This window comes from Variovorax ginsengisoli (assembly GCF_030486595.1).
GTDB classification, from domain to species: Bacteria; Pseudomonadota; Gammaproteobacteria; order Burkholderiales; family Burkholderiaceae_C; genus Variovorax; species Variovorax ginsengisoli_B.
This window is the reverse complement of sequence record NZ_JAUJZH010000043.1, coordinates 1-47,710: the sequence shown is the minus strand read 5'-3', so window position 1 is coordinate 47,710 and position 47,710 is coordinate 1. Positions and strand designations below refer to the sequence as shown.

The 47,710-nt window shown below is 69.1% G+C and carries 46 protein-coding genes; 25 read left to right on the top strand and 21 right to left on the bottom strand.

Features of this window, described 5'->3' with window-relative positions; translation table 11 throughout:
• Nucleotides 1-106 precede the first annotated feature (106 nt).
• The gene (locus QZH52_RS35575; RefSeq protein WP_301816021.1) at nucleotides 107-931 is read right to left on the bottom strand and encodes an IclR family transcriptional regulator; all 825 of its coding nucleotides are present in this window, start codon (nucleotides 929-931) and stop codon (nucleotides 107-109) included.
• A 227-nt stretch (nucleotides 932-1,158) separates the two neighbouring features.
• On the opposite strand from QZH52_RS35575, the gene QZH52_RS35570 reads away from it, so the two are divergent.
• Nucleotides 1,159-3,930, top strand: coding sequence for an MGH1-like glycoside hydrolase domain-containing protein (locus tag QZH52_RS35570; protein WP_301816020.1), 2,772 nt, complete (start codon nucleotides 1,159-1,161; stop codon nucleotides 3,928-3,930).
• Nucleotides 3,931-3,937: 7 nt separating this feature from the next.
• Here QZH52_RS35570 and ydiK read toward each other — a convergent pair whose 3' ends face one another.
• Nucleotides 3,938-5,023: an AI-2E family transporter YdiK gene (ydiK, locus tag QZH52_RS35565; RefSeq protein WP_301816019.1), complete on the bottom strand. Its 1,086-nt coding sequence runs from the start codon at nucleotides 5,021-5,023 to the stop codon at nucleotides 3,938-3,940.
• Nucleotides 5,024-5,084: 61 nt separating this feature from the next.
• Nucleotides 5,085-5,312 carry a hypothetical protein gene (locus QZH52_RS35560; RefSeq protein WP_301816018.1) on the bottom strand — a complete coding sequence of 76 codons (228 nt, stop codon included), beginning with the start codon at nucleotides 5,310-5,312 and terminating at the stop codon, nucleotides 5,085-5,087.
• 171 nt (nucleotides 5,313-5,483) lie between these two features.
• On the opposite strand from QZH52_RS35560, the gene QZH52_RS35555 reads away from it, so the two are divergent.
• Nucleotides 5,484-6,782 carry a flavin-dependent oxidoreductase gene (locus tag QZH52_RS35555; protein WP_301816017.1) on the top strand — a complete coding sequence of 433 codons (1,299 nt, stop codon included), beginning with the start codon at nucleotides 5,484-5,486 and terminating at the stop codon, nucleotides 6,780-6,782.
• On the opposite strand, the gene QZH52_RS35550 is transcribed toward QZH52_RS35555, so the two are convergent.
• Nucleotides 6,736-7,989: an MFS transporter gene (locus tag QZH52_RS35550; RefSeq protein WP_301816016.1), complete on the bottom strand. Its 1,254-nt coding sequence runs from the start codon at nucleotides 7,987-7,989 to the stop codon at nucleotides 6,736-6,738. The genes QZH52_RS35555 and QZH52_RS35550 overlap by 47 nt on opposite strands.
• A 97-nt stretch (nucleotides 7,990-8,086) precedes the next feature.
• On the opposite strand from QZH52_RS35550, the gene QZH52_RS35545 reads away from it, so the two are divergent.
• The 6 genes from QZH52_RS35545 (at nucleotide 8,087) to QZH52_RS35520 (ending at nucleotide 14,479) form a co-directional block, all read left to right on the top strand.
• The gene (locus QZH52_RS35545; RefSeq protein ID WP_301816015.1) at nucleotides 8,087-9,076 is read left to right on the top strand and encodes a LysR family transcriptional regulator; all 990 of its coding nucleotides are present in this window, start codon (nucleotides 8,087-8,089) and stop codon (nucleotides 9,074-9,076) included.
• Nucleotides 9,073-10,845 carry a SulP family inorganic anion transporter gene (locus QZH52_RS35540; protein ID WP_301816014.1) on the top strand — a complete coding sequence of 591 codons (1,773 nt, stop codon included), beginning with the start codon at nucleotides 9,073-9,075 and terminating at the stop codon, nucleotides 10,843-10,845. Before QZH52_RS35545 ends, QZH52_RS35540 begins: the two co-directional genes overlap by 4 nt.
• A gap of 59 nt (nucleotides 10,846-10,904) precedes the next feature.
• Nucleotides 10,905-11,510, top strand: a complete 606-nt coding sequence (locus QZH52_RS35535; RefSeq protein WP_301816013.1) for a DUF4337 domain-containing protein — start codon at nucleotides 10,905-10,907, stop codon at nucleotides 11,508-11,510.
• 156 nt (nucleotides 11,511-11,666) lie between these two features.
• A complete protein-coding gene (ocd, locus tag QZH52_RS35530) occupies nucleotides 11,667-12,845 on the top strand; it encodes an ornithine cyclodeaminase (RefSeq protein WP_301816012.1) in 1,179 nt (392 codons plus the stop codon).
• Nucleotides 12,842-13,633 carry an SDR family NAD(P)-dependent oxidoreductase gene (locus tag QZH52_RS35525; RefSeq protein ID WP_286530920.1) on the top strand — a complete coding sequence of 264 codons (792 nt, stop codon included), beginning with the start codon at nucleotides 12,842-12,844 and terminating at the stop codon, nucleotides 13,631-13,633. The genes ocd and QZH52_RS35525 overlap by 4 nt, the downstream gene beginning before the upstream one ends.
• A gap of 12 nt (nucleotides 13,634-13,645) precedes the next feature.
• Nucleotides 13,646-14,479 (top strand): alpha/beta hydrolase, encoded by an 834-nt coding sequence (locus QZH52_RS35520; RefSeq protein ID WP_301816011.1) that lies wholly within the window; start codon nucleotides 13,646-13,648, stop codon nucleotides 14,477-14,479.
• Here the strand turns inward: QZH52_RS35520 and QZH52_RS35515 are convergent, their stop codons facing one another.
• The 4 genes from QZH52_RS35515 to QZH52_RS35500 form a co-directional block, all read right to left on the bottom strand.
• On the bottom strand, nucleotides 14,480-15,778 hold the full coding sequence (locus tag QZH52_RS35515) for a toll/interleukin-1 receptor domain-containing protein (protein WP_301816010.1): 1,299 nt from the start codon (nucleotides 15,776-15,778) through the stop codon (nucleotides 14,480-14,482).
• Between the two features lie 114 nt (nucleotides 15,779-15,892).
• Nucleotides 15,893-16,525, bottom strand: coding sequence for a TetR/AcrR family transcriptional regulator (locus QZH52_RS35510; RefSeq protein ID WP_301816009.1), 633 nt, complete (start codon nucleotides 16,523-16,525; stop codon nucleotides 15,893-15,895).
• A 34-nt stretch (nucleotides 16,526-16,559) separates the two neighbouring features.
• Nucleotides 16,560-17,003, bottom strand: coding sequence for a phasin family protein (locus QZH52_RS35505; protein WP_301816008.1), 444 nt, complete (start codon nucleotides 17,001-17,003; stop codon nucleotides 16,560-16,562).
• A gap of 17 nt (nucleotides 17,004-17,020) precedes the next feature.
• A complete protein-coding gene (locus tag QZH52_RS35500) occupies nucleotides 17,021-17,512 on the bottom strand; it encodes a hypothetical protein (RefSeq protein ID WP_301816007.1) in 492 nt (163 codons plus the stop codon).
• Nucleotides 17,513-17,785: 273 nt separating this feature from the next.
• Between QZH52_RS35500 and QZH52_RS35495 the strand changes: the two genes are divergently transcribed.
• Nucleotides 17,786-18,397: a M15 family metallopeptidase gene (locus QZH52_RS35495; RefSeq protein ID WP_301816006.1), complete on the top strand. Its 612-nt coding sequence runs from the start codon at nucleotides 17,786-17,788 to the stop codon at nucleotides 18,395-18,397.
• Between the two features lie 25 nt (nucleotides 18,398-18,422).
• Here QZH52_RS35495 and QZH52_RS35490 read toward each other — a convergent pair whose 3' ends face one another.
• The 3 genes from QZH52_RS35490 to QZH52_RS35480 form a co-directional block, all read right to left on the bottom strand.
• Nucleotides 18,423-19,145, bottom strand: coding sequence for a hypothetical protein (locus QZH52_RS35490; protein WP_301816005.1), 723 nt, complete (start codon nucleotides 19,143-19,145; stop codon nucleotides 18,423-18,425).
• A gap of 14 nt (nucleotides 19,146-19,159) precedes the next feature.
• Complete coding sequence (locus tag QZH52_RS35485) at nucleotides 19,160-19,963, bottom strand: peptidoglycan-binding protein (RefSeq protein ID WP_301816004.1); 804 nt, start codon at nucleotides 19,961-19,963, stop codon at nucleotides 19,160-19,162.
• A 95-nt stretch (nucleotides 19,964-20,058) separates the two neighbouring features.
• The gene (locus QZH52_RS35480; protein ID WP_301816003.1) at nucleotides 20,059-20,997 is read right to left on the bottom strand and encodes a LysR family transcriptional regulator; all 939 of its coding nucleotides are present in this window, start codon (nucleotides 20,995-20,997) and stop codon (nucleotides 20,059-20,061) included.
• A gap of 116 nt (nucleotides 20,998-21,113) precedes the next feature.
• Here QZH52_RS35480 and QZH52_RS35475 point away from each other — a divergent pair, with 116 nt between their 5' ends.
• The 4 genes from QZH52_RS35475 (at nucleotide 21,114) to QZH52_RS35460 (ending at nucleotide 25,917) form a co-directional block, all read left to right on the top strand.
• Nucleotides 21,114-22,202: a tartrate dehydrogenase gene (locus QZH52_RS35475; RefSeq protein ID WP_301816002.1), complete on the top strand. Its 1,089-nt coding sequence runs from the start codon at nucleotides 21,114-21,116 to the stop codon at nucleotides 22,200-22,202.
• A 220-nt stretch (nucleotides 22,203-22,422) separates the two neighbouring features.
• Nucleotides 22,423-23,397 carry a Bug family tripartite tricarboxylate transporter substrate binding protein gene (locus QZH52_RS35470; RefSeq protein ID WP_301816001.1) on the top strand — a complete coding sequence of 325 codons (975 nt, stop codon included), beginning with the start codon at nucleotides 22,423-22,425 and terminating at the stop codon, nucleotides 23,395-23,397.
• Between the two features lie 108 nt (nucleotides 23,398-23,505).
• The gene (locus QZH52_RS35465; protein ID WP_301816000.1) at nucleotides 23,506-24,213 is read left to right on the top strand and encodes a VIT1/CCC1 transporter family protein; all 708 of its coding nucleotides are present in this window, start codon (nucleotides 23,506-23,508) and stop codon (nucleotides 24,211-24,213) included.
• A gap of 207 nt (nucleotides 24,214-24,420) precedes the next feature.
• On the top strand, nucleotides 24,421-25,917 hold the full coding sequence (locus QZH52_RS35460; RefSeq protein WP_301815999.1) for a DASS family sodium-coupled anion symporter: 1,497 nt from the start codon (nucleotides 24,421-24,423) through the stop codon (nucleotides 25,915-25,917).
• 10 nt (nucleotides 25,918-25,927) lie between these two features.
• Here QZH52_RS35460 and QZH52_RS35455 read toward each other — a convergent pair whose 3' ends face one another.
• Entirely contained in the window at nucleotides 25,928-26,617 is a 690-nt protein-coding gene (locus QZH52_RS35455) for a glutathione S-transferase family protein (protein WP_301815998.1), read from the bottom strand.
• 152 nt (nucleotides 26,618-26,769) lie between these two features.
• Between QZH52_RS35455 and QZH52_RS35450 the strand changes: the two genes are divergently transcribed.
• Genes QZH52_RS35450 through QZH52_RS35440 form a run of 3 tightly spaced genes read left to right on the top strand, consistent with a single transcriptional unit; the run spans nucleotide 26,770 to nucleotide 29,720 of the window.
• On the top strand, nucleotides 26,770-27,327 hold the full coding sequence (locus QZH52_RS35450; RefSeq protein WP_301815997.1) for a VOC family protein: 558 nt from the start codon (nucleotides 26,770-26,772) through the stop codon (nucleotides 27,325-27,327).
• Nucleotides 27,320-28,819: a bifunctional 3-(3-hydroxy-phenyl)propionate/3-hydroxycinnamic acid hydroxylase MhpA gene (gene mhpA / locus QZH52_RS35445; RefSeq protein ID WP_301815996.1), complete on the top strand. Its 1,500-nt coding sequence runs from the start codon at nucleotides 27,320-27,322 to the stop codon at nucleotides 28,817-28,819. The genes QZH52_RS35450 and mhpA overlap by 8 nt, the downstream gene beginning before the upstream one ends.
• A gap of 52 nt (nucleotides 28,820-28,871) precedes the next feature.
• Nucleotides 28,872-29,720, top strand: coding sequence for a fumarylacetoacetate hydrolase family protein (locus QZH52_RS35440; RefSeq protein WP_301815995.1), 849 nt, complete (start codon nucleotides 28,872-28,874; stop codon nucleotides 29,718-29,720).
• A 31-nt stretch (nucleotides 29,721-29,751) separates the two neighbouring features.
• Here the strand turns inward: QZH52_RS35440 and msrA are convergent, their stop codons facing one another.
• On the bottom strand, nucleotides 29,752-30,507 hold the full coding sequence (msrA, locus tag QZH52_RS35435; RefSeq protein ID WP_301815994.1) for a peptide-methionine (S)-S-oxide reductase MsrA: 756 nt from the start codon (nucleotides 30,505-30,507) through the stop codon (nucleotides 29,752-29,754).
• Nucleotides 30,508-30,687: 180 nt separating this feature from the next.
• Between msrA and msrB the strand changes: the two genes are divergently transcribed.
• The 5 genes from msrB (at nucleotide 30,688) to QZH52_RS35410 (ending at nucleotide 33,437) form a co-directional block, all read left to right on the top strand.
• Entirely contained in the window at nucleotides 30,688-31,197 is a 510-nt protein-coding gene (gene msrB / locus QZH52_RS35430; protein ID WP_301815993.1) for a peptide-methionine (R)-S-oxide reductase MsrB, read from the top strand.
• A 62-nt stretch (nucleotides 31,198-31,259) separates the two neighbouring features.
• Nucleotides 31,260-31,985: an RNA polymerase sigma factor gene (locus tag QZH52_RS35425; protein WP_301815992.1), complete on the top strand. Its 726-nt coding sequence runs from the start codon at nucleotides 31,260-31,262 to the stop codon at nucleotides 31,983-31,985.
• Nucleotides 31,986-31,987: 2 nt separating this feature from the next.
• Nucleotides 31,988-32,557, top strand: coding sequence for a ferritin-like domain-containing protein (locus QZH52_RS35420; RefSeq protein WP_301815991.1), 570 nt, complete (start codon nucleotides 31,988-31,990; stop codon nucleotides 32,555-32,557).
• A gap of 41 nt (nucleotides 32,558-32,598) precedes the next feature.
• Complete coding sequence (locus tag QZH52_RS35415; RefSeq protein ID WP_301816022.1) at nucleotides 32,599-32,958, top strand: c-type cytochrome; 360 nt, start codon at nucleotides 32,599-32,601, stop codon at nucleotides 32,956-32,958.
• A gap of 104 nt (nucleotides 32,959-33,062) precedes the next feature.
• Nucleotides 33,063-33,437 carry a hydroxyisourate hydrolase gene (locus QZH52_RS35410; protein ID WP_301815990.1) on the top strand — a complete coding sequence of 125 codons (375 nt, stop codon included), beginning with the start codon at nucleotides 33,063-33,065 and terminating at the stop codon, nucleotides 33,435-33,437.
• A gap of 15 nt (nucleotides 33,438-33,452) precedes the next feature.
• Here the strand turns inward: QZH52_RS35410 and QZH52_RS35405 are convergent, their stop codons facing one another.
• Entirely contained in the window at nucleotides 33,453-34,619 is a 1,167-nt protein-coding gene (locus QZH52_RS35405; protein WP_301815989.1) for a hypothetical protein, read from the bottom strand.
• Between the two features lie 323 nt (nucleotides 34,620-34,942).
• On the opposite strand from QZH52_RS35405, the gene QZH52_RS35400 reads away from it, so the two are divergent.
• Nucleotides 34,943-36,052, top strand: coding sequence for an OmpA family protein (locus QZH52_RS35400; protein WP_301815988.1), 1,110 nt, complete (start codon nucleotides 34,943-34,945; stop codon nucleotides 36,050-36,052).
• Here the strand turns inward: QZH52_RS35400 and QZH52_RS35395 are convergent.
• From QZH52_RS35395 to QZH52_RS35385, 3 genes are all read right to left on the bottom strand, one after another.
• Complete coding sequence (locus QZH52_RS35395; RefSeq protein ID WP_301815987.1) at nucleotides 36,049-37,473, bottom strand: MFS transporter; 1,425 nt, start codon at nucleotides 37,471-37,473, stop codon at nucleotides 36,049-36,051. The genes QZH52_RS35400 and QZH52_RS35395 overlap by 4 nt on opposite strands.
• Before the next feature lie 29 nt (nucleotides 37,474-37,502).
• A complete protein-coding gene (locus QZH52_RS35390) occupies nucleotides 37,503-38,207 on the bottom strand; it encodes an SDR family oxidoreductase (protein ID WP_286520592.1) in 705 nt (234 codons plus the stop codon).
• A 103-nt stretch (nucleotides 38,208-38,310) separates the two neighbouring features.
• Complete coding sequence (locus QZH52_RS35385; RefSeq protein ID WP_301815986.1) at nucleotides 38,311-38,904, bottom strand: TetR/AcrR family transcriptional regulator; 594 nt, start codon at nucleotides 38,902-38,904, stop codon at nucleotides 38,311-38,313.
• A gap of 152 nt (nucleotides 38,905-39,056) precedes the next feature.
• Here QZH52_RS35385 and QZH52_RS35380 point away from each other — a divergent pair, with 152 nt between their 5' ends.
• On the top strand, nucleotides 39,057-40,085 hold the full coding sequence (locus QZH52_RS35380; RefSeq protein WP_301815985.1) for a zinc-dependent alcohol dehydrogenase: 1,029 nt from the start codon (nucleotides 39,057-39,059) through the stop codon (nucleotides 40,083-40,085).
• A gap of 34 nt (nucleotides 40,086-40,119) precedes the next feature.
• Here the strand turns inward: QZH52_RS35380 and QZH52_RS35375 are convergent, their stop codons facing one another.
• From QZH52_RS35375 to QZH52_RS35365, 3 genes are read right to left on the bottom strand one after another with little or no spacing between them, the layout of a single operon-like run.
• Complete coding sequence (locus QZH52_RS35375; RefSeq protein ID WP_301815984.1) at nucleotides 40,120-42,783, bottom strand: diguanylate cyclase domain-containing protein; 2,664 nt, start codon at nucleotides 42,781-42,783, stop codon at nucleotides 40,120-40,122.
• The gene (locus QZH52_RS35370) at nucleotides 42,780-43,499 is read right to left on the bottom strand and encodes an EAL domain-containing protein (RefSeq protein WP_301815983.1); all 720 of its coding nucleotides are present in this window, start codon (nucleotides 43,497-43,499) and stop codon (nucleotides 42,780-42,782) included. The genes QZH52_RS35375 and QZH52_RS35370 overlap by 4 nt, the downstream gene beginning before the upstream one ends.
• Before the next feature lie 52 nt (nucleotides 43,500-43,551).
• Nucleotides 43,552-44,886 (bottom strand): aminotransferase-like domain-containing protein, encoded by a 1,335-nt coding sequence (locus QZH52_RS35365; RefSeq protein ID WP_301815982.1) that lies wholly within the window; start codon nucleotides 44,884-44,886, stop codon nucleotides 43,552-43,554.
• Nucleotides 44,887-44,949: 63 nt separating this feature from the next.
• On the opposite strand from QZH52_RS35365, the gene QZH52_RS35360 reads away from it, so the two are divergent.
• Complete coding sequence (locus QZH52_RS35360; RefSeq protein WP_301815981.1) at nucleotides 44,950-45,552, top strand: DJ-1/PfpI family protein; 603 nt, start codon at nucleotides 44,950-44,952, stop codon at nucleotides 45,550-45,552.
• Between the two features lie 242 nt (nucleotides 45,553-45,794).
• Here QZH52_RS35360 and QZH52_RS35355 read toward each other — a convergent pair whose 3' ends face one another.
• Entirely contained in the window at nucleotides 45,795-47,069 is a 1,275-nt protein-coding gene (locus tag QZH52_RS35355) for a serine hydrolase domain-containing protein (RefSeq protein ID WP_301815980.1), read from the bottom strand.
• A gap of 176 nt (nucleotides 47,070-47,245) precedes the next feature.
• On the opposite strand from QZH52_RS35355, the gene QZH52_RS35350 reads away from it, so the two are divergent.
• On the top strand, nucleotides 47,246-47,710 hold a 465-nt coding region (locus tag QZH52_RS35350; RefSeq protein ID WP_301815979.1), incomplete at its 3' end, for a porin.

Below are 47,710 nucleotides of genomic sequence, written 5' to 3'. Positions count from 1 at the left end.
ACGCTGTCCGCCCTTCGGGGTGCAGCGTTGTGGCTCGGCGCACCCACGGTGCGCAACCCACGGTAGTCCCGGAGACGGGCCGCCTCAACGGCTCAAGCCATTCTGTCTAGGAACGGCCGCCGTAGGCCGCCGTGATCTCGTCCGCCGCGGCGCGCACCACGGCGCCGAGTTCCGCGAAATCGGCGCTCTTGATGCGCTGGGTCGGTCCGACCAGCGAGATCGCGCCGAAGGGCCGGCCATGCTCGTCGCGAATGGCTGCGGCAATGCACCGCAGGCCCACCGCGTTCTGCTCGTCATCGATCGCATGGCCCGCGCGGCGCACCTCGCCGAGCGTCTCGTGCAGGCGCGATGCGCGGGCGATCGTGTTGTTGGTGAGCTTCGGCAGGCCATAGGTGCGCAGGTACTGCAGCACGTCTTCCTCCGCCATGGCGGCCAGGATCGACTGCCCCATGGCGGTGCCATGCAGCGGTGCACGAAAGCCGGGCTTGCCGATGGCGCGCATCGTTTCGCGGCTTTCCACCTGCGTCACGAAGACGATGTCGCCGAGATCGGCGATCCCGAGATTGATGCTCTCGCCCGTGGTGTCGCGCAGCCGCCGCATCACGGGCAACGCGAGGTGCGCAATCCGGCGCCGACGTCCGAACGCGGCGCCGACCGAGAAGCAGCGCACGCCCACATACCAGAGGTTGGTCTCGCGATCGAACTGCACGAACTGGCGTTGCTCCAGCGTCGTGAGCAGCCGGTGCGCCGTGGACGACGACAGCCCGCTGCGCGCCGCGATGTCGACCAGCCGGTAGCCTTCGTCGTCCTCGGCAAGCAGTTCGAGCAGCTGCATGGCGCGCGTGAGCGATTGCACCGTGCTGTCGCTGTCACGGTCGATGCGGGTAACTTTGGTGGTCTTGCCGGGCGTGCGCGTGGAACTGGCGGTCATGGCGTGCCTTATGCAAATTGCGCGCCATCGGCTTGGTCGTGCGGCACGCGTTGCGGTCGTCGATCGTCCTTGAAGAGCGAGATGTCGATTAGAGTGTTTACACCAATGTCAACATTTTCTTGGAGATGCTTCCGCATCCGCCCGGCCTGGCAGGGTCCGTATCGAAAACCTACACTCGAGAACGCGATCGGTGCCTCCCGATCTTGTCTTCTCAAGGAGAGCCTCCCATGAGCAGCGAAGCAGCAGAACGGCGCCGCCTCGACGACACGCATGCGGGTCTCGCGGCCTGGAAGAAGTGGGGGCCGTATCTCAGCGAGCGGCAATGGGGGACGGTTCGCGAGGACTACAGCGACAACGGCGATGCCTGGAACTACTTCACCCACGACCAGGCCCGATCGCGCGCCTACCGCTGGGGCGAAGACGGGCTGGCCGGCATCAGCGACGATCACCAGATCCTGTGTTTCGCGCTGGCGCTCTGGAACGGCCGCGACCCGATCCTGAAGGAACGCGCCTTCGGCCTGGCCAACAGCGAGGGCAACCACGGCGAAGACGTCAAGGAGTGCTACTTCTATCTCGACTCGACGCCGACCCACTCGTACATGAAGTACCTGTACAAGTACCCGCAGGCGGCCTACCCGTACAACGACCTCGTCGCCACCAACCGCGGCCGCGGCAGGGACCAGCCCGAATACGAACTGCTCGACACCGGCGTGTTCGACGACGACCGCTATTTCGACGTCTTCGTCGAATACGCCAAGGCGGCGCCCGACGACCTGCTGGTGCGGATCACGGCCTTCAATCGCGGCGCCGACGCGGCGCCCCTGCACCTGCTGCCGACGCTGTGGTTCCGCAACACCTGGTCGCAGCCGGGCGGCGGCTCGAAGCCGGTCATCGAGCGCGTGGCCGCCACCGGGGCTGCAGCCGTGCGGGCACGCCATACCGACCCGCTGTTCCTCGAATCGCTGGCCGACTACCACCTCTTCTGCGATGCCGACGTGCCGCTGCTCTTCACCGAGAACGAGACCAACAACGCGCGCCTGTTCGGCGGCACCAACGCCTCCTCGTTCGTCAAGGACGGCATCCACGCCTTCGTGGTGCAAGGCGATGCGGGCGCGGTGAATCCCGCAGGCCAGGGCACCAAGGTGGCGGCGCACCATCGGCTGCTCGTCGCCCCGGGGCAGTCGCAGGTCGTGCGGCTGCGGCTGACGACCCGCCAGCCCGGTGCGTCGCCGGCGCCGTTCGACGACTTCGACGCCGTCTTCGCCAGCCGGCTCGAGGAGGCCGACGCGTTCTACGCTTCGGTGACGCCGCCCGCGGTGCGCGACGACCCGGACCGTGCGCGCGTCCTGCGCCAGGCGCTGGCCGGCATGCTGTGGACCAAGCAGTACTTCTACTACGACCTCGATCTCTGGCTCGACGAACACGGCGCAGGCGGCCAGCTGCCGCCTTCGGAGCGGCGCCGGGTGCGCAACATCGAGTGGGGCCACATGTTCAACGACGACATCATCTCGATGCCCGACAAGTGGGAGTACCCGTGGTACGCGGCCTGGGACCTGGCCTTCCACATGATCCCGCTGGGCATGGTCGACCCGGATTTCGCGAAGCAGCAGCTCGACCTGATGCTGCGCAACGACTACCTGCATCCGAACGGCCAGCTGCCCGCCTACGAGTGGAACTTCGGCGACGTCAATCCCCCGGTGCACGCCTGGGCCACGATGCAGCTTTTCCTGATCGACAAGGAGCGCCGCGGCGACAACGGCGACATCGAGTTCCTCAAGTACGCGTTCTCCAAGCTGCTCATCAACTTCACGTGGTGGGTCAACCGCAAGGACCGCACCGGCGCCAACGTTTTCGAGGGCGGCTTCCTGGGGCTCGACAACATCGGCGTGTTCGACCGTTCCGCGCCGCTGCCCACGGGCGGCTACCTGGACCAGGCCGACGGCACGGCCTGGATGGTGTTCTTCAGCCAGCAGATGCTGCGGATCGCGGTCGAGCTGGCGGTGGCCGAGCCGCTGTACGAGGAATTCGTCGAGAAGTTCTTCAACCACACGATGTTCATCGCCGGGGCGATGGACCGGGTCGGCGAGCGCCAGGACGACATGTGGGACGAGGAGGACGGCTTCTTCTACGACGTGCTGCGCCTGCCGGACGGCAGCGCCACGCGCCTGAAGGTCCGCTCGATCGTCGGGCTGCTGCCGTTGGCCGCGGCGGCCGTGTTCGAGCAGGACACCATCGACAGGCTGCCGCGGTTTCGCGATCGTGCGCGCCAGTTCATGGCGCGGCACCCGGAACTCGTGGCCCATGCGCATCTGCCGAACGAGCCCGGCGTCGCCGAGCGACGCATGCTTGCGATCGTCGGCAAGGACAAGCTGCGCCGCATCCTCGCGCGCATGCTGGACGAGGACGAGTTCTTCGGGCCGCACGGCATCCGCGCGCTGTCGCGCGTCCACCTCGAACACCCCTACGTCTTCGAGCACGCCGGCCAGTCGTACCGGGTGGCCTATGTGCCGGGCGATTCCGATTCCGGCATGTTCGGCGGCAACTCCAACTGGCGCGGGCCGGTCTGGATGCCGATCAACTTCCTGCTCTACACCTCACTGCTGAGGCTGTACGCGTACTTCGGCGAAGATTTCAAGGTCGAATGCCCGACGGGATCGGGGCAGATGATGACCCTCCTCGAAGTGGCGAAAGAACTGGGCGAGCGCCTGTGCCGTCTTTTCCTGCGCGGCCAGGAAGGCCAACGGCCGGCGCACGGCCCGGCGCGAAAGTTCCGCGACGACCCCCATTGGCGCGACCTGGTGCTGTTCTACGAGTACTTCCACGGCGATTCAGGCGCGGGGATCGGCGCGAGCCACCAGACCGGCTGGACCGGCTGCATCGCGCGCATCATCCAGATCAACGCGCTGCTGACCAAGGAACTGCTGCTCATGCCGGGCGCCGAGGCGCAGGTCGCGCGGGCGCTGCACGGGGTCGCCAGCGTCGAGAGAACCGCGCGCTGACGGGCAGCTACGCGTGCGAATCCGGCCCGGGCTCGCCGGCCCGGGCGTCCGCGCTGTCGAGCCAGGCATTGATCAGCGTATAGGAAACCGCCAGCAGCACCGGACCGACGAAGATCCCGACCAGCCCGAAGCCGAGCAGGCCGCCGATCACGCCGGCGAAGATCAGCAACAGCGGCAGGTCGGCGCCGCGCTTGATGAGCCACGGGCGCAGGAAGTTGTCCATGGTGCCGACGATCACGGTCCACACCAGCAGGAAGACGCCCCAACCGGTCGAGCCGTTCCAGAAGACCCAGATCGTCGCCGGCGCCAGCACCAGCGTCGGCCCGAGCTGCACGATGCACAGCATGAACATCACGGCAGTGAGCAGGGCCGCGAAGGGCACGCCGGCGATCGCCAGGCCGATGCCGCCCACCACGGCCTGCACGATCGCCGTCACGCCAACGCCGAGCGCGACGCCCCGGATCGCCTTGCCGGCCAGCACCACGGCGTCCTCGCCGCGCGCGCCGCCCAGCCGGCGGCCGAAGCGCCGGACCTCGTTGGCCGCCGATTCGCCCTGGGCATACATCAGGCCTGCGATCACCACGGTCAGCAGGAACTGCAAGCTGAGCGCCCCCACCACCCCGGCCTGCGAGAACAGCCAGCCGGTGACGCGCGAGGCATAGGGCGTGACCTTGGCCTCGATGCCCGCCACGCCCGAGGCCACCAGCTCGTCCCAGGCCAGCACCACCCTGGGTCCGACGAAAGGCACGCTGCCGACCCAGTCGGGCAGCTGCGGCGGGCCCTTGCTGATCTGCAGCTTGAACCAGGCGATGACTTCGTCGGCGTTGGCCGCGATGGTGGAGATGGCCATCGTCAGCGGCAGCACGAACAGCAGCAGCAGGATCAGCACCATCACCAGCACCGCCAGGCTGCGCCGTCCCCACAGCCGGGCCTCGAACCACAGCAGCGCGGGCCAGCTCGCCACCACCACCATCACGGCCCAGATGGTGGCACCGAGGAAGGGCCGCAAAATCCAGAGGGAAGAGGCGATCAGCAGGACGATGGTCAACACGCTGAACGTGATCTTGGCAAGGTCCGGGCGCGTGTCTGTCATGGGGCGTCACCTCTGTACGGAAGGCGCCATCGTAGCCGAGCCCCGGCTCGGCGCTCGTTGCTCAGGGCGAGCGGTGCAGGCGCGGCGCCGACAAGGCGTCGACGCTTTGGCGGATGGTCTCGTCGACATCGCGCCAGCGCCCGGTCAGCCGGGCCAGGACCAGCGCCGCCTGGAGCGCCTGGATGTCCTTGACGCTCGGCGCGACCCTGATCTGCGCGATCGCCGCGTCGGTGTTGCCGCCCTTGAGGAGCGTCAGCACCTTGGCCGCCCAGTCGCTTGCTTTTGCCATGAGTTCCCCTGTGTCGGATCGGAGGGCGACTCTACACCGGCTTCAGCGCCGGCACGCGCGGCGCAGGTCAGTGGACGGCCAACAACCGCGCGAGGGAATTCGCCCACGACATCGTCAACCGACCCGAGCGCGGACAAGGCAATGCACCCGGCCTCCCTGACAATCCGCGCCATGACTGATTCACCGGACATGGACACCCGCCCCGTGCTGATCGCCGGCGGCGGCATCGGCGGCATCGCGCTCGCCCTCACGCTGCACCAGATCGGCGTGCCTTGCATCGTCTTCGAGGCCGTGCCCGAGCTGCAGCCGCTGGGCGTCGGCATCAACCTGCAGCCCAATGCCGTGCGCGAGCTGTACGACCTCGGCTTCGACGGCAACCTGCTCGACACCATCGGCATCCAGGCCCGCGAGTGGGCCCTGGTCGGCCGCAACGGCAATGACATCTATGCCGAGCCGCGCGGCCTGCTGGCGGGCTACCGCTGGCCGCAGTACTCGGTGCACCGCGGCCAGCTGCAGATGCTGCTGTACCGGGCGGCGCTCGAACGGCTCGGCGCCGATGCGATCCGCCTGGGCCACAAGGTCAGCGGATACCGCAACGACGCCGCCGGCGTCACCGCCTTCGTCGACACCCGCGATGGCCGCCGGCTCGAAGTCGAAGGCCGCCTGCTGGTGGCCGCCGACGGCCTGCACTCGGCGGTGCGGGCGCAGATGCATCCGGCGCAGCCGCCCATCCAGTGGGGCGGCGCGATCCTCTGGCGCGGCACCACGCAGGGCGTGCCGATCCGCAGCGGCGCGTCCTTCGTCGGCGTCGGCTCGCTGCGGCACCGGGTCGTGCTTTACCCGATCTCTCCGCCCGACCCGGCCACCGGGCTGGCCACCATCAACTGGATCGCCGAGATCACGGTCGACAACGCCAAGGGCTGGACCCAGGGCGACTGGAATCGCCGCGTTGCGGTCGATGATTTCATCCATCACTTCGAGGGCTGGAACTACGACTGGCTCGACGTGCCCGCCATGCTGCGCGGCGCCTCGGAGGTCTTCGAGTACCCCATGATCGACCGCGACCCGGTGCCCAGCTGGGTCGACGGCAGCGTGGCGCTGCTCGGCGATGCCGCCCACGTGATGTACCCGGTGGGCTCCAACGGCGCCAGCCAGGCGATCGTCGATGCGCGAGTGCTCGGTGCGGCGATGCTGGCCCACGGCATGACCCCCGCCGCGCTGCAGGCCTACGACGACAAACTCTGCGCCGACATCTCGGCCCTGGTGCTGCGCAACCGCGGCGCCGGTCCCTTCGGCATCCTGGGCCTGGTCGACGAGCGCTGCGGCGGGGTCTTCGACGACATCGACCAGGTCATTCCGGCGGCCGAGCGGGAGGCCTTCATGGCCCGCTACAAGGCCGCCGCCGGCTTTGCGATCGAGACCCTCAACGCGGCGCCGCCGACGATCGCCCCGGGCGCCCGGGTCCGCTGAGCCGCACGCCGAGCGCCGCCAGGGCGGAGACGGTCGCCAGCACGGTCACGCCCAGCCAGCCCCAGGTCGGCAGCACCAGCGCCGCCAGCGCCGAGCCGATCGCCATGCCGATGAACATGCCGGTGAACAGCACCGCGTTGAGCCGGCTGCGCGCAGCCGGATCGATGCCGTAGACGATGGTCTGGTGTGCGATCAGCGCGGCCTGCACGCCCAGGTCGAAGCCGACCGCGCTGGCGGCCAGCAGCCAGAGCCGCGCCGGTGCCGACAGCAGCGGCATCAGCGCCATGGCCGCGAACGACAGCACGACCAGGCCGGCGCCGAGGCGCGTCACCAGTTCGGGCCCGCGGCGGTCGGCCAGCCGGCCGGCGAGCGGCGCCGCCAGCGCGCCGGCGGCACCGGCCAGGCCGAAGGCGCCGGCCGCGGCGCTGCCGAGGTGGAAGGGCGCGCCATGCAGCATCACGGCCAGGGTCGACCAGAAGGCACTGAAGCCGATCGCCAGCAGGCCCTGTGCCAGGGTCGCGCGGCGCAGGGCGCCATGGAGGCGCCACAGCGCGGCCAGCGAGCCCAGCAGCGCGCCATAGGCCAGCTGGGTCGTCGGCCGGAAGCGCGGCAGCCCGCGCCAGGCGGCGACGCCGACCAGCGCGATGCTGGCGGCGGCCACCACGAACATCGCGCGCCAGCCGAAATGCTCGGCCACGAAGCCGCTCACCACCCGCGACAGCAGGATGCCCAGCAGCAGCCCGGTCATCACCATGCCGACCACCTTGCCGCGGTGCGATTCGGGGGCCAGCGTGGCCGCGGCCGGGACGATGTCCTGCGCCATCGAGGCCGACAGGCCGATCGCGAGGCTCGCGACCAGCAGCCAGCCGATGCCGGGCGCGGCGCCGGCCAGCAGCAGGGCCGCGCACAGCACGGCTGCCTTGGCGAGGATGATGCTGCGGCGATCGAAGCGGTCGCCGAGCGGCGCCAACAGGAGGATGCCCAGCGCATAGCCCAGCTGCGTCAAGGTCGGCATGAAGCCCACGGCGCGGGTCGAGGCGCCGATGTCGGCACCCAGCACGCCGAGCATCGGCTGGCTGTAGTAGATCGACGCCACCGCCAGCCCGGCGCCGGTGGCCAGCAGCAGCACCAGCGACGCGGGCAGCCGTTCGGCCGGGGCCGCCGGGCGGGGCGCTGCGTTCACATGCACAGTTTGAATGGAAGACATGGTGAAAACCCTTAATTTCTTGAATGCATCGAAGTTTGAAGGCACCGGGCCTGCTTTGGTAGCCTTGGCGAACGCACAATAGTTATACGATTCACGTATGCAAGCCTTCGCCGTGCCGCCCTCCCCGCTGCCAGCGCCCGCGGCCGCCTCGTCCGACCGCATCGAGCTGATGAAGACCTTCGTGCAGATCGTCGAGGCGGGCAGCCTGTCGGCCGCCGCGGCCCAGATGCGGACCACGCAGCCGACGGTCAGCCGCCGGCTGCAGGCGCTGGAGCGCCTGCTGGGCGTGCGCCTGCTGCGCCGCTCGACCCATGCCATGAAGCTGACCGAAGACGGCGAGCGCTGCGTCGAGCGCGCCCGGGAGCTGATCGAGAGCTGGCAGGCCTTCGAGTCGGACCTGCGCGGCGACGACGACGAGCCGGAGGGCATGCTGCGCGTGGTCGCACCGCACGCCTTCGGCCAGCAGCTGCTGGTCGGCCCGCTGGCCGACTACCTGCGCAAGCATCCCCGCGTCAGCGTCGAATGGCTGCTGCACGACCGGCGGCCGGACTTCATCGCCGAAGGCGTCGACTGCGCGATCCAGGTCGGTGAAGTGAGCGACCTGGGCGTCGTCGCCATCAAGCTCACCGAGGTGCCGCGCATCGTCGTGGCCGCACCCTCGGTGCTCCAAGGCGCGCCCGCACCCACCCATGCGCGCGAACTCGCGGCGCTGCCGTGGCTCGCGCTGCGCACCTTCTACCGCACCGAGATCCTGCTGTCGCATGTGGGAACCGGCGAGGCCTGCCGTGTCGCCATGCGCCCGCGCCTGAGCACCGACAGCCTCTACGCCTTGCGCAGCGCCGCCGCGATGGGCCTGGGCGTGTGCGTGGGGTCGACCTGGCTGCTGGCCGAGGATCTGGCCGAGGGCCGGCTGGTCCAGCTGGTGCCGCAATGGCAGGCGGCCACGCTGCCGGTGCACCTGGTGTACCCGCAGTCGCGGCTCCAGCCGCCGAAGCTCAAGCGCTTCATCGAGGCGATGCGTTTCCAGTGGAACCATGGCGCCGTGCCCGACAATCGGATCGCCGCCCGACCGGGAGAACCGTCGTGACGCCCGTTCCCAAACCCACCGACGCCGCAGCGCCGCTGCGCTGGCTTCCAGGCTGGCGCACGCTGCGGGCCTACGAGTTCGCCTGGCTGCGCCACGACCTCACGGCCGGCCTGGTGCTCACCACCATGCTGGTGCCGGTCGGCATCGCCTATGCCGAGGCCTCGGGCATCGGCGGCATCCACGGGCTCTACGCGACCATCGTCCCGCTGCTCGCCTACGCCCTGTTCGGACCCAGCCGGATCCTCGTGCTGGGCCCGGACTCGGCCCTCGCGGCCCTGATCCTCGCAGTCGTGGCGCCGCTTGCCGCGGGCGACCCGATGCGCGCGGTCGCGCTGGCCAGCGCGATGGCGGTCGTCTCCGGGGTGGTCTGCATCGGTGCCGGCTTCGCCAAGCTCGGCTTCGTCACCGAGCTGCTCTCGAAGCCGATCCGCTACGGCTACATGAACGGGATCGCGCTCACGGTGATCGTCAGCCAGCTGCCGAAGCTGTTCGGCTTCTCGGTCGAAGCCGAAGGACCGCATCGCCAGCTCTGGGCCTTTGCGCAGGGCCTGCTGTCCGGGCAGTGGAACGGCACCGCCCTGGCCATCGGCGCGGGCACGCTGGGGGGCATCCTGCTGCTGCAGCGCCTGCCGCGCTTTCCCTCCGTGCTGGTGGCGGTGGTGGCCGCCACGGCGGCGGCGGCGGTGTTCGACCTGGCGGCACGGGCCGGCATCTCGGTGCTCGGCGACCTGCCGCAGGGCCTGCCCAGGCCAGCGCTGCCGATCATCGGCATGGCCGACGTGGCACCGGTGCTGCTCGGCGGCCTCGCCGTGGCACTGGTGTCCTTCGCCGACACCAGCGTGCTCTCGCGCGTGTATGCGGCCCGGATGCACATGCCGCCGGCCCCGAACCAGGAAATGATCGGCCTCGGCATCGCCAACCTCGCGACCGGCTTCTTCCAGGGCATGCCGATCAGCAGCAGTGCGTCGCGAACGCCGGTGGCTGAGGCCGCCGGGGCGCGCACGCAGCTCACCGGCGTGGTCGGCGCCTTGGCCATCGCGGCGCTGCTCATGTGGGCCCCCAACCTGCTCCACCACCTGCCGAGCGCCGCGCTCGCCGCCGTGGTCATCGCGGCGGCCATTGGCCTCTTCGAGGTCACCGACCTGCGGCGCATCTACCGCATCCAGCAGTGGGAGTTCTGGCTGTCGATGGTCTGCTTCGCCGGTGTCGCGCTGTTCGGCGCGATTCCCGGCATCGGCATCGCGGTCGCCATCGCGGTGATCGAATTCCTCTGGGATGGCTGGCGTCCCCATTCGGCGGTGCTCGGGCGGGTCGACCGCCTCAAGGGCTATCACGACATCACCCGCTATCCGCAGGCGGCCCGCATCCCGGGCCTGGTGCTGTTCCGCTGGGACGCACCGCTGTTCTTCGCCAACGCCGAGCTGTTTCGGGACCAGGTCCTCGCCGCGGTGGCGAGTTCGCCAACACCGGTGCGCTGGGTCGTGGTCGCCGCCGAACCGGTCACGAGCGTCGACGTGACGGCCGCCGACATCGTGGCGGAACTCGACGACAGCCTGCTGGCCGAGAACATCGAACTCTGCTTCGCGGAAATGAAGGACCCGGTCAAGGACAAGCTCAAGCGCTTCGGCCTTTTGGCGCGCCTGGGGGCCGAGACTTTCTATCCGACGATCGGCGAGGCCGTGCGGACCTACCTGCGCAGCCATCCGGTGGCGTGGGAAGACTGGGAAGACGAGGCCGCCGCGCCGGAGCAGCAGCACGGCCCCAACTGAGCCCGCCATTTCGGCATACTCGCGGCGCGCCAATTTTCATTTCCCCATCTGGAGACCCTATGTCAGGCAACGGCTTTCACGTGCACGGCCCGCACGACCACGAGTTGGAACACGCGAGCTCGCACGGCGGGCACGCCCCGGACCCGGCGCACGGCGGCGGCAAGAGCATGACCAGCCAGATCGCGGTGTGCACCGCGGTCATCGCCACGGTGGGCGCGATCTTCGCCTACATGGGCGGCCACACCCAGGCCAACGCGGGGCTCTACAAGAACAACGCCGGCATCAAGAAGACCGAGGCGTCGAACCAGTGGAATTTCTACCAGGCCAAGAGCACCAAGCAGGCGCTGGCCGAGTTCGCGCGCGACCTGGCCCCGGACGACCGCAAGCCGGCGCTGCAGGCCAAGGTCGGCCGCTACGAGCAAGAGAAGGCGGAAATCCTGCTGGTCGCCCAGCAGCTCGAGAAGGACGCCCTCGACTGGGACCGGCAGTCCGAGCAGCAGATGCACCAGCACCACCGCTGGGCCCAGGCCACCACCGCGCTCCAGGTGTCGATCGCGCTCGCCGCGATGGCACTGCTGACGCGCAAGAAGTGGCTGGAGTGGGGCATGCTGGCGGTCGCCGGCATCGGTGTCGTCGTCGGGGCCCTGGCTGCGCTCCACATCTGAGGGCGACGCAGCGGCCCGGAGCGGCGGCAGCAAGCAGCACAACGCCAATCCACACTGCCATTTCGGCAGCAACCCGGGGCTAACGCGACATCCTCGAGGCTACCGGTTGACATGCGGGCTGGGGACACTGGGTGTGCATTCACCCGGGACCTTGCCATGACCCGCCCATCCCATCCCACCACCCTCTACCTCAGCGCCCCGGAGATGATCCGGCTGGTCCGGCGCCTGGGCCTGCCGGCGTGCATCGCCGGCGTGGCCGAGCGCATCCGCCGCGAGTTCCTGCGCTGGAACGAATTCGACAAGAGCGCGCGGCTCGCCTGCCATTCCGAACGCGGCGTCATCGAGCTGATGCCGATCGCCGACGCCACGCAGTTCGCCTTCAAGTACGTGAACGGGCACCCGGGCAACCACCATCATGGGCTGCCCACGGTGATGGCCTTCGGGGTGCTTGCCGACGTCCGCACCGGCATGCCCCGGCTGCTGTCCGAGCTGACGCTGAGCACGGCGATCCGTACCGCGGCGATGTCCGCGCTCGCCGCGCGCAGCCTGGCGCGGCCCGGCAGCCGCAGGATGGCCTTGATCGGCAACGGCGCGCAAGCCGAATTCCAGGCGCTGGCGTTCCGCGACCTGGTCGGGATCGAGGTGCTGAGCCTCTGCGACACCGACCCCGCCGCCACCGCCAAGCTGGTGGCCAACCTGGCCGGCCAGGGCCTGCGGCTCGAGGTCTGCGCCAGCACCGCCGAAGCGGTGCGCGGCGCCGACATCGTGACCACGGCGACCGCCGACAAGACCCGCGCGGCCATCCTCACGCCCGCCATGATCGAGCCCGGCATGCACATCAACGCCGTCGGCGGCGACTGCCCCGGCAAGACCGAGCTGCACCGCGGCGTGCTCGAGATGGGCTCGGTGTTCGTGGAGTTCGAGCCGCAGTCGCGGATCGAAGGCGAGATCCAGCAGCTGCCGGCCGACTTCGCCGTGACCGAGTTCTGGCAGGTGCTGGCCGGGCACCGGCCCGGCCGGCGCGGCCCCTCGGAGGTCACGGTGTTCGACTCGGTCGGCTTCGCGCTCGAGGATTTCGCCGCCCTGGCGTTCATGGGCGAGCGGGCCGCGGAACTCGGCTTCGGCGAGGCGATCGAGCTGGTGGCGAATGCCGCCGACCCCAAGGATCTGTTCGGCCTGCTGACGTCGAAGCCGCTCGCTGCCGGCGCCGATGCGGTGGCGGGCCTGCAGGCCGCTCGACGCCGGCCTCCGATTCGCCTACGCTCTGCGCCCAGGGCCGGCGCCGCCGCACCCGCCGGCGGGGCTCGTCGAATTCCTGAAAGGCACAAGGCATGAATCTCCAACTCAGGGGCCGGCTGGCCCTGGTCTCCGGCAGCACGGCCGGCATCGGACACGCCATCGCGCAGGCACTGGCGGCCGAGGGCGCCCGGGTGATCGTCAACGGGCGTTCGCAGGCCTCGGTGGATGCGGCGGTCGCCCAGATCGAGGCGGCGGACGGCGGCGAGGCCATCGGCTTCGCCGGCGACCTGAGCACGGCCGCGGTCGCGGAGGCCCTGGTGGCTCGGCACCCGGGCATCGAGATCCTGGTCAACAACCTCGGCATCTTCGAGCCCAAGCCCTTCGAGGAGATCCCGGACGAGGACTGGACGCGCTTCTTCGACGTCAACGTGCTGAGCGGCGTCCGCCTGGCGCGCCTGGTGCTGCCCGCGATGCGGCGCGCGGACTGGGGCCGCATCATCTTCATCTCCAGCGAGAGCGCGGTCCAGATTCCGGCCGAGATGATTCACTACGGCATGACGAAGACGGCGCAGCTGGCCGTCTCGCGCGGATTGGCCGAGGCGGTCGCGGGCACCGGTATCACCGTCAACAGCGTCCTGCCGGGGCCGACCCGGTCGCGCGGCGTGGGCGAGTTCGTCGAGGCGCTGGCCAAGGCCGACGGCAAGTCCTTCGAGGCCTACGAGCGGGAGTTCTTCGAGAAGGTGCGGCCCACCTCCCTCATCCGGCGCTTCGAAACGCCGCAGGAGATCGCCTCGCTGGTGGCCTACATCGCCAGCCCGCTGTCTTCCGGGACCACGGGCGCGGCGCTGCGCGTCGACGGCGGCTGCACCAAGAGCGCCTTCTAGCCAGGTCGACACTTGTCATCCAGAGCCGCCCGCATCGCACTGTCGGTCTCGGCCGCCGCCCTGGGGAGCATCGCCGCCTACTGGGGCCTGCTGGCGACACGTCAGGGACACATCCTGTTCGACGCCCGCAAGCATCCGGTGGTCCACCTGTCCGACGATTTCTCCGCCTACTCCCACGCGGTGCCGGGCGGGATGGTTCGCGGCTATGTCTACCACCCCGAGGGCGAGCCTGCCATGCAGGACCTGTTCATCTATTTCGCCGGCCGCGGCGAAGACGTCCGCGCCACGGCGCAGGCGCTGCACTGGCTGCCGGCGGGCTTCGGGTTCGCGGCGCTCAACTACCGGGGCGTGGCGGATTCGCAGGGCGACCCCTCCGAGGTGGCGTCCGTTCAAGACGCGCGCCAGTTCGCCGATCACTTGCGCCAGGCCTTCCCGCAGACCCGCCTGCACGTGGTCGGGCGCAGCCTGGGGACGGGCGTGGCGATCCAGCTCGTGGCGCGGCAGGATTTCTCGAGCCTGCAGCTGGTCACGCCCTACGACTCGATGCTGGAAGTGGCCAAGCGGCGCTATCCACTGGTGCCGCTGTCCCTGCTGCTGCGCCACCAGTTCAACTCCCTGGCGCACTCCAGGGAGGTCGCTGCGAAGACCCAGGTCCTGCTGGCCGAAAGCGACGAGGTCGTGCTGCATGAGCGCTCGCAGAAGCTGATCGCGGCCTGGCCGACGCCCGTCAGCGTGCAGACCGTCGCCGGCTCCAACCACCACGACATCATGAGCTTCGAGACGACCTGGCTCCATCTGGTCGATTTCGCGTTGACCGCCGTGCTGCCTGCGCCGGAAGCAGCCTAGTTAGGCAGCGAGCCGGACCGGCCGGGCCGGCCGCGCCCACAGCACGTTCACCATTTCATGGAAGCGCTTCGTGCCGAGATGCATGAAGCGCAGGTTCATCGTCGCCAGCGCCTCGATCGCATCGTCCATGTCGGCGGCGGTCGGAGGCGGCTCCTGGAACAGCGTGGCCCGGACGGTTTCCCAGGTTGCCTGGATCGCCCTCATCTCGTCCTGGTCGGCGCCGGGTTCGAACAGCGCGACGACCTCCCCCGGCTCGAAGTTCTGGGCGCCGCGCGACCGGGCGTCGGTCTCGATGACCTCGATGGCGCAGCGCAGCGCGTCGAGCCTTCCCTTGTCCGGCTTGAAGCCCCTCGACATCTTCCAGTAGTTTTCGATCGCTTCGTAGCGGAAGCGAAGACCGAGGCGCAGCAAGGTCACGAGCAGGCCGAGGTCGCCCGGCACGTCGAACAGGGGCGCGACGACGGTGGGCACGAGATGGACGTGAAAGCGACGCGCGCCCCGCCTGAACACTTCGAGCTTGGCCAGCTGCGGCTGGAACGACCCCTTGGTGCCGCCCGCGTGGAAGACAGCCTGGATCGGCACGAACTCGCGGTCGTTGCTCGCCAGATGGATGCTCTTCTGCAGCTCGGTCAGCCATCGCTTGTCGAGCGAGGGCGCCACGGCCTCCACGACGCTCTTCCAGGTCAGGCTGCCCCGGGAAATGAGGCCGAAGAGCCGCTTGGTGTCGGCGCCCATCTCGACCACGGCGTTGTCCGGAAGGGAAGGCCCGCCAAGGCGCCCGGGGGCCGGCAGGACGATGTCCATGTAGTACTCGAACTGGACGCAGTCGTCCTGCGGCAGGCTCAGGAGTTCGGCCAGCCGGGCCAGCCAGGCAGCCCCCGGGACCGGCGTCCGCTGCAGCTTCAAGCGGCGGCCGATCATCTGGTAGAGCGCCAGCAGGCCATCGCCGGAGCCGAGGTCCGCGCCCTCGTAGTCCTTCAATGGCGTCGCGAGGTCGGTGGGATTCATGCCCGAATGGCAGACCGGGATGATCGGCAGGCCTTTCATCCATGCCGCACCGATCTCGAACTGGACCCAGGGCCGCTGGACCGATGCCTTGCTGCACAGCACGATCACGGCGTCCGCCTTTGCGATCGCGCGCTCGACGGCCTCGAGCCATTGCACGCCGAGTTCGATGGTGCCCACGTCCGAGGACGCGAAAAACTCGACCATGCCGAGAAAGTCCTCCTCCATCATGTCCTTCAGGAGGATCGCGACGTCTTTTTCTTCGGAGATGTGGCTGACGAACAGCTGGACCATGGACCACCTCGCACCATCACATGCCGATTGCAGTGATGGCAGGTATAGCCTGTCTGGCGCTGTTTATCGTCCCCCGGATGGCGTACGCCGGAAGAGCGGGTCCTCACATCGGCGCTAGCCGAGGTACTTGCCCCGCAGGTAGTCGAGGTAGGCCCGCGAGTCGCTGGACACGTAGGGCGAGATCAGCGTGAGCGTGTAGAAGGCCGCCAGTCCGGGGTCGGCCTGCGCCTCTGCCTCCCGCCCCGGCACCAGGCGCTCGAACGACAGCCAGCAAGTGGTCGTGAAGACGATCTGCAGGGCGAGGATGCGCGCCTGCTCGGCGCTGGTCTGGATCACGCCCGAGGCCACCAGCCCCTCGCACAGGGACTGCGCGGCAAGCAGGTTCTGCGCCGTGAGGTCCTGGGCCCGCTGTCCCAGGGCGGGGTATTCGGCGGCCAGGAAGGCCATGTCCCGGTAGACGAAACGGTATTCGTCGATGGCTTCGAAGCGCAGGTGCAGCGCCAGCCACAGGTCGTCGATCGCGGCGACGGCGGCGGTCGACCCGTTCAGCAGCCCGAGCCGCTGCTCGAAGCGCATGAACAGCCGTTCGACGATCAGCTGCTTGGCCTTGAAGTGGTAGTGCAGGTTGCCGGGGCTGATGCCCATCTCGGCCGCGATCTTGTGCGTCGACACGGCCGCCAGGCCTTCCGCATTGAACAGCGCGAGGCTGGTCAGCAGGATCCGGTCGCGGGTGTTGGGACTGGCCACGGGCGATGAAGGACGGCGCTCGGGATCGGGGGGGTCAGCGCTTGCGCCGGGCGGCCGGCCTCGCCGCATCGAGCTGCTCGCGCAGCTGCCTCACCTCGTCGCGCAAGGCCTGGAGTTCTTCGGCGCTCGGCAGGCCCAGGCGCTGCAGTGCGCTCGCCACGCGCTGGTCGAACACGTCCTCGAACTTGCGGATGCCGAAGCTGTCCAGGCCCGGGAACCCGGCCCCGGGCCGGGCGCCGCCGGCATCGGTCTTCTGGATGCCGAGCAGGCCCTCGATCACGTGGGTGTGGCGCTTGACGACGTCGGTGCCTACGTTGCCCAGCGCCTTCAGGCCCGCGCGCAGCAGGCCTTCGGCGCCGGCGGGCTTGCCGGCGGTTTCGGTGGGGGGCGCCGCCGCGCTCGCCTTCCTGCGAGGCGCGGCTGGCTTCCTGGCCGGCGCCGGCTTCTTCGGCAGCGCCGAGTCCTTGCGGGTCGCCATGCTTCGGTCCCCGGGGATCAGGCGGCCTTGCGGCTGGCGCGGCGGGCGGTCTTGGCGACGGCCACGGCCCCGCTCTTCGCTGCCGGGGCTTGCTCGGCTGCGGCTTCTTCGGCGTTGGCCACGCGCGTCTCGAGCGTTTTGGCGCCCTCGGCGATCTTGTCGGCGATCTGCGCATGCACGTTGGCGATCGGCAGGTTGATGGCGCTGAAGGTGCTCATCAGGGAGGTCGCGATCGGCGACTCGATCCGGGCCGCGCGGCCGGCCACGGCCTCGATGCCCTTGGTGCCGGCTTCGGCCATGCGGTCGAGCACCTCCACCACGCGGCCGGTGTCGATGTCGAGGCGGTTGGCGAGGAACTCGGTGACCTTCTGCATCTGGCCGTAGCGCGACGCGGCGCCATCGAGCAGGCGGCGTGCGCCGGTGCGCCAGGCGCCGACGAGGGTCTTGCCGGCTTCGTGGTATTGGCCCACGACGTGGACGGCGACGGAAGAGAGGTTTTGCGCGGACATGAGGTTTTCCTTGGTTGTGACTGACGATTCGCGGGATGCGACAGCCTGATGTTCTTCGCAAGGGCCTAGGCCAGGAAAACTAGATTCATCACAAAGTTAGTCCAATTGCCCCAATTTCCTGCAACCGCATTCTGCGACAGCCCGGGCCGCTCCCGTGCGAGATCGGTCATCTCGACAAGCGCGTGCCGGCGGGCCTGCCGTATCTGGCGAACGCGATATTGCGCATCCCGCCGTTCTGCCTAAGCTCGGCCGTCTCTCCACAGGAGGTCGTGCATGAACATCAACGCGGTGGTCCGAAGCGTCCAGGCGGCGCTGGGTGTCTCGGTCGATGGCAATCCGGGTCCCGAGACCTGGCGAGCGATCCACGAGAAGATCGTCGGCAAGCCGGTCCCGAAATCGGCCGCCTTCGCAGGCAAGGCGGACGAGCGCAGCGAGAAGACCATCGCCACGCTGCACCCGCAGGTCGCGCCCTACGCGAGGATGCTGGTCGAGCGCGCGGCGGCCGCCAACATCGAGATCAAGATCTTGAGCGGCACGCGCACCTATGCCGAGCAGGACGCCCTGTTCGCGATCGGCCGCACCAAGGAAATGAACAGACGGCCCGTGACCAATGCGAAGGGCGGCGAGTCCAACCACAACTTCGGCATCGCCTTCGACGTCGGCGTGTTCCGCGGCAAGGACTACCTTGGCGACAGCCCGCTCTACGCCACGGTGGGCGCGATCGGCATGGACATCGGCCTCGAATGGGGTGGCCAGTGGGAAAGCTTCGTCGACATGCCGCACTACCAGCTGCGCCCCGACTGGTCGCAAGGCATGTCGGAGCGCGAAATGCTGCGCGAGTTGCGGGCGCGGAAGGCGTCGGGCAAGGATGCCTACGCGGCTTGAGCCAGGGGCCGGCCGACGCTGAAGCTCAGGCCGGGCAGGTACTGCCGAGCAAGGTCTTCGAGTCCGCCAGCGAACGCGCGCCGGCCTCGCGCAGCGCGTCCACCCGTTGCTGGAAGGCGCTGCGGTGCGCGGGGCTTCCCTTTTTCACGGTGAACGAGAGCTCGACGACCCGCTTGCCGGTCGGAAGCAGCCACTCCTCGACCTTCCAGTCGTCCTGTGATTTGAACCGGCGAACGTGGTTGACGCAGGGCTTGGGCACCATGCCGGTGGCCGGCGGGAAGGCCGCATCGGCGGCGGCCTCGACGGAACAGCTGAAGGAGATGGCTTCGCGCGGCGTCGGCGCGGCATCCGTCCCTTCGTCGACCGCCCAGTTCACATCCACTTCCAGCTTGCTCTCGCGCTTCGGGCCGGCCAGGGGGCAGGACCAAGTCGACAGCAGCTTCCTGGCCGCCTTCGACAATGGGGCTCGCACCTTGTACATCGACTCCGGCCCGTCATCGTCGGTCCGCTCGCGCGCCACCGCGCCGTAGCTGTCGTCGGGCAGCCCCGCGGGTCGCCGGACGTCGAGGTAGCGGACCACCAGCGCCTTGGGCTTGTCGTCCGCGATGCCGAGTTGCCTGGCCGCCTGCTGCGCCGTCGCCGGGCCGCCCTGTGCCGGGTCCCAGCGGAACGCGTACTCGGTCCGGTCCGCATGGGCGCAGACGCAGGTCGCCAGGGCGAGGGCGGCAACCAGGCAGCAAGTTCGCATGGCGTGCTCGTCTCTCAGCGGGGCATGGCCATGTCGCCCCTCTTGAAGGAGGTCTCGAACTGCTCCCAACCGTGCAGGCCGCCGTTGACCAGGCGCCGCGCCGCCTGGAAGTTCCCATGCAGGATTGCATCCTTGATCTGCAGCTCCCGGTCGGCCAGGAACAGGCTCAGCAGGTCGGCCGCGACGCTGGCCGTGTTCGCCAGTTCGGGTTTCTTGACCAGGTCCGCGGGGGTGGGCAGCCGTGGCCCGTAGCGCCGGTAGTTCGAGCGGCCCGTGAGCTGCACGAAGCCGCGCCCCTTGAACAGCGCGCCGTCGGGCGGGCCCTGGTTGCCGAGGTCGCTGCGGTGGTCGTAGAGATCGAAGGGATGCCCGGTGGGCGAGGTGTTGAATGCGCTGATGCCTTCGCTGATCGGCGCGCAGCCCGCCGTCTCGGCACGGATGGTGGCGATGGCCATGAGCGCCATGGTCCGGTCCGGGATCTCGAAGGCGCGAAGCGAAGCCAGGATGACCGGCAGATGGGTCTTGATGTTCGCGAGCGGCGCACCGGGCAGCATCAGGGAGGCGACCTGCACGCTCATGTCGCCGGTGGCGTCGGGCAGGTCCGCGGACTCGGCCAGGCCCAGGGCATGGAGGGTTCGAGGCCCTGCAATGCCGTCGGCCAGCAGTCCCTTGGCTTGCTGGAACGCGGACACCGCGTTGAAGGTACCGGTTCCGAAGTCGCCATCGATGACGCCGGGGTTGAAGCCCGCGGCCAGCAAGGCCTGCTGAAGCGCGGTGACATCGGGGCCTTGGTCGCCATAAACGAGCTTGAGCCTCATGGTTGCATCTCCTCGCGACAGCTGTAGCCAAAAAAGTGTCGGTGGCAACCGGGGCTGGTGTCAAGGCTCGCCGGGTTGAAAGGCCGGCGCCGTGCTCAAGCAGCCGCCGGCGACGCCGACGCCCTGGGCTGCTGAAGCACGAGCGCCGCGAAATCCACGAAGGCCCGCACCCGCGCCGCCAGCTGGTGGCGCTGCGGATACACGGCGTAGATGTCCGCGTCCGGCGTGTAGCAATGGGGCAGCACCTGCACCAGCCGGCCGGTGCGCAGGTAGCGCTCGATGTCCCATTCGGCCCGCATCAGGATGCCGTGGCCATCGAGCGCCCAGCTGACCGCGATCTCGCCGTCGTTGGTTGTCAGGTTGCCCCGGGTCCTGACCGACTCGGTGGTCGCACTGCGGCCCCGGCCGCTCGCCAGCCGCCAGACGCCGTAGGCCTCTTCGCCCTGCCGGATCCCGATGCAGTTGTGCTTGGTGAGGTCGTTCGGCACCTTGGGAATGCCATGCTTCGCGAGGTAGGCCGGCGCGGCGCACAGCAGCCTCCGGTTGGGCGCCAGCTGGCGGGCGATCACCCGCGAATCCGGCGGCGCGCCGAAGCGGATGCAGATGTCGAACGAGTCCTCGGTCAGGGCCGGTGGATTCACCGACAGCTGCAGCTGCACCTGGACCTCGGGGTGCTTGCGCACGAACTTCGAGATGATCGGCGCCACATGGCTGCGGCCGAAGCCCAGCGTCGCGTTGACCCGCAGCAGGCCCTTGGGCGTGGCCTTGGCCACCCCGAGGATCTCCGCCATGCCGTCGATCTCGCCGAGGATGCGCCGGGCGTGCTCCAGGTACAGCTCGCCCTCGGGGGTCAGGCTCATCCGGCGCGTGGTCCGGTTGACCAGCGCCACGCCCAGGCGGGACTCCATCAGCGCCAGGTGCTTGCTCACCGCGGGCGTGGTGATGCCGAGCTCGCGTGCCGCCGCGCTGAGGCTCCCCGCGCCGGCGAGGGCCGAGAAGAAGCCGAGGTCTGCAGGTTGGATGCCGGGTGTCATGGGCCGCTGATTGTTGAATCCAGGTAAATGATGGATTCACTTTAGCCCCGATCCAATGGCCCGTCGAGTTCCTACAGTACGCCTACCCCCTACCCAAACCCCCAGGAGACAAGCCCATGAAGACGTACAAGATCGCGACCATCCCCGGCGACGGCATCGGCAAGGAAGTCGTTCCGGCCGGCCAGCAGGTGCTGGCCGCACTGGCCTCGGCCAGCGACAAGTTCCAGTTCGAGTTCGAGAACTTCGACTGGGGCGGCGACTACTTCCGCGAGCACGGCGTGATGATGCCGGACGACGGCCTGAACGCACTGCGCGACAAGGACGCCATCCTGTTCGGCTCGGCCGGCGACCCGCACATCCCCGACCACATCACGCTGTGGGGCCTGCGCCTGAAGATCTGCCAGGGCTTCGACCAGTACGCCAACGTGCGCCCGACCCGCATCCTGCCCGGCATCGACGGCCCGCTCAAGCGCTGCGGGCCCGACGACCTCAACTGGGTCATCGTGCGCGAGAACTCCGAAGGCGAGTACGCCGGCGTCGGCGGCCGCGTGCACCAGGGCCATCCGATCGAGGCCGCCACCGACGTCTCGATGATGACCCGCGCCGGTGTCGAGCGCATCATGCGCTTCGCGTTCAAGCTGGCCCGGTCGCGCCCCCGCAAGCAGCTCACCGTGATCACCAAGAGCAACGCCCAGCGCCACGCGATGGTGATGTGGGACGAGATCGCCTTGCAGGTCTCGAAGGAGTTCCCCGATGTGAAGTGGGACAAGGAACTGGTCGACGCATCGACCGCCCGCATGGTCAACAACCCCGCTTCGCTCGACACCATCGTCGCCACCAACCTGCATGCCGACATCCTGAGCGACCTCGCGGCCGCGCTGGCCGGCAGCCTGGGCATCGCGCCGACCGGCAACATCGACCCGGAGCGCCGCTACCCGTCGATGTTCGAGCCGATCCACGGCTCGGCCTTCGACATCATGGGCAAGGGCCTGGCGAACCCGGTCGGCACCTTCTGGTCGGTCGTGATGCTGCTCGAGCACCTGGGCGAATTCGACGCCGCCAAGCTGGTCATGGCGGCGATCGAGAAGGTCACCGCCGACAAGAGCCTGCACACCCGCGACCTCGGCGGCAAGGCCACCACCGCCGACGTGACCAAGGCGGTCTGCGGCCAGGTACTGGCCGCGTCGCAGCGCAAGGCGGCCTGAGGCCTCGCCGCGCTCCAACCCCGGTTCCGAAGCAGCCGCCAGAGCTGCCGGGGCCCGCTCGTGCCTACCCAACGCCAGGAGACAAACCATGCGCCGCCTCTTGGTGGCCCAGCTGCCGGCCGCTCATTGTTGAACGCAGGTTAACCATGGATTCACTTTCGCAGTGATTCGGTCCCTGCATCGCTGACACCACTCGCCACATACCCACAAGGAGACATTCATGACATCGAACCTCGCGCACGCCCGCGTGCTCACGGCGCTCGCCTTCGGCCTGGCCGCAACCTTCGCCAGCGCCCAGGCGTGGCCCACCAAGCCGATCAGCCTCGTCGTGCCCTTCCCGCCCGGCGGCAGTTCGGACGTGCTGGCGCGGGCCATCGGCGACAAGCTCGGCCAGAGCCTGGGCCAGCCGGTCATCGTCGAAAGCCGGCCCGGCGCCGGCGCCACGCTGGGTGCCGACTACGTGGCCAAGGCCAAGCCCGATGGTTACACGCTGCTGATGGGCGCCGTGCACCACACCATCGCCACCAGCGTCTACAAGAAGCTGCCCTACGACTTCGAGAAGAGCTTCGCGCCGGTCACCACCATCGCGATGGTGCCCAACGTGCTGGTGGTCAATGCGAAGTCGCCGGCCACGGACGTCAAGCAGCTGCTCGCGCTGGCCAAGGCATCGCCGGGCAAGCTCTCCTACGGCTCGAACGGCAACGGCACCGTGCAGCACCTGATCGGCACGCAGTTCGCGAGCCTGGCCGGCGTGGAGCTGCTGCACGTGCCCTACAAGGGGAGCGCGCCGCTGACCACCGACCTGCTGGGCGGCCAGGTCGACATGTCTTTCGACACGCTGACGCCGGTGGTCCAGCACATCAAGGGCGGCAAGCTGCGCGCGCTGGCGGTCACGACGGCGAAGCGCTCGAGCACCTTGCCCGACGTGCCCACGCTGGCCGAATCCGGCCTCAAGGATTTCGACCAGGGCACCTGGTTCGGCATCCTGGCACCGGCCGCGACGCCGAAAGACATCGTCGAGCGGCTGAACACCGAGCTGGTGAAGATCATCCAGTCGCCGGAGTTCGGCAAGCGCATGGCCGAGATCGGCGCCGAGCCGGTCGGCGACACGCCGGCCCGGATGGCCGCGCAGATCAAGAGCGACACGGCCAAGTACGCGCAGCTGGTGAAGGAAGCGAAGGTCACGATCGACTAGTCCAATGAATCGTTGAAATCGGATGTGTATGCTGCCGGCGGGCGAACTGGGGTGCGCATGCTCCAAAGTTGCGCCTCTGCGAACAAGCATTGAACAGGTAACGAGTCGATGAGATCACACCACCAGCGCGCACACGCCGAGCGACACCGCACGGAACACATAGGCTGGCTGCGGGCCGCCGTTCTCGGCGCCAATGACGGAATCATTTCCACTGCCAGCTTGGTCGCGGGTGTCGCAGCGGCGCAAGCGGGCCATGCCACCATCATGACCACGGCCGTGGCAGGTCTCGTGGCGGGCGCCATGTCAATGGCGGCGGGGGAATTCGTCTCGGTGTACTCCCAGGCAGATACCGAGAAGGCAGACCTGGAACGCGAGCGCCAAGAACTGGCGAGGGATGGCCACGCAGAGCATCGGGAACTGGCGGCCATCTATGTACGTCGTGGTCTGGAGCACGAACTCGCCAACCAGGTCGCCACGCAATTGATGGCGCGTGACGCCCTCGGTGCACATGCGCGCGATGAGCTGGGTATTTCGGAGGCGCTCAGTGCCCGACCGCTGCAAGCGGCCGGGGCGTCCGCTATCAGCTTTGCCGTGGGCGCGGCGATGCCATTGGCCGTCGTGGCACTGGCCCCCGAGAGTTCATTGCTGCAATGGACCATCGTCAGCGCCGCATTCTTGCTGGCCCTGCTTGGGGCGATGGCCGCCATCGTCGGTGGCACATCAGTTGCCAAGAGCGCGCTGCGCGTGACCTTCTGGGGCACATTGGCCATGGCCGTGACCGCCGGGGTCGGTGCGCTGTTCGGTGCCGTTCCTTGACGCGGTGGGCAGCGGGGCGGGGCCATGGCATCGACGGCGGTATACGCGCACGTCGGATTGGGGCATTCCGTGGATGCACACCGGCACCAGCGACAAGAGCCATAGGGCCTGGTCGTTGCTGAAGGAAGCCAAGGTCACGATCGACCAGGTTGTCTTCCTGGCGCCCTTGCGCCAAGATCGACCCGGCCCGCGGGAGGGGGTCCGTCGATGAGCCTTGCCACCAACGATCCGGGCCAGCGAGCAACCGCGGTGCGCAAGCCGCTGCCCTGGGGCCTCTACCTCGCCGCGCTGGCCATGGTGGCCGTGCTGGCCCTCCCCTTGCCGGATGGCCTGCCGGTCGCCGGGCATCGGATGCTCGCCATCCTGGTGTTCGCGATCATCGTCTGGATCAGCGAGTCGGTGAGCTACGAAGCCAGCGCCATCATGATCACCTCGCTGATGGCGGCGCTGGTCGGGCTGGCGCCGCAGGTCGGCGATCCTTCACGCCTCTATGGCACGTCCCAGGCCCTGGGCATGGCGCTCGCGGGCTTCTCGAGCACGGCGCTGGCATTGGTGGGCGCCGCCCTGTGCATCGCCGCCGCCATGACCATCACCGGACTGGACCGGCGCATCGCGCTGGTCACGCTGTCGATCATCGGCACCACCACCCGGCGGATTTTGATCGGCAGCATCATGGTCACCATCGTGCTGTCGCTGGTGGTGCCGAGCGCCACCGCGCGCAGCGCCTGCGTGGTGCCGATCATGATGGGCGTCATCGTCGCCTTCGGGGTCGACCGCCGCTCCAACATCGCCGCCGGCATCATGATCACGGTGGCCATGGCCACCAGCGTCTGGAACGTCGGCATCCAGACCGCGGCGGCGCAGAACCTGCTCACGGTCGGCTTCATGGACAAGCTGCTCGGCGAGCGCGTCAGCTGGCTGCAGTGGCTGATCGCCGGCGCGCCGTGGGCCGTCGTGATGTCGATCGTGCTGTACTTCATGGTCCGCTGGCTGCTGCCGCCCGAATCGGAGGCGATCGCCGGCGGCAAGGAAGCCGTGCAGCGCGACCTGGAGGCACTCGGCCCGATGACCGGCCCGCAGAAGCGGCTGGCCGCGGTGTCGGTCGGCCTGCTGCTGTTCTGGGCCACCGAGGGCAAGCTGCATGACATCGACACCGCCTCCATCACTTATGTCGGCCTGGTGGTCCTGATGCTGCCGCGGCTCGGCGTGATGGACTGGAAGTCGCTGCAGGGGCGCATCCCGTGGGGCACGCTGATCGTCTTCGGCGTCGGCATCAGCCTGGGCACGGCGCTGCTGTCGACGCAGGCGGGCCAGTGGCTGGGGCGCTTCGTGGTCGCGCATTCGGGGCTGGCCACGCAGGGGCCGGTGGCGGTGTTCGCGATCCTGTCGGCTTTCCTGATCGTCATCCACCTGGGCTTCGCCAGCGCCACCGCCCTCACCGCGGCGCTGCTGCCGATCCTGATCTCGGTGCTGCAGACCCTGCCGGGCGACATCAACAAGGTCGGCATGACCATGCTGCTCGGCTTCACGGTGAGCTTCGGCTTCATCCTGCCGATCAACGCGCCCCAGAACATGGTCTGCCTGGGCACCGAGACCTTCAACGGCAAGCAGTTCGCGCGCGTCGGCGTGCCGGTCACGATCGTGGGCTATGCGCTGATGCTGCTGTTCGCCGTCACCTACTGGCACTGGCTCGGCTGGACCTGAAGGCCCTCGCTCAGCCGGCCGTCGGGTCGAAGAACCGGCGCGACAGGCCGGCCCGCCCCGGATAGAACTTGAAGTAAGGCCGCGCCTGGTCGATCACGGCCGCGACCGACGGGTGGTCCATCAAGCGCTCGAAGTAGGCCGACAGCTGCGACTGCTGCGGCGGCAGCGGCAGGTAGGTCGCGGCATAGAACAGGGCCGGCGCGGCGGCGCAATCGGCCATGCTGAACGCGTCGCCCGCGACCCAGGTCCGGCCCTCGAGGCGGCGGTCGATCAAGGCGTAGGCCATCGACAGGGTGTCCCGCGCCCGGGCCACGCTGCGTGGATCACGCTCGCCCTCGGGCTTGAGCAGGTCGGCCGTGAACGCCTGCATCGGCGTCATCACGTAGAGGTCGAAAAGCCGATCCCACAGGCGCACGTCGAGCGCGTCGGCGGCGTCATGCGGAACGAGCGTGCGGCCGCCAGCGGCGTGGCCGTGCTGCAGGTGCTCGATGATGATGCTCGATTCGGGGACCGGCCGCCCCTGGTCCACGAGCAGGGGCATCTTGCCGGTGGGCCACAACGCCAGCCAGGCATCGCGCTCGGCCGGGTTGCCCAGGTCGAGCAGCCGCTTGTCGACCTCGACCCCGAGCAGGTCGATCGCGATCAGCACCTTCTGGCAGTAGGACGAGAGGGGGTGGTAGTGCAGCGTGAGGGCGGTCATGGCGCCCCGCATCCTGTGCGAATCCGGCAAGTTGTCAAGCCAGGCGGGCGGCGAGCAAAATACTCGTGTATTGTCACTTTGTGATAATCAATGCATAATTTTCCGGAAGAATAGCCAACAGAACGCCGATATTTTTCTCCAGGAGACAACCCATGCCAGAACAGAACCCGTCGGAGCTGCAATTCAGCCACATGGGCCTCTACGTGACCGACTTGCCGCGGATGGCCGCCTTCTACAAGCGGGCCCTGCGATTCACCGAGACCGACGCCGGCGACCTCGGGCCGGTCCAGCTGGTGTTCCTGAGCCGCGACCCGTCCGAGCATCATCAACTGGTACTGGCCACGGGACGGCCCCGGGAGATCGGCTTCAACGTCGTCAACCAGATCTCCTTCCGCGTCCCCGACATCGCCACGCTGCGCCTGTTCCACGACCGCCTGCTGGCCGAAGGCGCGCTGGACATGCACCCGGTCACGCACGGCAACGCCGTGTCGGTCTACTGCCGGGACCCCGAGGGCAACCGGCTGGAGCTGTTCGTCGACACGCCCTGGTACTGCGAGCAGCCGCTGCGCGAGCCGATCGACCTGTCACGCTCGGACGAGGCCATCCTCGCGCAGGCCGAAGCCATCGCCAAGCGGTTGCCGAAATTCATGAGCCGTACGCAATGGCAGGCCGACGTGGCGCGTCGCATGCAGGAAGACCAGCGTGGCTGAGCCGGCGCGCGTGCACGACGTGGCGATCGTCGGCCTCGGGCCGACCGGCGCGACCCTGGCCAACCTGCTGGGCGCCGCCGGCCTGTCGGTGCTGGTGCTCGAGAAGGAAGGCGGCATCTTCCCGCTCCCGAGGGCCATTCATTTCGACGGCGAGGTGCTGCGCATCCTCCAGGCCGCGGGGTTGCGCGAGCCGGCCCTGGCCATCGCCCGGGCCGGCGAGCAGGGCATGCACTTCGTGAACGCGGCCGGAGAGACGATGCTGATCCGGGGCGGCACGGCGGCGCTGGGCCCGCACGGCTGCGCCAACAACTACTACTTCCACCAACCGGAGCTCGAAGCCGTCCTGCGCGCCGGGCTGGCGCGCTATCCCGGCGTGCAGCTGCGGCTGCGCCACGAAGTGGTCGGCGTGGCCCAGGACGAAGACGCCGCGACGCTGACGGTGCGCAACCTCGACGACGGGCAGACCGCCGCCGTCCGCGCCCGCTTCGTGGTCGGCTGCGATGGCGCGCGCTCGCCGGTGCGCCAGCACATGGGCAGCCGGATGGTCGACCTCGGCCTGAAGCAGCCCTGGCTGGTGTTCGATGTCGTGCTCGAGGAAGACGTCGCCCTGCCCACGCATACCGTGCAGCACTGCGACCCGGCCCGGCCGATGACCTACTGCAACGTGGTCGGCCGCCGGCGGCGCTGGGAGATCATGGTGCTGCCGGACGATGACAGGGACGCAATGGTGCAGCCCGCCGCGCTGTGGCGCATGGTCGCCCCCTGGGTGCGGCCCGACCAGGCGCGACTGGAGCGCGCCGCCATCTACACCTTCCACTCGGTCATTGCCGAAGGCTGGCGCCGGGGCCGCCTGCTGCTGGCCGGCGACGCCTGCCACCAGACGCCGCCCTTCCTCGGCCAGGGCATGTGCGCCGGCCTGCGAGACGCCGCCAACCTGGCGTGGAAGCTCGAGGCCGTGCTGAAGCACGGAGCGCCGCCCGCACTGCTGGACAGCTACGAGTCCGAGCGCGCGCCGCACGTGCGTGCGCTGATCGAACTTGCGGTGCGCCTGGGCAACATCATCCAGACCACCGACCCCGAACTCGCCGCCCAGCGCGACGCGAGATTCCGCACCGCCCAGCCCGAGATTTTCGAGCTGCCCCCTCAGTTGCTCGGCGCCGGGGCCTTCGACGCCACGCCCGGCACGCCGGCCGGCCGGCCGTTTCCGCAACCGCGCCTCGACGATGGCCGCCTGCTCGACGAATTGCTCGGGCGGCGCAGCGCGGTGATCGGCCGGGCCGGGGCCCTGGCAGCGGCCGCTCCGGCCACGGCCGAACGCTGGCGCCGCGCCGGCGCCATCGTCATCGACCGGCCCGACACCTTGCTCGACCGCTGGCTGCAGGCCCACGAGGCCCAGGCCGTGATCCTGCGGCCCGACCGCTACATCGTCGGCGTGGCGCGCACGGGGACGGACCTCGATCGCATCTCGCAATACCTGCCGGTCGCGCCATGAACCCGCGGCCAGGCACACACCCATCCGATCCACCTGCACACAGAGGCATTCCATGAAACTCATCAGCTACCAACACGACGGCGCCGACAGCTATGGCGCGGTCGTCGGCGACCGCGTCGTCGACCTGCGCCGGGCCTTCGGCGAGCGCGCCGCCGACCTGAAGTCGCTGATCGCCGCCGGCCTGCTGGGCGAGGCGGCCCGGGTCGTCGCCGCGGCCGAGCCCGGGCCGAAGCTCGACGAGGTCCGGCTGCTGCCGGTGATTCCCAACCCGGGCAAGATCGTCTGCGTCGGGCTCAACTACGGCGAGCATGTGCGCGAGACCGGCCGCGAGATCACCGAGCAGCCGACCCTCTTCCTGCGCGTGGCCGAGTCGCAGCTCGCCCATGGCGAGGACATCGTGCTGCCGCCCGAGTCGACCCGGCTGGACTACGAAGGCGAGATCGCCGTCGTGATCGGCAAGGCAGGCCGCCGGATCGCCGAGCAGGACGCCTGGGATCACATCGCCGGCTACGCCTGCTACAACGACGGCAGCATCCGCGACTGGCAATCGGCCACGCCGCAATGGACCGCGGGCAAGAACTTCTGGCGCACCGGCGGCTTCGGCCCGTGGATGGTGACGCGCGACGAGATCCGCGACGGCCAGGTGATGACCCTGGTGACCCGGCTCAACGGCCAGGAGATGCAGCGCACCACCACCGACAAGCTGATCCACAGCATCCCGCGCCAGATCGCCCACATCTCGGCCTTCACGCCGCTGGCCGCCGGCGATGTGATCGTGACCGGCACGCCCGGCGGCGTCGGTGCCAAGCGCACGCCGCCGGTCTGGATGAAGCCCGGGGACATCGTGGAGATCGAGGTCGACGCCATCGGCATCCTGCGCAACGGCATCCGGGCCGAATAGGCCTGCGCGGCAGCGGCGACGCAGGGGTTGCTCAACCGGCGGTGCGGCCGCCGACGAGCACCGGCTCGGCGCGGTAGCGATCCGGGAACACCTTCTTCAAGTTCTCGATCTTGGGCAGGTCGTTGAACACGATGTACGGCTGCGTCGGGTTGCGCGTCAGATAGTCCTGGTGGTAGGCCTCCGCCGGGAAGAAGCGCTTCTGCAGTTCGATGGTCGTCGCGATCGGCTGGCCGAAGCTCCTGGCCTTGTCGAGCTGCTCGATATAGGCCTTGGCGATCCTGGCCTGCTCCGCGTTCTGCGCGAAGATCGTCGAGCGGTACTGCGTGCCGTGGTCCGGACCCTGCCGGTTCAGTTCGGTCGGGTTGTGGGCCACCGAGAAATAGATCTGCAGGATGCGCCCGTAGCTGATCTGCTTCGGGTCGTAGGTGATCGCAACCGCTTCGGCATGGCCGGTGCGCCCGGATCCCACCGACTCGTATTTGGCGGTCTTCTCGTCGCCGCCGGCATAGCCGGAGACCGCATTGGTCACGCCCTTCACGTGCTGGAACACGCCCTGCACGCCCCAGAAGCAGCCACCGGCAACGACGGCGGTTTCGGTCGCCGTCGTCGCGGCAGCGGCGTCGTCGGCGGGCACCGGGATCACCACCGCGCTCTCGGCCGCCAGCGACGGGACGACCCGAAAGGCGGCCGCGCCCGCCAGCACGGCGACCGCGCCGAGCGCGGCACGGCGCGAGAAGAAAGCGCCGCCGGCGAAACGCGGCGCAGGGGGGGTCGATGGCTTGTTCATGTGGCGTCATCCTTCGCTGGGTTGGTTGCGTTCGGGAGGCTGTCCCGCTCGATGTGAGTTCGCGAGCCACGGGTTCCCGGTTACACCCATGGCGTGAAAGTTGTCGCGGCCCCGGCTGTAACCGCCGACCGATGCACGACGAACTATGTGTCGGATGCACTGATTTGCAAAGGAACGACCATGCGCCCCCAAGGAAGACGCTTTGCCCTGCTGGCCGGCAGCTCCACGCTTGGGCTGGCGATCGCCAACGCGCTGGGCTGGAGCCCGCGCTCCGCCATCGCGGCGGAGCCGGCGAAGTTCGAGGTGACCCACACCGACGAGGAGTGGCGCAAGCTGCTCACACCCGGCCAGTACGCCGTGCTGCGCAAGGAGGGAACCGAGCGCCCCTATTCCAGTCCGCTGAACGACGAGCACCGTGCCGGTGTCTTCGCCTGCGCCGGCTGCAGCCTCGACGTCTTTTCCTCGAAGACCAAGTTCGACAGCGGAACCGGCTGGCCGAGCTTCTGGCAGCCATTGCCGAACGCCGTCGGCCAGACCGAGGACAAGACCTTCGGCATGGTGCGCACCGCGGTTCACTGCCACCGCTGCGGCGGCCACCTGGGCCATGTGTTCGACGATGGGCCGAAGCCGACCGGGCTGCGCTATTGCATGAACGGGGTGGCGCTCAAGTTCACGCCGGCCGCGGCCTGATCGGCTCCAAAGAAAACTGAAACGCCCGGCTTCATCGCCCCATCTAATGGGGGCAGGAAGCCATGCCACACACCGCCCCCCACCCCATCGCCCCGCAGTCCGCCTCCGACCACGAACTGGCCCTGCGGGCCGCACACGGCGACGCGGCCGCCTTCGAGCGCATCATGCGCCGCCACAACCAGCTGCTGTTCCGCACCGCGCGCAGCATCCTCAAGAGCGACGACGATGCCGAAGACGCACTGCAGGACGCCTACCTCGGTGCCTGGCGCGCGATCGGCAGCTTTCGCGACCACGCGCAGCTCGCCACCTGGCTCAGCCGGATCGTCATCAATGAATCGCTGGGACGCCTGCGCCGGCGCAGCGCGCAGGTGATTCCGCTGGACACCGCCATCGGCGCCGACGATAGCGACGCCCCCTGGATGGCGGACGATCCCGGCGACCGACCCGAAGGACTGGCCATGCGGGACGAGATACGACGACTCATGGAGGCTCGCATCGATCGGCTTCCGGACAGCTATCGCACGGTGTTCATGCTGCGCGCGGTCCAGGAACTGAGCGTGACCGAAACCGCGGCCATGCTGCAGCTTGCGGAAGCCACGGTGCGCACCCGCTTCTTCCGCGCCCGCAGCCTGTTGCGCGAGGGCCTCTCGCGCGATCTCGACGTCGCGCTCGGCGATGCGTTCTCGTTCGACGGTGCGCGCTGTGACCGCATCGTGGCGCACGTGCTCGCTGAAGTTGCCGCCACTGCTCACCCGCCCGTCATCGATCCCAACCTACCAGGAGACTAGCCATGTCGTTCTTTCAAATGCCCGCCCCGATCGCCGCCCGGCGCCTGTTCCTCGGCCAGTCCGGCCTGCTCCTGTCCGGGACCGCGGTCGCGCTGCTGTCCGGGCAGGACGCGCTGGCCGCCAAGTCCGACGGCGCGACGGGCAACGACGTCCAGATCCTCAACACCGCCCTGGGTGCGGAACTCGAGGCGATCGCCGCCTACCAGCTGGGCGCCGAGAGCCAGTTGCTGGAGAAGCCGACGCTCGCGCTGGCGCTGACCTTCCAGGGGCACCACAAGGAGCATGCAGAGTTGCTGGCCAAGACGGTCGCCAAGCTGGGCGGCAAGCCGGCCACGCCCAAGCCGAGCTACGACTTTCCGGTGCAGCAGCTGAAGTCGCAGGCCGACGTGCTGCGCTTCGCCGCCCGCCTCGAGCAGGGCGCGGTGAGCGCCTACCTCGGCGCGGTTCCGTTGTTCGGCAACCCTGATCTCGCCAAGGCCGCTGCCAGCATCCTCGGGGACGAGGCGATGCACTGGGCCGTGCTGCGCCAGGCCATCGGCGAGGCGCCCGTTCCGTCGGCCTTCGTGTCGTGAAGCCCTGCAGCCGATTGGCGGCCAGCCTGCTGGCCGCGTGGATGGGTGCGCCCGCGCAGGCCGCGCCGGACGCGCTGCGCGGCGAACAGGTCTATGCCCGCTGCCAGGCCTGCCATGCGCTGGCCAGCGACCGGGTCGGTCCGCACCACTGCGGCCTGTTCGGTCGGCTGGCCGGAAGCGTGCCCGGCTTCGACTACTCGGAGGCGATGAAGAAGTCCCGCATCGTCTGGAACGACGCCACGCTCGACCGCTTCCTCGCCATGCCCCTGGCGGTGGTGCCCGGCAGCTCGATGACCTATTCCGGGATCGCGGACCCGGCCGAGCGCGCCGACCTGATCGCCTATCTCAAGCAGGCCGACGGCACGCCGGCGTGCGCCGCACTCTCGAAGCCGCAGTCCTGAAGACGCACCGAGAAAAGTCGACCGGCCCCAGCCGACGGCACTCCGCCGGCATCCGTTAAATTCGCTCCTGTCGCGCGTCATGCGCCTGGAGGCAAGGAGCGAGAATGCAAGCTGTGTCGATCCACGTCGTTGACGTGGCCAACGGGGTGGTTGCGGTCGGCATGCGGGTCGAGGTCCTGCGCAGGGAAACCGGCGAACGCGGTCGGGCCGAGCGCTGGGAGCCGCTGGTCGCCGGCAAGGTGGGGCGCAACGGCGTGGTGGACGGCATCGAGGGGCAGGCCCAACTGTTCGACATCGGTGTCTACGAGATGCGACTGCACGTGGGCGACTACTACCGGGCGCGCGGACAGGCGCTTCCCGAGCCGGCCTTCATGGAGGTGCAGTGTTTTCGCTTCGGCCTGGCCGATCCTTCGCAGCACTACCACCTGCCGGTCAAGCTCACCCCCTGGGGGCTTTCCTGCTTTCGCGGCGCCGCCTGAGCTTGCCGGCCAGCTTCAAACAGGCAGCAAGGTCTTGACCTGCTCGAGGATCTGCGCAAGAGGTATCTGCGTGGCCGCCACGCAAATCAGCGGAAGCACCGCCGCAAGGACGATCGGCATGACGCTCTCCAGGGTCACCGGCACCGGAAGCATGCGCTTGATCAGGTCGTAGCCGGCAGCGAAGTCGGCCATCGACGACGGGTCGGGCGAGCCCAGCATCTCTTCAGCCGGCAGTGCCCTGGTCGCCGAAATCCACTTCTTCTCGAAGGCGATGTTGTGCTGGCTGGCCAGTGAGCCGTAGTGCGCCAGACCGGCGTGCTTCAAGGCCACGAGCCGGGGCGCGAAGACCGCGAGGGGCGCGACGAAGGCAATGGCGAAGAAGACGATCATGCCGATCAGGGCGAACTTGAAGCCCATCAGGCTGGCATCGCCGTGCACGACCAGCTTGAGAACCGTGGCGGACACCACCGTGCTTTCGGCCAACACGAACAGGACATAGGTCTTCGGGTACTGCCCCATGAAGGCGAGTCCGCCGCAGCGATCGGGATGCGTCGCGACCAGGCGCATGTCGCAGCGCGCGATCTCATGCAGCATCAAGCCCCATGTCACGAAGCGCCACAGCCAGCGCCCGAGCAGGAACCAGTACAGCGGCAGCGCGACCAGCATGGCCCACCAGCCGGCCAGGGTCGGCTGGAGCGTGCCGTCGACCATGCGCCCGTGCCATGTGCCGCCGGCGGCAGACATCGGGGCCTTCGTGAGCCACAGCCAGGAGAGCAGGTAGGCCAGCACGAGGATCAGGCCTTCGGCCAGCCACGACCCGGTGCGCCTCTCCATGTTCGCGCGGGCCTTGGCAAAGCCGCTTCGCGATGCCGATGGAACGATTCCCCGGTCCTCGAACTGACCGACCAGCTGCGCCATGCGCTGATCCGAGCTCTGCTCCATCAACACGAAAGCCACGATGGCGAACGCGTAGGCATAGGCGCTGTAGTCGAACAGGATGGCGCGCTCCGGATGCGCGTCGATGGCAAAGCCCTGGAACGCGGCCAGGACCAGTGCGGGAATCCACCCCACGGCCACGAACAGCGCGGCACGGCGACCCGCCGCGAGATCGGTGTCGGTCAGCAGGCCGACGCGGCGCTGCCAGCGATAGAACGGACCGTGCCTGTTGAACGAGACGCGCATGCGCTGCCACTCCTGTTGTTCGAGCACAGCACGGCCGTGCCGCCTGCGCGCACCGCGGCTGCCGAGGAAACCGATGTTGGCGGTGAAGGCGCCGGGGTGCAATTGCCCTTTGGTGCAACGCCTCTTCGGAGCGACACCAGCGTGGCCGCTGCGCAAAAGGTTTCGCTCCATCGTGAAAGAAGTGAAACCGGAAGTGGCCGTGCCGCGACTGAGACACACCCGGTTGCGTGTAGGCAGGCCCGCAGACTTGCGCGCACCTATCGTGCTTCACACCACTGGCTCCGGCCGAGGGCTCTCATCAACATCAGCAAAGTGAGGCTTTCATGTTCGTCCGACGCACTTTCGCAGCTTGCTGCGCGCTGGCCCTTCCGTATGGTGCCTGCCTCGCGCAGACCACCTTCGCACCGGATCAGTACTTCGACAACCGCTGGTACATCACGCCGTTCGGCAGCTACGTGCATCCCGACGGCGACCGCAATGCCGACAACGGCTGGGGCGGAGGCTTCTCCATCGGCAAGCCGATCAGCCCGAGTTGGAACATCGAGCTGCGTGGCCAGTACGAGGAACTGGACGGCAACGTCGGCACCAACTTCGGCGTCTTCAACAGCACGAACAAGTACAAGAATTGGAGCGGCACGCTCGACGCGCAGTGGTTCCCCTGGAGCCGCCTGGGTATCAACCGCTGGCAGTCGAACACCGTGCATCCCTATCTCGTGGGCGGCATCGGCGCCATCGACAACAAGGTGGAGCGGGCGTTCGGAATCAACGACAGCCACACGAGTTTCATGGCCAATGCGGGGGTCGGCATCGTCTGGCCGTTTTCCTCCTGGGGCCGCCTGGTGGCAGACGCACGCTATCGCTATGTCGACAACGCCAACAACAGCTTGACTGCCAACCGGCAGAGCATGAACGACTGGCTGTTCTCGGTGGGCCTGCAGATTCCGTTCGGGCCGCCCCCGCAGGTGGCGCGAGCCGCTCCGCCGGCGGCCATGCCGGCACCGATGCCGCCGCCGCCGCCGCCACCGCCGGCTGCGCGCAACTTCGAGCTCAAGGCCGACGGCACCTTCGCCTTCGCCAAGTCGGACCTGACGCCCACCGGCCGCACCCGCATCGACAACACGCTCGCGGAGCTCAAGTCCTCGGGCATCCGGTTGCGCGCGATCTCCATCGTCGGCCACACCGACCCGATCGGCAGCAACGAGTTCAACCAGCGCCTGTCGCTGGCGCGGGCCAACTCCGTGCGCGACTACCTGGTCGCCCAAGGCGTCCCGGCCAACATCATCACGACCGAAGGCCGCAGTTTCTCGGAGTTGAAGGTCACCGAAGCCGATTGCAGGGCCCAGGGCAAGGCGAAGACCCGCACCGCGCTCATCGCCTGCTTCGAGCCGAACCGCCGCGTGGAGATCCGCGCCACGGGCGAGCAGCCGGGCTAGGCGCGCGGCGCCGCCGCTGGTCGAGTGTTGACCAGCGTGCACAGCAGCGCCGTCAGCAGCGCCAGACCGATGTGCCACTTGTAGAGGGCGTCGAAGTCGCCGCGCTGCAGCACGCCGTGGCCGAGCAGCACCACCGTGATCGCGACGCCGATCACGGACCCGATCTGGCGCGTGGCCTGGTTGACCGCGCTGCCGACCGCGTAGTGGGCGGCGGGCAGCTTGCTCACCGCCGCGCCCGACAGCGAGGGCATCACCAGGCCGACACTGGCTCCGCTCAGGAACAGGCCAGGGAGCCACTGCGTCGCATAGGCCGGCTCGGTGCCGGGCACCAGCAGGAACCACAGGCCGGTGGCGGCGAACAGCAAGGCGCCGCCGACCAGGAACGGCCGATGGCCGTAGCGTCCGGCGAGCCGGCCGGTGACGATGGCCACCGGAATCACCATCAGCGGTCCCGGCGCGATCGCCAGGCCGGCGAGTGCCTGGCTGTAGTGCCAGACATTGCTCATGTAGAAGAAGAAGGCGAAGAACATCATCGCGAACGCGATCCCGAACGTGAGCGTCGCGGCATTGACCGCGCTGTAGGTCGGGTGGCGAAACAGCGCCAGGTCGATCAGCGGCGCGCGCACGTTGCGGGCCCAGATGACGAAGCTCACCAGCGCGATCGCGCCCGTCGCCGCGACGGCCGCCAGCTGCCCGCGCGACCAGTACAGCGATTCGGACTCGACGATCGCCAGCGTCAGCGCACCCACGGCAACGATCAGCAGGCTCATTCCGACCCCGTCGATCCGGGTCCGGTGGGCCGATCGCGTCGACTCGGTCAGCAGGTAGGCGCCGCACCAGAGCGACAGGGCCCCGATCGGCAGGTTGATGAAGAAGGCCCAGGGCCAGCCGATGGTCTGGATCACGAAGGAACCCAGGCTCGGCCCGACCGCCGCCGCGAAGCCGCCCACCGCGCCCCACAGGCTGACGGTGACCGCTCGCCTGCTTTGCGGAAAGGCCGCCAGCACGATCGACAGCGACGCCGGCGTCAGCAGCGCGGCGCCAACCGCCTGCAGCACGCGCGCGGCGATCAGCCAGCCGACGCTGCCGGCCAGTCCGCAGGCGGCCGAGGCGGCGATGAACAGCGACACGCCGAGCATGAAGACTCGCTTGCGGCCGTGGGCGTCCGACAGGCCGCCGGCGGGAATCAGCATGGCGGCATAGACCACCGTGTACGCGTTGAGCACCCACGACATCTCGGCCGCGCTGGCGTCCGGGAACCCCGTCCGAAGCGCGCCGAAGGCCGAATACAGCATCGTGCTGTCGAGCGAGACCAGGAAGGCCGCCACGCTGGCGACCCAGAACACCGGCCAGGGCGAGGCCTTGGGTGGATGGGCGGCTGCGGCCGGAGCCGGAGCCGTGGGTGCGGTGGCGAGCGTCATCGTGTCGTCCGTCGGATTCGGCTCGGCGCTCAGGCGCGCGTCGGCAGGTAGCTAGGCGTGGCGGCCGTCAGGCCCTGCTTGACCAGCCGGGTGCGATCGTCGGCCAGCACCTCGTCGAGACCGGCCTCGAGGCCATCGAGGGCGCTCTTGACGATGTCCTCGGGACTGGTCTTCGGGCCCTCGAGTCCGCGCGCCAGGTCGGTGTCGACGAAGGCCATGTGCAGCGCCAGGACCTGCGTGTTCTGGGGCGCCAGTTCGTGGCGCAACGAGTTGGTGAGCGACCAGGCGGCCGATTTGGTCGCCGCATAGCCGGCGAGCTGGCCGCCATTGATCCACGAGACGATCGACAGCACGTTGAGCAGCGCGCCGCCTCCGTTGGCCTTCAGCACCGGCGCGAAGGCCTTGCTCATGCGCAGCATGCCGAAGAAGTTGGTCTCGAACTGGCGCCGCGCGACCTCTTCGCTGTCGGCCGCGAGAAAGCCGCCGACCTGCGCGACACCGGCGTTGTTGATCACCAGCGTCACGTCGCCGGCGCGGGCCACGGCCGCGGCGACCTCGTCGGGCTTCGTGACATCGAGGCGGATGGCCTCGACGCCGGGCTGCGTGACGCTGGACGGATCGCGGGCGCCGGCGTAGACCTTGCGGGCGCCGCGCGCCAGCAGCTCACGGGTGAAGGCCAGGCCGATGCCGCGATTGGCGCCGGTGACGAGGACGGTGGCGTTGCTGATTTTCATGATGGCTTCCTTGGGACGAGTGAAGGTGGTGGGAGGGAACAAACAATATGATTTATGTCATATTAATAGGGGAAGCATGGCGATGGCAGGATGTCGGCAGGGTTCAGTGGGCGGCGGCGGGCGGTTCGTACTGCGCGAGCAGCGACTTGCGCGCATCCGCCAGCACCGCGCGCGCTTCTTCGCCGTCGCCCAGCGCCCGCGCCAGTTGCAGGGCGCCGACCAGGGTGCCGGCCACCGCCGCGGCCGCCGCGCGTGGCGCGTCTGGAAGGGCGCCGCGCACGCCGGCAATCAGGCGCCGTACCCGATGGGCGGAGGCTTCGCGCACGGCCTCGGACTGGCGCGGCATGTCGGAGCCGAGCGCAGCCACGGGGCAGCCGCACGCCAGCGATGCCAGGTTCGAATCCGCCAGGTAGGTCTCGACCAGCGCGCGGAATGCGCTCACGCCCCTGCGAGCGCGCCGTTCGGCGGCGAGGGCCAGGGCCTCGGCGCTCTCGCGGCCCGCTCGTTCGAGTGCCTCGACCAGCAGGGCGTCGCGCGAATCGAAATGGGCATAGAAGCCGCCATGCGTCAGGCCGGCTTCCTTCATGACATCGGCCACGCCCACGCCGGCATAGCCGCGCTCCCTGATCGCACGAGCGGCCACGGCGACGATACGCTCGTGGGTTTCTTCCTTGCGGCTGTTCGGGGTGCGGCTCATGAGGGGCTCGTACCAATCGGGATTAATATGATCGCAATCATATTCTGCCGATTGCCGGTTGTCAATCTGCGCGGCGCCACCGGGCTGGACAAGCGCCGACCCGATCGCTACATTGAAAAACCTCGCCACGTGCCGCGACCAAGGAGCACAGCATGCCGACCATGAAAGCCGCCGTCGTCCACGCCTTCAAGCAGCCGTTGACGATCGACGAGGTCCCCGTTCCCGAGGCCGTGCCGGGCCGCATCGTCGTCAAGGTCATGGCTTCCGGCGTCTGCCACACCGACCTGCACGCCGCCGATGGCGATTGGCCGGTAAAGCCCAGCCCGCCGTTCATTCCGGGCCATGAAGGCGTCGGCTATGTCTCGGCAGTCGGCGCCGGTGTGAAGCATGTCAAGGAGGGCGACCGCGTGGGCATCCCCTGGCTGCACACCGCCTGCGGCCACTGCGAGCATTGCATGACCGGCTGGGAGACGCTGTGCGACGGCCAGCAGATGACCGGCTACACCGTCAACGGCGGCTATGCCGAATACGTGCAGGCCGACCCGGGATATGTCGGCCACCTGCCGTCGAACATCGGCTTTTCGGCCATCGCGCCGGTGCTCTGCGCGGGCGTGACGGTCTACAAGGGCCTGAAGGTGCTCGACTGCAAACCCGGCGACTGGATCGCGATCTCCGGCGTGGGCGGCCTGGGCCACATGGCGGTGCAGTACGCCAAGGCGATGGGCTTCCACGTCGCCGCGGTCGACGTCGACGACGAGAAGCTGGCGCTGGCCAGCAAGGTCGGCGCCGAGCTCGTCGTCAACGCCAGCAAGGTGGACCCGGCGCACGAACTGCAGCGCGCGCTGCGCGGCGCACACGGCGTGCTGGTCACCGCGCCCTCGCGCAAGGCCTTCGACCAGGCCCTGGGCATGATGCACAAGCGCGGCACGATGTCGCTCGTGGGCCTGCCGCCCGGCGAGTTCGGCCTGCCGATCTTCGACGTCGTGCTCAACGCCAAAACCATCAGAGGCTCGATCGTCGGCACCCGCATGGACCTGCAGGAAGCCCTGGCCTTCGCCGGCGATGGCAAGGTGCACACCGTCTACTCCGAAGACACGCTGGAGAACGTCAACGGCATCTTCGATCGCATGCGACAGGGCGCCATCGAAGGGCGCGTCGTGATGAAGCTGGCCGACGGCTGACCGCACGGTGCAGATGGCCTGGCGAATCCGCGCCTCAGGCCGTCGCGCACTCCGCGGGAAACTCCGCCAGCCGGTAGTCGTTGCGGCCCGCGCCCTTGGCCTGGTAGAGCATCTCGTCGGCGGCGAGCATCAGCTGCGTGGCGGTCGCCGCGCTGCCGGCGACATGGAAGGCCACCCCAACGCTGGCGCTGACGTCGACGCGGCAGCCGCTCAGCATGTAGGGCCGGCTCAAGGCGTCGACGATCTTGGCCGCTATGCGTGCCGCGGTCTGGGCGTCAGCCACCTGCCCGACGATCACCGTGAACTCGTCGCCGCCCACGCGGGCGACGAAATCGCGGGCCCGCAGGGCCTGGACCAGCCGGTCGGCCACTTCTCGCAGCAAGGCATCGCCGGTTCCGTGGCCGAACTGGTCATTGACCTGCTTGAAGCGGTCGAGGTCCAGGAACATCAAGGCCGCCACACGGCCTCCCCCCGGCGCCGCCGCCAGCGTTTCCTCGAGCCGCCGGTTGAAGCCGGCGCGGTTGGCCAGCCCTGTGAGCGGATCCTCGTGCGCGAGCTGCAGCAGGCGCTTCTCTTCCTGCTTCTGGCGCGTGACATCGGTCGAGACCGCGTGGAAGCCCGTGAGGACGCTGCCGTCGATGCCGCGCTGGGGAATGTAGTTCGACTCGAAGCAGGCATAGCCGCCGTCGCTGACCAGCTCGCTCTGGAACGTGACCGGCTCCCCTTGCAGGGCCCGGACCACGTGGGCCTCGATGGAATGAAAGCGGCTTCCGAACAGCTCCTTCACCGTCCGGCCGACGATCGCCTCCCGCGGGATGCCGAAGGCACCTTCGTAGGCCCGGTTCACGAACCTGTAGCGCTGCGAGGTGTCGATGAACGCCACCCGCATCGGCAGCGCGTCGGCGATGGTGCGCAATCGCGCCTCGCTCTCGAAGAGCGCGACTTCGGTCGCCTTGGCTTCCGAGATGTCGCGCATGATGCCCGAGAAGCGTTCGATCTTGCCGGCCTTGTCGCGGTGGGCGATGACCATGTGGCTGACCGGAAATACGTCCGCCGGATGGGCGCCGCAGATGTCCGATTCGCCCACCCAGACGCCGCGGGAAACGGCCGTGGGGACGATGGTTTCCCGCAGCCGCAGTAGGGTGGCCGGCGGCATGAAGTCAGCCATCGTGAAATGCGTGACGGGCGCGTCCTGGGCCACGCCGGTGCGCAGGCGCGCCGCCGGATTCATATAGCTCAGGCGGCCATGCTTGTCGAGTTGCACCACGTAGTCGGTGGTCATCTCGAAGATCGCGGTCTGGGTGCGCAGCGCCTGCTCGGCCAGCGTGCGTTCGGTGATGTCGATCAGGGTGCCGACCTGGCCGACCACCCGGCCGGCCGCAACGATCGGCTGCATCTGCAGGGACACCAGCACGCTGCTGCCGTCGGGGCGCCGGATCCAGCGCTTCAACTGGAACGGTTCGTTGCTGGCCACCCGCGCGAGCCATTGCCGCCATGTCTCCTCGCGTTGCGCGGGCCGCACGCACCCGAGCCAGCCATCGGCCGCTTGTGCCCGCTCGATCCCGTGGATGGCCAGGTAGGCATCGTTGACGTCCACCATGTGCCCCCGCTCGTCGCAACGAAACAGGCCGACCGGCGCGGCGTCGGTCAGCGCCGCCTTTTCGCTGCGTTGCGTGCGCAACTCGGTCATCAGCGCATCGAACTCGCGCGCGAGGTCGCCGTACTCGTCGTTCGCGCGCACGTCCAGCGACACCGGCGCGTCGGGATTGCGGCGCAGGTGCCGGATCACCGAATGCAAGGAGCCGAGCGGACGCACCAGCCACAGCGTGCCGGCCCATACCAGGGTGCCGGTCACTGCCGCGAGCAGCAGCATCTGGAGCAGCAGCGCCCGGCGCGCCTTCGCCAGCGGCGCATAGGCGGTCCGGGCCGGCAACACCACATGCACGTTCCAGCCGGTGGCCGCGATCTTCGCGCTGCTTTCGAGGTCACCGGGCTGACGCCATTCGCTGCCGGCGTCCTTGCCTTGCACCGGCTGCAGCACGCGCGCGGGGTCGGGGTGGACGACGTAGACCGGCGACTCGCCGCCGGAGTCGACGATGTAGTAGCCCTCGCCGCTCAGGCGCGCCGCCGCCAGGTTGCCCAGCATGTTCGGCCGATGCAGGTTCAGGCCGCCGCCGAGCACGCCCAGCACGCGGCCGTCGGCGTCCTTGACCGGCACCGCCATGAGCACCGCCGACTTGCCGCTGGTGCGCGCGCTCAGCGGCTGCGAGACCGTGGCGAGCCCGCTGTCGCGGGCGCGCCGGAAGTAGTCGCGGTCGGCCACGCTGACCTCCTTGACGACCGGTGACGGCTCGGCCAGGAGGATGTTGCCCGCGACGTCGATCAGGGCGATGCCGTCGAACATCGGGCGCAGGCCGCTGTTCGCGAGAAACGGCGCACGCCGCCCGGGCTCGGAGAAGGTCGCGGCATCGCCACGCCGCGCTTCCCGCGACAGCGTCGCCAAGTACATCGCGAGCTTGTAGTCCAGGTCCGCGGCGGCGGCTTGCGCGAGGCCGTGGAGCTGCTGGCCGAGCAGCCCCGTGTACCCCTTCGACAACTGCCGGTACTGCCAGGCCGCGGTGGCGCCGACCAGGACCAGCACCAGCGAGGTCGTCAACAGCGCGGCCCGGGTGGGCAGGTTCAGTCGCGTGCGCTTCATGACGCCGCGTCCCATGCGATCGGCGGCAGGGTCGCGATGACGGGCCGGGAGAACAGGTAGCCCTGGAACAGCTTGACGCCGATGCCGCGCAACGCGCGCAGCTCTTCGCGCGTCTCGATGCCCTCGGCGACGACGCGCGCGCGCAGCTCGCCGCAGGTCTGCACGAAGCCGCGCACGATGGCCAGGCGCACCGGGTCGGCATCGACGCCCCGCACCAGGCTCATGTCGACCTTCACGATGTCGGGCTGGAAGCCCGCTAGCAGCTCGAAGCCCGCGTAGGCAGCGCCGAAGTCGTCGATCGCCGAGGTGAAGCCGTAGCGCTTGAAGGTCTTGAACGACGCCGCCAGGCCGGGCAGGTTCCGCACCCGTTCGCCCTCCGTGAGTTCGAACATCAGCTGTTCGACCGGGAAGCCGAAGCGCGCCGCAGCGGCCATCGCGCTGCGAAAGCACTGCTCCTGGCCGGCCACGTCGTTGGGCATGACGTTGAGGCTCAGCTTGGCCCGCATGCCCAGCCCGGCCGCCAGTTCGATGGCGCGCATGCGGCAGGCCTCGTGGAACGCGAAGCGCTGCTCGGGGCCGACCTGTCCCAGCACCTCGAGCGCGCCCTCCCCCTCGAGCCCCCGCACCAGCGCCTCATAGGCGAAGACCGCGCGCTGGTCGGCGTCCACGATGGGCTGGAACGCCATGGTGAAGGCGGGGAGGGTGGGGAAAGCCATCTCTCCTCTATCGGCGCCCGGCGCCGAAACTTGAGCGCGGGGCGCCGCGCCCTCAGAAGGCGTACTCCCCGACCACCCGCCGCACCGCCCTCAAGGCACTGTCCAGGCTGTCGAGCGCGACCGAACCGAGCGCCAGCCGCAGGGCGTGCGGCACCTGCCGCGAGGTCGCAAAGGGCTCGGCCGTCGACACCGAAACCCCTTCGCGCATCAGCGCCGTCGCGACCCGGTCGGCGCGGACCTCTTCGGGCAGCGGCAGCCAGGCGAAGTACGACGACGGATGGCGCACGCAGCGCAGGCCGGCGAGCGCGGCGCCGGCCATCGACTGGCGCCGCGCGGCGTCCTGTCGCTTCTCGGCTTCGAGCCGGCCGACCGTGCCGTCCTCCAGCCAGCCGCAGGCGATCGCCGTCGTCACGCCCGGCGCGCACAAGGTGGTGGCCCGGATCGCGCGCTCGATCCTCGGCACCCAGGCCTGGGGCGCGACGACGAAGCCCACGCGCAGCCCGGTCGCCACGCTCTTTGACAGGCCCGAGACATAGACCGTGTGGTCCGGCGCCAGCATCGCCATCGGCGGCGGCGCGTTGTCGGCCAGGAAGGCATAGGCCGCGTCCTCGATGACGAGCAGGCCGTGCTGCCGGACGATCGCGGCCAGGCGGCGGCGACGGGTCGCGCTCATCACCCAGCCGAGCGGGTTGTGCAGGGTCGGCATCGTGTAGACGGCCCGAACCCGACGCCGGGCGCAGAGGCGCTCCAGCGCGTCGAGGTCGGGCCCCTGCCCCGCGGCCGGAACGGGCGCCAGTTCCAGCCGCTGGGCCTCGGCCAGGACCTTGAATCCAGGGTAGGTCAGGGCGTCGACCGCGACCACGTCGCCCGGTTGCAGCAGCGCCATGACCGTCACCGCCAGGCCGTGCTGCGCGCCGTCCACGATCAGTACCGACGACGCCTCGGCCGCCAGCCCCCGCGACGCGAGGTGCCGGGCGACGCAGGCGCGCTCGTGCATGCGCCCGCCATGGGGCGCATAGCGCAGCATCGCTTCCAGATCGCCGCCGGCTGCGATCTGCCGCAGGGCAGCGCGCAGCAGTTCGGCTTGTCCCGGCAGCGACGGGTAGTTGAAGTTCAGGTCCACCAGGCCCGCCGCCACGGCCTGCTGGTCGACGCCCTGGCCGTAGGGAAGCGCCGCCTCGCGAACGAAGGTGCCACGCCCGACCTCGCCGCTGACCAGGCCCATGGCCTCGAGCTCGGCATACACGCGCGACGCCGTGACCAGGGCCAGGCCGTGGCGCTCGGCCAGCCGGCGATGAGTGGGCAGGCGCGTACCCGGCGGAAGACGCCCGGTGCGGATCTCGACCGCGAGTTCATCGACCAGCTGCTTGTATCGGGCTTCGGCCATCGCTCGGTGTATTCATGACAATTCTTTGATTGTATTGATCGCTGCGCCTACGATGGCAACACCATGCACATTGCCATCCTCACCTTCGACGGCTTCAACGAACTGGATTCGCTGATCGCCCTGGGCGTCCTGAACCGGATCAAGAAGCCTGGTTGGCGCGTGACGCTGTGTTGCCCGACGGCGGAAGTCACGTCCATGAACGGCGTCACCGTGCGCGCCCAGTCGTCGCTGGCGGACGCTCGAGATGCGGATGCCGTCGTCGTCGGCAGCGGCGTGCGGACACGGGAAGTCGTCGACGACTCCGTGCTGATGGGGCGCCTGGCCCTCGACCCCGGCCGGCAGCTGGTCGCGGCCCAGTGTTCCGGCACCTTGATCCTGGCCAGGCTCGGCCTGCTCGGCAGCGTGCCGGCATGCACCGACCTGACCACCAGGCCCTGGGTGCAGGCGGCCGGCGTCGAAGTCCTGAACCAGCCCTTCCATGCAAGCGGCAACGTCGCCACCGCGGGTGGCTGCCTGGCCTCGCCCTACCTTGCGGCCTGGATCATCGCCCGTACCGAAGGACCCGAGGCCGCGAGGGCGGCGCTGCACTACGTGGCGCCTGTGGGCGAGAAGGAAGCGTACGTCGCCAATGCCTTCAGGCAGATCGCACCGTACCTGCCGCAATAGGGCTCAGCCCCGGGGCTTTCTCCACGCCCCACCACCCGCTGGATCGAAACCGACTTCGCGAACACGCTGGCCGCGGCGGTGCGGCCCGAGCCTTTGGCGGACGTGGCGCTCGTGCGGACGGCGGTCGAGATCGACGGCCGCCGGATGGCGCTGGGCCTGCCGGCCGCGCCGAGCAGGTCGGACTCAGGCCGTCCGCTCGACCCATCGAGCGCGCCAGGCGGGATCTTGCCTGAGTCGAATCTTCACCGAGTTCCTGCAGCCGCTGACTCGTCGTCGATCGCCTTGCGCACCGCCTTGTAGAAGTCCTCTCGCGCCACGCTGTCGGCACGGTCGTTGGCCCCGCCCGCCCAGTCACCGTTGGAGGCGATCACCAGCCTGCGCTTCGGATCGATGAAGATGCCCTGGCCGAAGATGCCGCGCGCCGCGAAGCTGCCGTCGTCGTAGGTCCACCACTGGAAGCCGTAGCCTCGGCCCGGCTGCCCGATGTCGGCCTGTCGCGTGGTGGCCTCGGCCAGCCAGCCGTCCGCCACCACGGGCTGCCCGCCGGCACGCGCGCCGTCGAGGACGAACTGCCCGAAGCGCGCGAAGTCGCGCGTGGCCGCCTGGATGCAGCAGCCGCTGATCTCCTGGCCGGTGCGGCTCAGGAGCCAGGTCGCCTGCTGCTCCATGCCGGCCGGCACCCAGATCTTCTCCGACAGGTAGCTGGCCAGCGGCTTGCCCGTCGCCCGCGCGACCAGCACGCCCACCAGGTTGGTCTCGCCGGTGCTGTAGTTCCAGCGCGTGCCGGGCGGCACTGCCCGCGGCAGCTTGCGCAGGTAGCTCACGAGCGCATCGACGCCTTCCTCGGGCTGGTGGTTGTTGAAGCGCGCCACGTCCGAGTCCGGATCGGCGTAGTCCTCGTTCCAGCGCACGCCCGAGGTCATGGTCAGCAGCTGGCGGATGCTGACCTCGTCATAGGCCGAGCCCTTCATCTCCTGGATGTAGTCGCTGACCTTGTCGTCGAGGCTGCGGATCTTGCCGTCGCGCACGGCGGCGCCGAGCAGCGTGGAAGTGATGGACTTCGCCACCGAGAAGCTGGTCCAGCGCCCGTCGCGGTCGAAGCCCAGGCCATAGCGCTCCAGGCGCAGCCTGCCGTCATGGAGGATCAGCAGTGCGGCACTCCTTTGCTGGGCCATGTAGGCATCGACATCCAGCGGCAGGGCCAGTGGCGGGCCCGGCGGCAACGGCGAGGGCTTGCCGCCAGCGGCGACGACATGGGCCTTGGCCAGCACCGGCAGGCGATCGAGGGCCCGGAAGGCGGCGTCGCGCTGCGGCTGGCTCCAGAACAGCAGGTCGCGGTCGGTCGGCAGCGTGGCGAGCAGCCCGCGCGTTTCCTTGTCCAGGCTGAACCAGCCCGCGGTTCCGGCGATGGCGGCGACCGCGAGCGCGCCGAGGATGATCTTGCCGAGCTTCATGCTTCGACCCGCTGAAGTGATGATGTGCAGCGCATTGGACAGCAATCCGGACGCACCGGACAAGCGCGGCCCTCGGGCCTTCCCCGCCCTGCCCCCCCTCCGCCAAGGAGGGGTATCCAAATCGCCCCCCCTTCCAGAATTCCGCCTGTCCCGCAAGCGCACCGGGTGGTCGAGGCTGGCCCTCGCCAGCGCTCGATCGCTTCACTTCCTTGCCCTATTTCCAACACCGCAGAGACCCCATGAAGAAAACCCTGATCGCCCTGACCGTCCTCGCCGCCGGCGGCGCTTCCGCCCAGTCCTCCGTCACGTTGTTCGGCGTCGTCGACGCCACGGTCAGCGGCTATTCGAACAAGGCCGAGACGCCGTTCGGCGTCGGCGTCACGACCAGCAGCACCGGGCAGAACAGCTCGGGCTACACCGGCAGCCGCGTGGGCTTCCGCGGCACCGAGGACCTCGGCGGCGGTGCCGCTGCCAGCTTCTGGCTCGAGGCCGGGATACTCAACGACACCGGCAACGGCGTCACCCCCAGCGGCGGCCTGGCCTTCAACCGCCGCTCCACGGTCAGCCTGTCGGGCGCCCTGGGCGAGGTCCGCCTCGGCCGGGACTACACGCCCACCTTCTGGAACGACGCCGTGATGGATCCGTTCACCTCCAACGGCGTGGGCATCAACCTGATCGCCACCGCGAGCGGCTTCAACACCCCG

What these genes read in the sequence shown, in the direction of transcription:
- QZH52_RS35575 (WP_301816021.1), bottom strand. Translation starts at nt 931, where the DNA reads ATGACCGCCAGTTCCACGCGCACGCCCGGCAAGACCACCAAAGTTACC.
- QZH52_RS35570 (WP_301816020.1), top strand. Translation starts at nt 1,159, where the DNA reads ATGAGCAGCGAAGCAGCAGAACGGCGCCGCCTCGACGACACGCATGCG.
- ydiK (WP_301816019.1), bottom strand. Translation starts at nt 5,023, where the DNA reads ATGACAGACACGCGCCCGGACCTTGCCAAGATCACGTTCAGCGTGTTG.
- QZH52_RS35560 (WP_301816018.1), bottom strand. Translation starts at nt 5,312, where the DNA reads ATGGCAAAAGCAAGCGACTGGGCGGCCAAGGTGCTGACGCTCCTCAAG.
- QZH52_RS35555 (WP_301816017.1), top strand. Translation starts at nt 5,484, where the DNA reads ATGACTGATTCACCGGACATGGACACCCGCCCCGTGCTGATCGCCGGC.
- QZH52_RS35550 (WP_301816016.1), bottom strand. Translation starts at nt 7,989, where the DNA reads ATGTCTTCCATTCAAACTGTGCATGTGAACGCAGCGCCCCGCCCGGCG.
- QZH52_RS35545 (WP_301816015.1), top strand. Translation starts at nt 8,087, where the DNA reads ATGCAAGCCTTCGCCGTGCCGCCCTCCCCGCTGCCAGCGCCCGCGGCC.
- QZH52_RS35535 (WP_301816013.1), top strand. Translation starts at nt 10,905, where the DNA reads ATGTCAGGCAACGGCTTTCACGTGCACGGCCCGCACGACCACGAGTTG.
- ocd (WP_301816012.1), top strand. Translation starts at nt 11,667, where the DNA reads ATGACCCGCCCATCCCATCCCACCACCCTCTACCTCAGCGCCCCGGAG.
- QZH52_RS35525 (WP_286530920.1), top strand. Translation starts at nt 12,842, where the DNA reads ATGAATCTCCAACTCAGGGGCCGGCTGGCCCTGGTCTCCGGCAGCACG.
- QZH52_RS35515 (WP_301816010.1), bottom strand. Translation starts at nt 15,778, where the DNA reads ATGGTCCAGCTGTTCGTCAGCCACATCTCCGAAGAAAAAGACGTCGCG.
- QZH52_RS35505 (WP_301816008.1), bottom strand. Translation starts at nt 17,003, where the DNA reads ATGGCGACCCGCAAGGACTCGGCGCTGCCGAAGAAGCCGGCGCCGGCC.
- QZH52_RS35500 (WP_301816007.1), bottom strand. Translation starts at nt 17,512, where the DNA reads ATGTCCGCGCAAAACCTCTCTTCCGTCGCCGTCCACGTCGTGGGCCAA.
- QZH52_RS35495 (WP_301816006.1), top strand. Translation starts at nt 17,786, where the DNA reads ATGAACATCAACGCGGTGGTCCGAAGCGTCCAGGCGGCGCTGGGTGTC.
- QZH52_RS35490 (WP_301816005.1), bottom strand. Translation starts at nt 19,145, where the DNA reads ATGCGAACTTGCTGCCTGGTTGCCGCCCTCGCCCTGGCGACCTGCGTC.
- QZH52_RS35485 (WP_301816004.1), bottom strand. Translation starts at nt 19,963, where the DNA reads ATGAGGCTCAAGCTCGTTTATGGCGACCAAGGCCCCGATGTCACCGCG.
- QZH52_RS35480 (WP_301816003.1), bottom strand. Translation starts at nt 20,997, where the DNA reads ATGACACCCGGCATCCAACCTGCAGACCTCGGCTTCTTCTCGGCCCTC.
- QZH52_RS35475 (WP_301816002.1), top strand. Translation starts at nt 21,114, where the DNA reads ATGAAGACGTACAAGATCGCGACCATCCCCGGCGACGGCATCGGCAAG.
- QZH52_RS35470 (WP_301816001.1), top strand. Translation starts at nt 22,423, where the DNA reads ATGACATCGAACCTCGCGCACGCCCGCGTGCTCACGGCGCTCGCCTTC.
- QZH52_RS35465 (WP_301816000.1), top strand. Translation starts at nt 23,506, where the DNA reads ATGAGATCACACCACCAGCGCGCACACGCCGAGCGACACCGCACGGAA.
- QZH52_RS35460 (WP_301815999.1), top strand. Translation starts at nt 24,421, where the DNA reads ATGAGCCTTGCCACCAACGATCCGGGCCAGCGAGCAACCGCGGTGCGC.
- QZH52_RS35455 (WP_301815998.1), bottom strand. Translation starts at nt 26,617, where the DNA reads ATGACCGCCCTCACGCTGCACTACCACCCCCTCTCGTCCTACTGCCAG.
- QZH52_RS35450 (WP_301815997.1), top strand. Translation starts at nt 26,770, where the DNA reads ATGCCAGAACAGAACCCGTCGGAGCTGCAATTCAGCCACATGGGCCTC.
- QZH52_RS35440 (WP_301815995.1), top strand. Translation starts at nt 28,872, where the DNA reads ATGAAACTCATCAGCTACCAACACGACGGCGCCGACAGCTATGGCGCG.
- msrA (WP_301815994.1), bottom strand. Translation starts at nt 30,507, where the DNA reads ATGAACAAGCCATCGACCCCCCCTGCGCCGCGTTTCGCCGGCGGCGCT.
- msrB (WP_301815993.1), top strand. Translation starts at nt 30,688, where the DNA reads ATGCGCCCCCAAGGAAGACGCTTTGCCCTGCTGGCCGGCAGCTCCACG.
- QZH52_RS35425 (WP_301815992.1), top strand. Translation starts at nt 31,260, where the DNA reads ATGCCACACACCGCCCCCCACCCCATCGCCCCGCAGTCCGCCTCCGAC.
- QZH52_RS35420 (WP_301815991.1), top strand. Translation starts at nt 31,988, where the DNA reads ATGTCGTTCTTTCAAATGCCCGCCCCGATCGCCGCCCGGCGCCTGTTC.
- QZH52_RS35415 (WP_301816022.1), top strand. Translation starts at nt 32,599, where the DNA reads ATGGGTGCGCCCGCGCAGGCCGCGCCGGACGCGCTGCGCGGCGAACAG.
- QZH52_RS35410 (WP_301815990.1), top strand. Translation starts at nt 33,063, where the DNA reads ATGCAAGCTGTGTCGATCCACGTCGTTGACGTGGCCAACGGGGTGGTT.
- QZH52_RS35405 (WP_301815989.1), bottom strand. Translation starts at nt 34,619, where the DNA reads ATGCGCGTCTCGTTCAACAGGCACGGTCCGTTCTATCGCTGGCAGCGC.
- QZH52_RS35400 (WP_301815988.1), top strand. Translation starts at nt 34,943, where the DNA reads ATGTTCGTCCGACGCACTTTCGCAGCTTGCTGCGCGCTGGCCCTTCCG.
- QZH52_RS35395 (WP_301815987.1), bottom strand. Translation starts at nt 37,473, where the DNA reads ATGACGCTCGCCACCGCACCCACGGCTCCGGCTCCGGCCGCAGCCGCC.
- QZH52_RS35390 (WP_286520592.1), bottom strand. Translation starts at nt 38,207, where the DNA reads ATGAAAATCAGCAACGCCACCGTCCTCGTCACCGGCGCCAATCGCGGC.
- QZH52_RS35385 (WP_301815986.1), bottom strand. Translation starts at nt 38,904, where the DNA reads ATGAGCCGCACCCCGAACAGCCGCAAGGAAGAAACCCACGAGCGTATC.
- QZH52_RS35380 (WP_301815985.1), top strand. Translation starts at nt 39,057, where the DNA reads ATGCCGACCATGAAAGCCGCCGTCGTCCACGCCTTCAAGCAGCCGTTG.
- QZH52_RS35375 (WP_301815984.1), bottom strand. Translation starts at nt 42,783, where the DNA reads ATGAAGCGCACGCGACTGAACCTGCCCACCCGGGCCGCGCTGTTGACG.
- QZH52_RS35370 (WP_301815983.1), bottom strand. Translation starts at nt 43,499, where the DNA reads ATGGCTTTCCCCACCCTCCCCGCCTTCACCATGGCGTTCCAGCCCATC.
- QZH52_RS35365 (WP_301815982.1), bottom strand. Translation starts at nt 44,886, where the DNA reads ATGGCCGAAGCCCGATACAAGCAGCTGGTCGATGAACTCGCGGTCGAG.
- QZH52_RS35360 (WP_301815981.1), top strand. Translation starts at nt 44,950, where the DNA reads ATGCACATTGCCATCCTCACCTTCGACGGCTTCAACGAACTGGATTCG.